64 protein-coding genes, 1 tRNA gene and 1 pseudogene (1 of these 66 only partly in view) are annotated in these 53,651 nt (G+C 63.3%); 45 read left to right on the top strand and 21 right to left on the bottom strand.

Annotation, left to right across the window (positions count from 1 at the left end):
- The first annotated feature begins 26 nt into the window (after positions 1 to 26).
- From rpiB to DTX69_RS20295, 12 genes are all read left to right on the top strand, one after another.
- Positions 27 to 470 carry a ribose 5-phosphate isomerase B gene (gene rpiB, locus DTX69_RS20350; protein WP_119303382.1) on the top strand — a complete coding sequence of 148 codons (444 nt, stop codon included), beginning with the start codon at positions 27 to 29 and terminating at the stop codon, positions 468 to 470.
- Positions 471 to 503: 33 nt separating this feature from the next.
- Positions 504 to 1,799, top strand: coding sequence for a serine hydroxymethyltransferase (gene glyA, locus DTX69_RS20345; RefSeq protein WP_119303381.1), 1,296 nt, complete (start codon positions 504 to 506; stop codon positions 1,797 to 1,799).
- Positions 1,800 to 1,823: 24 nt separating this feature from the next.
- Positions 1,824 to 2,282, top strand: a complete 459-nt coding sequence (nrdR, locus tag DTX69_RS20340; protein WP_119303380.1) for a transcriptional regulator NrdR — start codon at positions 1,824 to 1,826, stop codon at positions 2,280 to 2,282.
- 25 nt (positions 2,283 to 2,307) lie between these two features.
- Positions 2,308 to 3,366 (top strand): bifunctional diaminohydroxyphosphoribosylaminopyrimidine deaminase/5-amino-6-(5-phosphoribosylamino)uracil reductase RibD, encoded by a 1,059-nt coding sequence (gene ribD, locus DTX69_RS20335; protein ID WP_119303434.1) that lies wholly within the window; start codon positions 2,308 to 2,310, stop codon positions 3,364 to 3,366.
- Between the two features lie 40 nt (positions 3,367 to 3,406).
- Positions 3,407 to 3,997 (top strand): riboflavin synthase, encoded by a 591-nt coding sequence (locus DTX69_RS20330; RefSeq protein WP_119303433.1) that lies wholly within the window; start codon positions 3,407 to 3,409, stop codon positions 3,995 to 3,997.
- 24 nt (positions 3,998 to 4,021) lie between these two features.
- Entirely contained in the window at positions 4,022 to 4,480 is a 459-nt protein-coding gene (locus tag DTX69_RS20325) for a 6,7-dimethyl-8-ribityllumazine synthase (protein ID WP_119303379.1), read from the top strand.
- Positions 4,480 to 4,995: a transcription antitermination factor NusB gene (nusB, locus tag DTX69_RS20320; RefSeq protein WP_119303378.1), complete on the top strand. Its 516-nt coding sequence runs from the start codon at positions 4,480 to 4,482 to the stop codon at positions 4,993 to 4,995. Before DTX69_RS20325 ends, nusB begins: the two co-directional genes overlap by 1 nt.
- Positions 4,996 to 5,003: 8 nt before the next feature.
- Complete coding sequence (thiL, locus tag DTX69_RS20315; RefSeq protein ID WP_284735948.1) at positions 5,004 to 6,002, top strand: thiamine-phosphate kinase; 999 nt, start codon at positions 5,004 to 5,006, stop codon at positions 6,000 to 6,002.
- Positions 6,003 to 6,074: 72 nt separating this feature from the next.
- Positions 6,075 to 6,518 carry a hypothetical protein gene (locus tag DTX69_RS20310; RefSeq protein WP_119303377.1) on the top strand — a complete coding sequence of 148 codons (444 nt, stop codon included), beginning with the start codon at positions 6,075 to 6,077 and terminating at the stop codon, positions 6,516 to 6,518.
- A 50-nt stretch (positions 6,519 to 6,568) separates the two neighbouring features.
- On the top strand, positions 6,569 to 7,762 hold the full coding sequence (locus DTX69_RS20305) for an MFS transporter (RefSeq protein WP_162917392.1): 1,194 nt from the start codon (positions 6,569 to 6,571) through the stop codon (positions 7,760 to 7,762).
- Between the two features lie 152 nt (positions 7,763 to 7,914).
- Entirely contained in the window at positions 7,915 to 10,005 is a 2,091-nt protein-coding gene (locus DTX69_RS20300) for a sodium-translocating pyrophosphatase (protein WP_119303431.1), read from the top strand.
- Between the two features lie 169 nt (positions 10,006 to 10,174).
- Positions 10,175 to 10,585 carry a response regulator gene (locus tag DTX69_RS20295; protein ID WP_119303375.1) on the top strand — a complete coding sequence of 137 codons (411 nt, stop codon included), beginning with the start codon at positions 10,175 to 10,177 and terminating at the stop codon, positions 10,583 to 10,585.
- A gap of 23 nt (positions 10,586 to 10,608) precedes the next feature.
- On the opposite strand, the gene DTX69_RS30265 is transcribed toward DTX69_RS20295, so the two are convergent.
- Entirely contained in the window at positions 10,609 to 11,685 is a 1,077-nt protein-coding gene (locus DTX69_RS30265) for a hypothetical protein (protein ID WP_162917391.1), read from the bottom strand.
- A 470-nt stretch (positions 11,686 to 12,155) separates the two neighbouring features.
- Here DTX69_RS30265 and DTX69_RS20285 point away from each other — a divergent pair, with 470 nt between their 5' ends.
- Positions 12,156 to 13,256, top strand: coding sequence for a hypothetical protein (locus DTX69_RS20285; RefSeq protein ID WP_162917390.1), 1,101 nt, complete (start codon positions 12,156 to 12,158; stop codon positions 13,254 to 13,256).
- Positions 13,257 to 13,325: 69 nt separating this feature from the next.
- Complete coding sequence (locus DTX69_RS20280; protein WP_119303372.1) at positions 13,326 to 13,556, top strand: hypothetical protein; 231 nt, start codon at positions 13,326 to 13,328, stop codon at positions 13,554 to 13,556.
- Here the strand turns inward: DTX69_RS20280 and DTX69_RS20275 are convergent, their stop codons facing one another.
- Positions 13,557 to 14,030, bottom strand: a complete 474-nt coding sequence (locus DTX69_RS20275) for an outer membrane protein assembly factor BamE (protein ID WP_284735947.1) — start codon at positions 14,028 to 14,030, stop codon at positions 13,557 to 13,559.
- A gap of 121 nt (positions 14,031 to 14,151) precedes the next feature.
- Here DTX69_RS20275 and DTX69_RS20270 point away from each other — a divergent pair, with 121 nt between their 5' ends.
- The 9 genes from DTX69_RS20270 to DTX69_RS20225 all read left to right on the top strand — a co-directional run bounded on the left by DTX69_RS20270 (position 14,152) and on the right by DTX69_RS20225 (position 19,502).
- On the top strand, positions 14,152 to 14,724 hold the full coding sequence (locus tag DTX69_RS20270; RefSeq protein WP_162917389.1) for a ubiquinol-cytochrome C chaperone family protein: 573 nt from the start codon (positions 14,152 to 14,154) through the stop codon (positions 14,722 to 14,724).
- Positions 14,711 to 15,259, top strand: coding sequence for a YceD family protein (locus DTX69_RS20265; protein WP_119303369.1), 549 nt, complete (start codon positions 14,711 to 14,713; stop codon positions 15,257 to 15,259). Before DTX69_RS20270 ends, DTX69_RS20265 begins: the two co-directional genes overlap by 14 nt.
- A 133-nt stretch (positions 15,260 to 15,392) precedes the next feature.
- Complete coding sequence (gene rpmF / locus DTX69_RS20260; RefSeq protein WP_119303368.1) at positions 15,393 to 15,578, top strand: 50S ribosomal protein L32; 186 nt, start codon at positions 15,393 to 15,395, stop codon at positions 15,576 to 15,578.
- Positions 15,579 to 15,635: 57 nt separating this feature from the next.
- Positions 15,636 to 16,688: a phosphate acyltransferase PlsX gene (plsX, locus tag DTX69_RS20255; protein ID WP_119303367.1), complete on the top strand. Its 1,053-nt coding sequence runs from the start codon at positions 15,636 to 15,638 to the stop codon at positions 16,686 to 16,688.
- Positions 16,689 to 16,700: 12 nt separating this feature from the next.
- Positions 16,701 to 17,672, top strand: a complete 972-nt coding sequence (locus DTX69_RS20250; RefSeq protein WP_119303366.1) for a beta-ketoacyl-ACP synthase III — start codon at positions 16,701 to 16,703, stop codon at positions 17,670 to 17,672.
- Between the two features lie 182 nt (positions 17,673 to 17,854).
- Entirely contained in the window at positions 17,855 to 18,157 is a 303-nt protein-coding gene (locus DTX69_RS20245) for an integration host factor subunit alpha (RefSeq protein ID WP_119281117.1), read from the top strand.
- The gene (locus tag DTX69_RS20240; RefSeq protein ID WP_119303365.1) at positions 18,154 to 18,702 is read left to right on the top strand and encodes a MerR family transcriptional regulator; all 549 of its coding nucleotides are present in this window, start codon (positions 18,154 to 18,156) and stop codon (positions 18,700 to 18,702) included. Before DTX69_RS20245 ends, DTX69_RS20240 begins: the two co-directional genes overlap by 4 nt.
- 120 nt (positions 18,703 to 18,822) lie before the next feature.
- Positions 18,823 to 18,899: transfer RNA gene (locus DTX69_RS20235), tRNA-Pro, on the top strand.
- 339 nt (positions 18,900 to 19,238) lie between these two features.
- Positions 19,239 to 19,502, top strand: coding sequence for a hypothetical protein (locus DTX69_RS20225; protein ID WP_119303363.1), 264 nt, complete (start codon positions 19,239 to 19,241; stop codon positions 19,500 to 19,502).
- Between the two features lie 329 nt (positions 19,503 to 19,831).
- On the opposite strand, the gene DTX69_RS20215 is transcribed toward DTX69_RS20225, so the two are convergent.
- From DTX69_RS20215 to DTX69_RS20195, 5 genes are all read right to left on the bottom strand, one after another.
- Positions 19,832 to 20,611, bottom strand: a complete 780-nt coding sequence (locus DTX69_RS20215; protein WP_284735946.1) for an ABC transporter permease — start codon at positions 20,609 to 20,611, stop codon at positions 19,832 to 19,834.
- Between the two features lie 5 nt (positions 20,612 to 20,616).
- A complete protein-coding gene (locus DTX69_RS20210) occupies positions 20,617 to 21,309 on the bottom strand; it encodes an ABC transporter permease (RefSeq protein WP_119303361.1) in 693 nt (230 codons plus the stop codon).
- A gap of 96 nt (positions 21,310 to 21,405) precedes the next feature.
- Entirely contained in the window at positions 21,406 to 22,194 is a 789-nt protein-coding gene (locus DTX69_RS20205) for an ABC transporter substrate-binding protein (protein ID WP_284735945.1), read from the bottom strand.
- A 266-nt stretch (positions 22,195 to 22,460) separates the two neighbouring features.
- Complete coding sequence (locus DTX69_RS20200; RefSeq protein ID WP_119303359.1) at positions 22,461 to 23,114, bottom strand: glutathione S-transferase family protein; 654 nt, start codon at positions 23,112 to 23,114, stop codon at positions 22,461 to 22,463.
- A 344-nt stretch (positions 23,115 to 23,458) separates the two neighbouring features.
- Positions 23,459 to 23,863, bottom strand: a complete 405-nt coding sequence (locus DTX69_RS20195; protein ID WP_284735944.1) for a VOC family protein — start codon at positions 23,861 to 23,863, stop codon at positions 23,459 to 23,461.
- 283 nt (positions 23,864 to 24,146) lie between these two features.
- Between DTX69_RS20195 and DTX69_RS20190 the strand changes: the two are divergent.
- Positions 24,147 to 24,266: pseudogene (locus tag DTX69_RS20190) on the top strand (IS5/IS1182 family transposase); the annotation flags it as partial.
- Positions 24,267 to 24,389: 123 nt separating this feature from the next.
- On the opposite strand, the gene DTX69_RS20185 reads toward DTX69_RS20190, so the two are convergent.
- Both DTX69_RS20185 and DTX69_RS20180 read right to left on the bottom strand, forming a co-directional pair.
- Complete coding sequence (locus DTX69_RS20185) at positions 24,390 to 24,815, bottom strand: DoxX family protein (protein ID WP_284735943.1); 426 nt, start codon at positions 24,813 to 24,815, stop codon at positions 24,390 to 24,392.
- Positions 24,816 to 24,949: 134 nt separating this feature from the next.
- Complete coding sequence (locus tag DTX69_RS20180; RefSeq protein ID WP_119303357.1) at positions 24,950 to 25,171, bottom strand: hypothetical protein; 222 nt, start codon at positions 25,169 to 25,171, stop codon at positions 24,950 to 24,952.
- 119 nt (positions 25,172 to 25,290) lie between these two features.
- Here DTX69_RS20180 and DTX69_RS20175 point away from each other — a divergent pair, with 119 nt between their 5' ends.
- Complete coding sequence (locus DTX69_RS20175; RefSeq protein ID WP_119303356.1) at positions 25,291 to 25,932, top strand: SOS response-associated peptidase; 642 nt, start codon at positions 25,291 to 25,293, stop codon at positions 25,930 to 25,932.
- Here the strand turns inward: DTX69_RS20175 and DTX69_RS20170 are convergent.
- Positions 25,901 to 26,365 (bottom strand): PAS domain-containing protein, encoded by a 465-nt coding sequence (locus DTX69_RS20170; protein WP_284735955.1) that lies wholly within the window; start codon positions 26,363 to 26,365, stop codon positions 25,901 to 25,903. The two genes, DTX69_RS20175 and DTX69_RS20170, sit on opposite strands and share 32 nt — an antisense overlap.
- A gap of 127 nt (positions 26,366 to 26,492) precedes the next feature.
- Between DTX69_RS20170 and nthB the strand changes: the two genes are divergently transcribed.
- Genes nthB through DTX69_RS20155 form a run of 3 tightly spaced genes read left to right on the top strand, consistent with a single transcriptional unit; the run spans position 26,493 to position 28,136 of the window.
- Positions 26,493 to 27,152 (top strand): nitrile hydratase subunit beta, encoded by a 660-nt coding sequence (gene nthB, locus DTX69_RS20165; RefSeq protein WP_119303354.1) that lies wholly within the window; start codon positions 26,493 to 26,495, stop codon positions 27,150 to 27,152.
- On the top strand, positions 27,139 to 27,777 hold the full coding sequence (gene nthA, locus DTX69_RS20160) for a nitrile hydratase subunit alpha (protein WP_284735942.1): 639 nt from the start codon (positions 27,139 to 27,141) through the stop codon (positions 27,775 to 27,777). Before nthB ends, nthA begins: the two co-directional genes overlap by 14 nt.
- On the top strand, positions 27,774 to 28,136 hold the full coding sequence (locus DTX69_RS20155) for a nitrile hydratase accessory protein (RefSeq protein WP_119303352.1): 363 nt from the start codon (positions 27,774 to 27,776) through the stop codon (positions 28,134 to 28,136). Before nthA ends, DTX69_RS20155 begins: the two co-directional genes overlap by 4 nt.
- 147 nt (positions 28,137 to 28,283) lie before the next feature.
- Here the strand turns inward: DTX69_RS20155 and DTX69_RS20150 are convergent, their stop codons facing one another.
- Positions 28,284 to 29,453 carry an adenylate/guanylate cyclase domain-containing protein gene (locus DTX69_RS20150; protein ID WP_119303351.1) on the bottom strand — a complete coding sequence of 390 codons (1,170 nt, stop codon included), beginning with the start codon at positions 29,451 to 29,453 and terminating at the stop codon, positions 28,284 to 28,286.
- A 201-nt stretch (positions 29,454 to 29,654) separates the two neighbouring features.
- Between DTX69_RS20150 and DTX69_RS20145 the strand changes: the two genes are divergently transcribed.
- Positions 29,655 to 29,849 carry a (2Fe-2S)-binding protein gene (locus DTX69_RS20145; protein ID WP_119303350.1) on the top strand — a complete coding sequence of 65 codons (195 nt, stop codon included), beginning with the start codon at positions 29,655 to 29,657 and terminating at the stop codon, positions 29,847 to 29,849.
- A 7-nt stretch (positions 29,850 to 29,856) separates the two neighbouring features.
- On the opposite strand, the gene bfr is transcribed toward DTX69_RS20145, so the two are convergent.
- The 4 genes from bfr to DTX69_RS20125 form a co-directional block, all read right to left on the bottom strand.
- The gene (gene bfr, locus DTX69_RS20140) at positions 29,857 to 30,339 is read right to left on the bottom strand and encodes a bacterioferritin (protein WP_119303349.1); all 483 of its coding nucleotides are present in this window, start codon (positions 30,337 to 30,339) and stop codon (positions 29,857 to 29,859) included.
- 99 nt (positions 30,340 to 30,438) lie between these two features.
- Positions 30,439 to 30,954 carry a dimethylsulfonioproprionate lyase family protein gene (locus DTX69_RS20135; RefSeq protein ID WP_119303428.1) on the bottom strand — a complete coding sequence of 172 codons (516 nt, stop codon included), beginning with the start codon at positions 30,952 to 30,954 and terminating at the stop codon, positions 30,439 to 30,441.
- 89 nt (positions 30,955 to 31,043) lie between these two features.
- Positions 31,044 to 32,561, bottom strand: a complete 1,518-nt coding sequence (gene trpE, locus DTX69_RS20130; RefSeq protein WP_119303348.1) for an anthranilate synthase component I — start codon at positions 32,559 to 32,561, stop codon at positions 31,044 to 31,046.
- Complete coding sequence (locus tag DTX69_RS20125; protein WP_119303347.1) at positions 32,558 to 34,423, bottom strand: peptidylprolyl isomerase; 1,866 nt, start codon at positions 34,421 to 34,423, stop codon at positions 32,558 to 32,560. The genes trpE and DTX69_RS20125 overlap by 4 nt, the downstream gene beginning before the upstream one ends.
- Positions 34,424 to 34,609: 186 nt before the next feature.
- Between DTX69_RS20125 and tpiA the strand changes: the two genes are divergently transcribed.
- The 4 genes from tpiA to kdsA all read left to right on the top strand — a co-directional run bounded on the left by tpiA (position 34,610) and on the right by kdsA (position 38,433).
- The gene (gene tpiA / locus DTX69_RS20120; protein WP_119303427.1) at positions 34,610 to 35,377 is read left to right on the top strand and encodes a triose-phosphate isomerase; all 768 of its coding nucleotides are present in this window, start codon (positions 34,610 to 34,612) and stop codon (positions 35,375 to 35,377) included.
- Between the two features lie 75 nt (positions 35,378 to 35,452).
- Positions 35,453 to 35,845, top strand: coding sequence for a preprotein translocase subunit SecG (gene secG, locus DTX69_RS20115; RefSeq protein ID WP_119303346.1), 393 nt, complete (start codon positions 35,453 to 35,455; stop codon positions 35,843 to 35,845).
- A 100-nt stretch (positions 35,846 to 35,945) separates the two neighbouring features.
- Entirely contained in the window at positions 35,946 to 37,571 is a 1,626-nt protein-coding gene (locus DTX69_RS20110; RefSeq protein ID WP_119303345.1) for a CTP synthase, read from the top strand.
- A gap of 10 nt (positions 37,572 to 37,581) precedes the next feature.
- Complete coding sequence (kdsA, locus tag DTX69_RS20105; RefSeq protein ID WP_119303426.1) at positions 37,582 to 38,433, top strand: 3-deoxy-8-phosphooctulonate synthase; 852 nt, start codon at positions 37,582 to 37,584, stop codon at positions 38,431 to 38,433.
- A 9-nt stretch (positions 38,434 to 38,442) separates the two neighbouring features.
- On the opposite strand, the gene DTX69_RS20100 is transcribed toward kdsA, so the two are convergent.
- Both DTX69_RS20100 and DTX69_RS20095 read right to left on the bottom strand, forming a co-directional pair.
- On the bottom strand, positions 38,443 to 38,694 hold the full coding sequence (locus DTX69_RS20100; RefSeq protein ID WP_119303344.1) for a hypothetical protein: 252 nt from the start codon (positions 38,692 to 38,694) through the stop codon (positions 38,443 to 38,445).
- 30 nt (positions 38,695 to 38,724) lie between these two features.
- On the bottom strand, positions 38,725 to 40,287 hold the full coding sequence (locus tag DTX69_RS20095) for a S8 family peptidase (protein WP_119303343.1): 1,563 nt from the start codon (positions 40,285 to 40,287) through the stop codon (positions 38,725 to 38,727).
- Here DTX69_RS20095 and DTX69_RS20090 point away from each other — a divergent pair.
- Positions 40,287 to 41,555, top strand: a complete 1,269-nt coding sequence (locus DTX69_RS20090) for a YihY family inner membrane protein (RefSeq protein WP_162917387.1) — start codon at positions 40,287 to 40,289, stop codon at positions 41,553 to 41,555. The two genes, DTX69_RS20095 and DTX69_RS20090, sit on opposite strands and share 1 nt — an antisense overlap.
- Before the next feature lie 4 nt (positions 41,556 to 41,559).
- Here DTX69_RS20090 and DTX69_RS20085 read toward each other — a convergent pair whose 3' ends face one another.
- Positions 41,560 to 42,285 (bottom strand): hypothetical protein, encoded by a 726-nt coding sequence (locus DTX69_RS20085; protein WP_284735941.1) that lies wholly within the window; start codon positions 42,283 to 42,285, stop codon positions 41,560 to 41,562.
- A gap of 177 nt (positions 42,286 to 42,462) precedes the next feature.
- On the opposite strand from DTX69_RS20085, the gene eno reads away from it, so the two are divergent.
- From eno to DTX69_RS20030, 11 genes are all read left to right on the top strand, one after another.
- Complete coding sequence (gene eno / locus DTX69_RS20080; protein ID WP_119303340.1) at positions 42,463 to 43,749, top strand: phosphopyruvate hydratase; 1,287 nt, start codon at positions 42,463 to 42,465, stop codon at positions 43,747 to 43,749.
- 2 nt (positions 43,750 to 43,751) lie between these two features.
- Positions 43,752 to 44,147, top strand: a complete 396-nt coding sequence (locus DTX69_RS20075) for a cupin domain-containing protein (RefSeq protein ID WP_119303339.1) — start codon at positions 43,752 to 43,754, stop codon at positions 44,145 to 44,147.
- 83 nt (positions 44,148 to 44,230) lie between these two features.
- Positions 44,231 to 44,548 carry an FtsB family cell division protein gene (locus DTX69_RS20070; RefSeq protein ID WP_119303338.1) on the top strand — a complete coding sequence of 106 codons (318 nt, stop codon included), beginning with the start codon at positions 44,231 to 44,233 and terminating at the stop codon, positions 44,546 to 44,548.
- 195 nt (positions 44,549 to 44,743) lie between these two features.
- Positions 44,744 to 45,751 (top strand): pyruvate dehydrogenase (acetyl-transferring) E1 component subunit alpha, encoded by a 1,008-nt coding sequence (pdhA, locus tag DTX69_RS20065; protein WP_119303337.1) that lies wholly within the window; start codon positions 44,744 to 44,746, stop codon positions 45,749 to 45,751.
- A gap of 15 nt (positions 45,752 to 45,766) precedes the next feature.
- The gene (locus tag DTX69_RS20060; RefSeq protein ID WP_119303336.1) at positions 45,767 to 47,134 is read left to right on the top strand and encodes a pyruvate dehydrogenase complex E1 component subunit beta; all 1,368 of its coding nucleotides are present in this window, start codon (positions 45,767 to 45,769) and stop codon (positions 47,132 to 47,134) included.
- A gap of 12 nt (positions 47,135 to 47,146) precedes the next feature.
- On the top strand, positions 47,147 to 48,472 hold the full coding sequence (locus DTX69_RS20055) for a pyruvate dehydrogenase complex dihydrolipoamide acetyltransferase (RefSeq protein WP_119303335.1): 1,326 nt from the start codon (positions 47,147 to 47,149) through the stop codon (positions 48,470 to 48,472).
- Positions 48,473 to 48,478: 6 nt separating this feature from the next.
- The gene (locus tag DTX69_RS20050) at positions 48,479 to 48,820 is read left to right on the top strand and encodes a hypothetical protein (RefSeq protein ID WP_119303334.1); all 342 of its coding nucleotides are present in this window, start codon (positions 48,479 to 48,481) and stop codon (positions 48,818 to 48,820) included.
- 41 nt (positions 48,821 to 48,861) lie between these two features.
- A complete protein-coding gene (lpdA, locus tag DTX69_RS20045) occupies positions 48,862 to 50,262 on the top strand; it encodes a dihydrolipoyl dehydrogenase (protein ID WP_119303333.1) in 1,401 nt (466 codons plus the stop codon).
- A gap of 17 nt (positions 50,263 to 50,279) precedes the next feature.
- On the top strand, positions 50,280 to 50,492 hold the full coding sequence (locus tag DTX69_RS20040; protein ID WP_119303332.1) for a DUF805 domain-containing protein: 213 nt from the start codon (positions 50,280 to 50,282) through the stop codon (positions 50,490 to 50,492).
- Positions 50,489 to 51,442 (top strand): lipoyl synthase, encoded by a 954-nt coding sequence (lipA, locus tag DTX69_RS20035; protein ID WP_119303331.1) that lies wholly within the window; start codon positions 50,489 to 50,491, stop codon positions 51,440 to 51,442. The genes DTX69_RS20040 and lipA overlap by 4 nt, the downstream gene beginning before the upstream one ends.
- Complete coding sequence (locus DTX69_RS20030; protein WP_119303330.1) at positions 51,439 to 51,897, top strand: type II toxin-antitoxin system RatA family toxin; 459 nt, start codon at positions 51,439 to 51,441, stop codon at positions 51,895 to 51,897. Before lipA ends, DTX69_RS20030 begins: the two co-directional genes overlap by 4 nt.
- Here the strand turns inward: DTX69_RS20030 and DTX69_RS20025 are convergent.
- The 3 genes from DTX69_RS20025 to DTX69_RS20015 form a co-directional block, all read right to left on the bottom strand.
- Complete coding sequence (locus tag DTX69_RS20025) at positions 51,876 to 52,682, bottom strand: DUF429 domain-containing protein (RefSeq protein ID WP_119303329.1); 807 nt, start codon at positions 52,680 to 52,682, stop codon at positions 51,876 to 51,878. The two genes, DTX69_RS20030 and DTX69_RS20025, sit on opposite strands and share 22 nt — an antisense overlap.
- Positions 52,679 to 53,146, bottom strand: a complete 468-nt coding sequence (locus DTX69_RS20020) for a CinA family protein (RefSeq protein ID WP_119303328.1) — start codon at positions 53,144 to 53,146, stop codon at positions 52,679 to 52,681. The genes DTX69_RS20025 and DTX69_RS20020 overlap by 4 nt, the downstream gene beginning before the upstream one ends.
- A gap of 81 nt (positions 53,147 to 53,227) precedes the next feature.
- Positions 53,228 to 53,651 carry the end of a bifunctional 2-C-methyl-D-erythritol 4-phosphate cytidylyltransferase/2-C-methyl-D-erythritol 2,4-cyclodiphosphate synthase gene (locus DTX69_RS20015; protein ID WP_119303327.1) on the bottom strand. The gene runs 746 nt beyond the window's last position, so 424 of the gene's 1,170 nt are visible here — the last part of the coding sequence; its start codon lies beyond the right edge, outside the window; it ends in the stop codon at positions 53,228 to 53,230.

Below are 53,651 nucleotides of genomic sequence, written 5' to 3'. Positions count from 1 at the left end.
CGGAGACCATTTGCCGGAATCTAGTCATGCCCGAAACCAAGCAAGCCGTCGTCATCGCCAGCGACCATGCCGGCTTTCAGCTGAAGGTCGAACTGAAGCAGCAACTCGAGGCCCTCGGTTTTGAGGCCCTGGACCTTGGGACCGATTCCGTCGGCTCGGTCGATTACCCGGATTTCGCCGATCGCCTGGCCGCCGCCATCAAGGAGGGGAGGGCCAGCAAGGGCGTGCTGGTCTGCGGAACCGGCATCGGCATCTCCATGGCGGCAAACCGCCACCGCCATCTGCGTGCCGCCGTGGTCCACGACGCGACGACCGCTCGCCTGACCCGTCAGCACAACGACGCGAACGTGCTGTGCATGGGCGCCCGCATCACCGGCGCCGATGTCGCAAAGGATTGCCTCAGGGTGTTTTTGACGACAGATTTCGAGGGGGGCCGTCACGAAAATCGCGTCGCCAAGCTGGGCCGATGAGCCCGGCTCGCCTGCGACAAAGGACCTAGCGACATGACGAATGCGACCTATACCCCGATGCCCGGTTTCTTCACGGCTGGCCTGGCTGAGCGCGACCCCGACGTGTTCAGCGCGATCGGCAAGGAGCTCTATCGACAGCAGGATCAGATCGAGCTGATCGCGTCGGAGAACATCGTCTCGCGCGCGGTGCTCGAGGCGCAGGGCTCGGTCCTCACCAACAAATATGCCGAGGGGTATCCCGGCCGGCGCTACTACGGTGGCTGCGAATTCGTCGACGTCGCGGAGGCGATCGCGATCGACCGCGCGAAGAAGCTGTTCGAGTGCGCCTTCGCCAACGTGCAGCCGCATTCCGGCGCGCAAGCCAACCAGGCGGTGTTCTTCGCGCTGCTGCAGCCGGGCGACAGCTTCCTCGGGCTTAATCTGGCAGCAGGTGGTCACCTGACACATGGCTCGCCGGTCAACCAGTCAGGCAAGTGGTTCAAGCCCATTCCCTACACGGTGCGGACGCAGGACCAGCAGCTCGACATGGAGCAGGTCGCGGAGCTCGCCAAGGAGCATAAGCCGAAGCTGATCCTGGCGGGCGGCTCCGCCTACCCGCGCTTCTGGGACTTCAAGCGCTTCCGCGAGATCGCGGATTCCGTCGGCGCCTATTTCATGGTGGACATGGCGCACTTCGCCGGCCTCGTCGCCGGCGGCGTGCATCCGAGCCCGCTTCCCTATGCGCACGTCGTCACCACGACGACGCACAAGACGTTGCGCGGGCCGCGCGGCGGCATGATCCTCAGCAACGACGAGGGGATCGGCAAGAAGATCAACTCCGCCGTTTTCCCGGGGCTGCAAGGCGGGCCGCTGATGCATGTGATCGCGGCCAAGGCCGTGTCCTTCGGCGAAGCGCTGCGCCCGGAATTCAAGGTCTACGCGCAGACCGTCGTCGAGAATGCGAAGGTGCTGGCGGACGCGCTGGTGCAGGGCGGCCTCGCGATCACCACCGGCGGCACCGATAACCACCTGATGCTGGTGGACCTGCGGCCGAAGAAGCTGACCGGCAAGGATTCCGAGCACAGCCTCGAGCAGGCAGGCATCACCTGCAACAAGAACGGCATTCCGTTCGATCCGGAGAAGCCGGCGATCACCTCCGGCATCCGCTTGGGCACGCCCGCTGCGACCAGCCGCGGCTTCGGGCCGAAGGAGTTCAAGCACGTGGGGCAGATGATCGTGCGCGTGCTGGACGGCTTGGCCGCGAACCGTGGCGACAACAGCAAGATTGAACACGAGGTGCGCGAGGAAGTGCGCGCCTTGTGCAAGAGGTTCCCGATCTACGGGGGCTGAAGACGAGGCTTTTGGGGGACGTGAATGCGCTGTCCGTTTTGCGGAAACGAGGATACACAGGTCAAAGACTCTCGACCGACGGACGACAACTCTGCCATCCGCAGGCGGCGGCAATGCACCAATTGCGGTGCGCGCTTCACGACCTTCGAACGCGTGCAGCTGCGCGAGCTGGTCGTTGTGAAGAGTAACGGCGCACGCGAGCCGTTCGATCGCGAGAAGCTGCTGCGCTCGATGCAGATCTCGCTGCGCAAGCGGCCAGTGGACCAGGACCGGCTGGAGCGTGTCGTGAACGGTATCGTGCGGCGTCTCGAAAGCTCGGGCGAGACTGAGATCCCGACCACCCATATCGGCGAAGCGGTGATGGATGCGCTCGCCACGTTGGACAAGGTCGCCTACGTCCGCTTCGCCTCGGTCTATCGCAACTTCCGCGAGGCGAAGGACTTCGAGACCTTCATCGGCAAGCTTGGCAGTGACGAAGACTGAGCAAAGGGCCGTCGATCTCGAACATATGGCCGCTGCCTTGTCGCTGGCGGCGCGCAACCTGGGGCAGGTCTGGCCCAATCCCGCCGTCGGCTGCGTGATCGTCGACAAGGCCGGCCATGTCGTCGGGCGGGGCTGGACGCAGCCAGGCGGGCGCCCTCACGCCGAGACCGAAGCACTGAAGATGGCCGGCGAGCGGGGCAGGGGCGGCACAGCCTATGTGACGCTCGAGCCCTGCGCCCATCACGGCAAGACGCCGCCCTGCGCCGAGGCGCTTGTTGCAGCCGGCATCGCACGCTGCGTGACGGCGCTGGAAGATCCCGACCTCCGCGTCTCTGGGCGCGGGCTCGCCGCGCTGAAACAGGCTGGCATCGCGGTTGAGACAGGTGTGTTGGCCGAGGGGGCCAGGGAACTCAACGTCGGATTCCTGACGCGTGTCACCACGGGCCGCCCATTCGTGGTCCTGAAGCTCGCCACCTCGCTGGACGGGCGCATTGCCACCCGGGCGGGCGAGAGCCGCTGGATCACCGGCGAGGAGGCGCGGGCGTTCGGCCACCGGCTTCGCGCCACCCACGATGCTATTGCGGTCGGTTCCGGGACGGTTCTGGCCGACGATCCGGAGCTGACCTGCCGCCTCAAGGGGCTGGAGCATCGCTCGCCGGTGCGGCTGGTGTTCGATCGGCGTGGGCGGGTTCCAGCCAGCGCCAAGGTCATGACCGAAGCCCCCCCTACCTGGGTTGTTGGAGCGGGCCCCACAGATGCCTCGAAGAAAGCGGCGCAGCATATTGAAATTGCAGCAAATCAGGACGCTGATCGTTGGCTGCCGGCTGTCTTCCAGGAATTGGGAAAAGCCGGCCTGACGCGCGTTCTCGTCGAGGGTGGCGCAACCCTGGCCACCGCTCTTCTGAGCGCCGGATTGGTGGACCGTCTCTACTGGTTCCGGGCTCCGATCGTCATCGGCGGGGATGGACTGCCGGGGATCGCGCCGCTGGCGGTGGACCGCCTTGCAGGGAGCGTCGGGCTGCGTTGCGTCGGCCGCCGGACGCTCGGGAATGATGTGCTGGAACTCTACGGTCGGGCTGCCTAGATTGGCGCCCAATTCGCGGCGTTAACTTTTTATGGCGAGCATGTTCACCGGCATCATCACCGACCTCGGCAAAGTCAAGACGATCTCATTCGGCCCGACCACGCGGTTGGAGATCGCGACCGCCTATGACACAGGAACAATCCCGCTCGGCGCGTCCATCGCGTGCAATGGGTGCTGCCTGTCCGTGGTTGAGAAGGGGCCAGGCTGGATGGCATTCGAGGCCAGCCGCGAGACGCTCGACAAGACCACCATGGCGGACTGGAAGGCGGGCCTCCCGATCAACCTGGAGCGGGCGCTGAAGCTGGGCGACGAGTTGGGCGGCCATCTGGTCTCCGGCCACGTCGATGGCGTCGGGCGGTTGGTCTCCATCAAGCCGGATGGTGGCAGCCAGCGCATGGTGATCGAGGCGCCGGCCGAGATGGCGCGCATGATCGCGCCCAAGGGCTCGATCGTGGTAGATGGCATCTCGCTCACCGTCAACGAAGTCGATGGCACGCGTTTCGGGGTCAACATCATCCCGATCACGCAGACCGCGACCAATCTGGGCCAGGCGCGCGAGGGCGACCGGGTCAACCTGGAAATCGATCTGATCGCGCGATATGTTGCGCGCCTGCTGGCGCCGGCCCTGTGATCGGCCAAGGACACGCAATCCGACATGACTGACAAGCCGCATATCCTCATCGTCGAAGCACGCTTTTACGACGACCTGCTCGACGCAATGTTGAAGGGCGCCAAGCGCGTGTTGGACAAGGCGGGCGCCACCTACGAGATCGTCACGGTGCCCGGTGCGCTGGAGATTCCCGGCGCCATCAAGTTCGCGTACGAAGCCGGCAAGTCCGGGCGGCTCGAGCGCCTGTTCGACGGCTACGTCGCAATCGGTTGTGTCATTCGCGGCGAGACGACGCACTATGACACCGTGTGCCAGGAAAGCGCGCGCGGGCTGGTCGATCTCACGATCCTGTACGACCTTGCGATCGGCAACGGCATCATCACCGTCGAGGATGAGGATCAGGCGTGGGCGCGCGCCAAGCCTGAGGAGCAGGATAAGGGCGGGGGCGCAGCGAAGGCGTGCCTTGCCATGGTCGCGCTCAAGTGGCGCTGGGGGCTGGAGTGATGGCGGGCAAGGCACCCGAAGATCGTGCGGAGCGCGGCAAGCGCCTGGCCTTGACCCGCAGCAATGCACGACTGGCGGCGGTGCAGGCGCTGTATCAATGGGAAGCGACCGGCACGCGCGCGGAATCGATCATCAAGGAGTTCGCCGATCATCGCCTGGGCGCCGTGGTGGATGAGATCGCGCTGCCGCCGGCGGACCTGAAGCTCTTCACTACAGTCGTGCTGGGCGCTGCTGCCAACGTTGCGGAACTGGACGACATGATCGCGGCCGTCCTGACGGAAGATTGGACGGTCGAGCGCCTCGAGGCGACCTTGCGTGCCATCCTGCGTTGCGGCGCGTTCGAGCTGGCGCATCGCGAGGACGTGCCGCCGCGCGTGGTGATCGCGGAATATGTCGGCGTATGCGATGCCTTCTTCGGCGCCAAGGAGACTGGTTTGGTCAACGGCATCCTGGATCAGCTCGCGCGGCAGCTGCGGCCGGCGGAAATGCGGGCTGGCGGCCCCGCCAATCACTGAGCCGGCGCGTGACAGCCAAAGGCAAGCTGCCAGGCGAATTCGAACTGATCGCGCGCCATTTCGCGCCGCTCGCGGCACAGGCGCCGGGTGCGGTGGACCTGCAGGACGACGTGTTCGCTTTCACGCCGCCGCCCGGCATGGATCTGGTGCTGAAGACCGATGCGATCACGGCCGGCGTCCATTTCCTGCGCAGCGACCCGCCTGATCTGGTCGCGCGCAAGCTGCTTCGTGTGAACCTGTCCGATCTCGCTGGCAAGGGCGCACGGCCGCTCGGCTACCTGATGACCACAGCCTTCGATGATGCGATCGACGAAGCCTGGGTCGCCAAGTTCGTGGAGGGGCTGGCGCAGGATCAGGCCGAGTTCGGCATCGCATTGTGGGGCGGCGATACCACGGCGACGCCGGGCCCGCTGGCGTTCACCGCTACGGTAATCGGTGCCGTTCCGACCGGCCGCACCTTGCGCCGCAGCGGCGCCCGACCCGGTGACCGCATCCTGGTCACCGGCACGGTCGGCGATGGAATCTTCGGGCTTGCTGCCCATCGCGGCGAACTGACTGATCTCGCGGAGCCGGCGCGGCATTTCCTGGCTCAGCGGTACGTATTGCCGGAGCCGCGCCTCGCGCTTGGCCGGATGCTGGTGGAGCAGGGGCTGGCACATGCCAGCATGGACATCTCGGACGGCCTTGCCGCCGACCTTGCCCACATCTGCGAGGCGTCCTGCTGTGGCGCGACGGTGGAGGTCGCGTCAGTTCCCTTGTCCGAACCCGTTGCCGAGTTGGTGGCCGCGGATCCGGCACTGATCGCCTCGGTGGTGACGGGCGGGGATGACTACGAACTCCTCCTGGCCGTGCCGCCGAGCAACCTAGCGGATGCGTTCGAGGCCGCCAGGAAGGCGGAGACCAGGATCACCGACATCGGTGTATTTTCACCGCAATCAGCAATGCACTTCATCGACCGCGATGGGCACCCTTTGACCTTAAAAGAACAAGGATTTACCCACTTTTAACCAGTCCGGGCGTTAGTGTTCCTAAGGATTCCGCCGGGTGTGCGGATCGGAAGGAGTCGCGCTGGCGCTGCGATGAAGAAGCTCCTGATCGTCTTCGTATTGTTGCTGGTGCTCGGCGGTGGCGGCGCCGCTGCTGCTTGGTGGTTCTATTTCCGCGCGCCGGAGACTGCCGAAGATGCTGGACCTGCCATTCCTCAGCTCTCGCAACTCGAGCTCGACACCATTCCCGTCACTGTCCTGCGTAACGGCAAGCCGACCTATCAGTTCTTTTTCCGCATTGTGCTGATGTTCGATGATCCGCTCAAAGAAGAGCAGATCCGGTACAAGCTGCCGGAGGTCTACGACGCCGTCACCACGGAGCTTCATCAGTTGCTCAGCCGCAAGCAGTTGGAGCAAAGCGGCTTCGAAGAGCCGCTCATTCGCCAGCGCCTCGACAAAGTGATCAAGGCTCGCATCGGTGAGAACAAGGTCTATAAAGTGTCGATCCGCGCTATGGAGCGCCTGGATTTGAAATAGGACAATTTCGTCCTTGTCGCGCGCGGCCCGTTCGCACAGTGTCGCTGCGCATGACGACCCAATCGCAATATCGCGCCGTATTTCTTCTTGCCGTGGCGCAGGCTCTGGCCAATTCCTGCATGTCGGTCTTCATGACGGTTTCTGCCCTGACTGGGCAGATGTTGGCCGCCGATCCGCGCTGGGCGACGCTGCCGCTCAGCTTGCAATTCGTGATGACGATGGCGACCGCAATGCCGGTCGCGCAGCTCATGCGGGCACTGAGCCGGCGCAACGCTTTCTTCATCGGCGCCTTCGTCGGCGCCGCGGGGGGTGCGCTTGCGATGCTTGCCGTCTTTCAGAACAGCTTCGTCCTGTTCTGCGTCGGTAACGCCATCATGGGTGCTTCCAATTCCTTTGCACTGCAATTGCGCTTTGCGGTGGCCGAAGTGGCAGACGATGCGTTCCGGCCGAAGGCCATCTCCCTGGTCCTCGCTGGCGGCATCGTTGCCGCCATCATCGGGCCGCGACTGGCGCAGATCGGCACGGACCTGTTCGCGCCCTTCACCTTCGCGGGCGCCTTTATGTTCGTGGCTTTGCTTTCCCTCGCGATGATTCCGCCGATTGCCCCGGTGCGTTTCCCGCAGCCGACTGAAGGCGAGATCGATGGTCAGCAGCGCCCCATTCTGGAGATATTGCGCCAGCCGATCGCCATCGCAGCCTTGTTCGCGGGCGTTTTCGGCTACAGCACGATGATTTTCGTGATGACGGCAACGCCGCTCGCGATGAAATTTTGCGGCTTCGGGATCGGCGACACCGCGACCGTGCTCTCGTTCCATATCCTTGGCATGTTCGCGCCGTCTTTCGTAACCGGTCACATCATCCGGCGCATTGGCGAGCGCAAGGTTCTACTCACCGGCGCAGCCTGCATGATCGCGACCGTGATGATTGGCTTGGCCGGCATCGATATCCTGAATTTCTGGCTCGCGCTGGTGCTGCTCGGCCTCGGCTGGAACTTCCTGTTTGTCGGCGGCACCAGCCTGCTGACGACGTGCTATCGGCCGGCCGAGCGCGCGAAGGTCCAGGGCACGAACGACTTCCTAACCTTCACTGGCGTTGCCATCTGCTCCCTAATCGCTGGCGCAGTCGAGCAAAGCTGGGGCTGGGACGCTGTGCTCTGGGGTTCGCTTGCCCCGACGATCCTGATACTGATCGCCGTGCTGTGGGGCGCGCCACGGTTCTCGAAAGCGGCCCCGGTCACAGCCTGATGGGCGCATCGGCCGGACAATCGGCCCGTTGCGCCAGTTCGCCCTTTTCCCTATGCTCCGCGCCCGAAAGTCTGCTGGGGCTTGGATTCCCTTTGGATTCCATGGCCTTGGCCAGCCAAAGAACGACTTTTCTGACAGGGGATGATCTCGAGATGGAAACTTTCTACTACTGGGGCGTGATCGTATGCGGCGCCGCAGCCTTGGTTTACGGGGCGCTGGCGACCAAGTCGGTCCTGGCGGCTTCAGCGGGCACTCCACGGATGCAGGAGATTGCCGCCGCGGTGCAGGAGGGCGCCAAGGCCTATCTCAACAAGCAATACACCTACATCGGCGTCGTCGGCATCGTCGTCGCCATCGTGCTGGCGGTGGCCCTGAGCGGCTTGTCGGCGATCGGTTTCGTGATCGGCGCGATCCTGTCGGGCGCAGCCGGCTATATCGGCATGAATGTCTCGGTGCGGTCCAACGTGCGTACGGCCGAAGCCGCACGCCAGGGGCTGGCGCCGGCCCTCGCCATCGCCGCGAAGGCGGGTGCCATCACCGGCATGCTGGTGGTGGGCCTCGGCCTGCTGGGCGTCGCTGGCTATTACCTTTTCCTGCGCAACATGGGCATCGAAATGCGGCCCATGCTGGAGGCCCTGGTGGGCTTGAGCTTTGGTGCCTCGCTGATCTCCATCTTCGCGCGTCTCGGCGGCGGCATCTTCACCAAGGGTGCCGACGTTGGCGCGGACCTGGTGGGCAAGATCGAAGCGGGCATCCCGGAGGATGATCCCCGCAACCCGGCCGTGATCGCGGACAACGTGGGCGATAATGTTGGCGATTGCGCCGGCATGGCAGCCGACCTGTTCGAGACCTTCGCCGTGACCGTCGTTGCGACGATGCTGCTGGGGCAGATCTTCTTCACCGGCCTGGAGCAGGAAAAGATGATGCTATTCCCGCTGCTGGTATGCGCCGTCAGCATCATCGGCTCGATCATCGGCACCTTCTTCATCAAGCTAGGCGCGAGCCAGAACATCATGGGCGCGCTCTACAAGGGCCTGATCGCGACGGGCGTCATTTCGGCGATCCTGATCGCGGTGATGGTCCACCTGAGCTTCGGGTTCGATGTGCCGATCCAGCTCAGCACGGGCGCCACCGTCACCGGCATGGGGATCTTCGTCTGCTCGCTGATCGGCCTTGCCGTCACCGGCCTGCTGGTGTGGATCACCGAATATTACACGGCGACCACCTTCCGTCCCGTGATCAGCGTCGCCAAGGCTTCGACCACGGGCCATGCGACCAACATCATCCAAGGCCTTGCGGTCTCGATGGAGTCCTGCGCGCTGCCCGCCATCGTGATCAGCGCCGCCATTGTTGCCGCCTATGCCTTGGCCGGCCTCTATGGCATCGCGATCGCGGCGACCACCATGCTGTCGCTCGCCGGCATCATCGTGGCGCTCGATGCCTACGGTCCGGTCACCGACAATGCCGGCGGAATCGCCGAAATGTCGGAGCTGCCGAAGGATGTGCGCAGGGTGACCGACGCGCTCGACGCGGTCGGCAACACCACCAAGGCAGTGACCAAGGGCTATGCGATCGGCTCCGCCGGCCTCGCCGCCCTGGTGCTGTTCGCGGCCTACACCGAGGATCTGAAGCACTACTTCCCGAACCTCACCGGGCAGATCAGCTTCCAGCTCAATGATCCCTTCGTGGTCATCGGCCTGTTCCTGGGCGGCGCGTTGCCGTTCCTGTTCGGCTCGATGGGCATGATGGCGGTCGGCCGTGCGGCTGGCTCGGTCGTGGTTGAAGTCCGCCGTCAGTTCCGCGAGATCAAGGGCATCATGGAAGGCACTGCCAAGCCGGAATACGGCAAGGCGGTGAGCCTCCTGACCGAGGCGGCGATCAAGGAGATGATCCTGCCCTCAATGCTGCCGGTGTTCGCGCCGATCGTGCTCTATGTCGTGATCTGGGCGGTTGCTGGCCAGGCTCAGGCTTTCGTGGCGCTGGGCGCCATGCTGCTCGGCACGATCGTGACCGGCTTGTTCGTCGCGATCCAGATGACCTCCGGCGGTGGCGCCTGGGACAACGCCAAGAAGCTGATCGAAGAGGGCCATCACGGCGGCAAGGGCTCCGACGCCCACAAGGCCGCGGTGACCGGCGACACGGTCGGTGATCCCTACAAGGACACCGCCGGTCCGGCCGTGAACCCGATGATCAAGATCACGAACATCGTCGCGCTGCTGCTGCTGGCGGTATTGGCGGCGTAACGCGACCGGGTGCGAACGGCACGAACGCCGCCGTTCGCTCGAAGCAACAAGCGGCCGATGGTCCAGAGCGGATCATCGGCCGTTTTCTTTGCTGGTGGTGCGCCGTAAATGACGTAGAGCGCGCAGGAACGAACGCGCCTTTTCCGTGTTACAACCGCGGAGGGCCGCCATGAACGTAGTGGAGCCTGCAATATCCTCGGTTCGAAGAGCGTCCGAGACGGTGCTCATCGTCGAGGACGAAGTCTTCCTTCGGTCGTCCGTCAGCGATTATCTGCGGTCCTGCGGCTTGCACGTTATTGAAGCTGCGAATGCGCTGGAGGCAATTCGAGTGCTCAAGAGCGGCACGGACATAGATGTCATCTTCTCGGACGTGCAGATGCCGGGGTCGATTGACGGCGTCACACTTGCGCAGTGGATTTCTCGCGAGCATCCAGGAATAAAAGTGATCCTTACTTCGGGGCTTGCCGCGCGAGCGTGGTCAGGGGTGTCCGATCGGCATCAGATCGTACCGAAGCCCTACGATCACTGCGATCTGGCGCTCAGGATCAGAATGCTGCTCTCGCAAAGCACTGACGATTGAGCAGCGCCTCAGACCATCTCCCTCTATCGTGACGCTGCTAGAAATGCCGCGTTCACGCGCGAGACGGTGGGCGGCAGGGACTGCAGCACCACTTTGAACGCCTTGTGCTGGCCGGCGGGTAGCTGGCTTATAGGCGGTCTCATGTTCCATCGCTGCAGGATCTGGCCTGCCTTATTCTCCACGCTGATCTGCACAGGCGGGACGATCTGCGATCGCCCACTGCCGTTGACAATGATTCCTTGAACCACGAGCCCGTCACGCGCCTTGATCGGGTCGACCAACGACAGTCCCAAGGCTCGAACACTTTGCTTGGCGGAAGGTCTCGTAACGGCAGGCGCCGGTGGAGGCCAAACACCCGTGACACCGCGGTTCGAATCCTGCAGTTGCGATGGAGCGAGAGCGGGCGAACGGTCGGCGCTCAGGCAGTTCGGATCGCCTACAAGGCAGGTGATGGTGGGCTCGATGACAACGATGCCGCCCTTTCGGCCTGAGGTGCTCTGCGCCGGACTGGAAAGTGATTCGCCGATTTCTACACTGGTGCTGCTTGCAGCTGGTGCACCTGCTCCCAAGGGCGGCGCGCCCGCAGGTGAGCCGTCCACGCTTGTCGCGTCCACGGAAGTGCCTTCAGCAGTGGAGGTGGATAGTTCCGAGTCTGCGGTGGCGCGGTCGACTTGATCGAACTCGCTGCTCCCAGCACTGCCGCCTGCATCACCGGTGGATACGTCCGTGGACGTTGAAGTGTCACCTTGAACATCCGGACTGGCATCTACTGCTGAATCTGTATCCAATCCGGAATTGTCCGTAGAGCTTGTCTCGCCAGAGCCTTCCACACTCGAACTCATGCCATCGGAGTCTGCGGGATCGTCAGCCGTCGTTGAGTCGCTTTCAGAGCCAGCATCCTTAGAGCCGGCTTCGCCACCATTCTCACTCCCTGAATCGGCGCCGCCTACATCATCAACAGGGATCATCATCAAGGGCAGATCGTCTGGATGGAAATCATGGAACCCAACTGCGTCTGCGTCGAACGGCAAGACGAAACCGATGAGGAGAACGAGAGCCGACGCTCCCGGCAACTTGGCTTGATGTGTGTGCTTCCACATTTCGTTCTCCTCCCCAACCTTGGATGAATAGAAAACCTGAGAGCGGACGCCGCGTTGCGCGCCACCTCGCAAGGCATGACCCATTCTGCCCGCTGACTCCACGATTGATCTCTCAGTGGTCGCTTCTGTTCACCTGGAGTTCAGGTTCCTTGATTTCGCAACGATAGCGATGGCGGTGGGTTTCCTTCTTGGGAGCTGGCCATCAGAAATGGAGCAGAATGATGCGGACAGAATCCACCCGGTGGAAATTGCTGGGAGCCGCAGGTGCTCTGACATTGGGGCTTGGCTTTTCGACAGCCTATGCCGGCTCCTTTGAGCAGGGCCTCGATGACCAGAACAGCGATGCTGGTGTGATGCAGGTCGCTGATGCGGGCGCCCCGGATGGCGTCTCGGCCTCCGCTTCGAGCGGTACTGAAGCATCCGGCGGTGACTCGGCCAGTGCGTCTTCTTCCGCAGGTTCGGAAGCCAGCGTGTCCGGTGACTCAACGAGTGCTGGCGCCGAGGCGACGTCCGACGGTAGCGCGAGCGGCGATGATGCGACCGTCGACACCGATGCGAGCACAAACGTCTCGGGTGCCGGCATGACCGGCAGCACAGACTCGTCCGCGGACGGGTCAATCGAAGGCGACGGGTCCGTTGACGCGGCCTCCACGGCCTCGTCCGGACTATTAGCGGATGAGGACTCTGCAAGCGTGGAGTCGAACGGTGGCGCCGCGGTTTCGATCGATGGCGATCCGAGCGGCAGCGCGTCAAGCACGTCCAACGCCGGTCTCACTGGAGATGACGTCTCGGGCAGTGCAAACGCCGACGCTTCCGCGGACCTCGATAGTACGGGTTCCGCGGCAGTCGGATCGGCAGCAGGCGTGAGCACCGAGATCGACGGCGACGTCCAGTCGGTTGATGCCGGTGCGGCCTCGGTTGCCGAGGTCGATGGCGAGGGATCGACGGACACGTCCGCTGAAGCAAATGCCGGCTTGACCAGCGACGAGCACTCGGCCGAGGCCGCAGCGAATGCGGCAGCCGGTGCAGCCGGTGTCAATCCGGAATCCTCAGCCGGTGTCTCAGCCAACGTCGAAGTCGGCGACGATTTCGCGGACGCGAATGCAGATGCCAATGCTGACGCGAACGTCGACAGTGGCACGATCGAAACCGACACTGAGACCGACGTCAACGTCGACGCCAGCGTGTCTGAGGACGAAGAGGACGTCGACGAGCCCACGGACGTGGCGGACGACGGCGATATCGTTGACGAGGATGACGAGGACGCGGCAATGGCCAAGTCCAGGTCCTGGACCAAGTCCATCGTCACGCCGCACATGGTCAAGAGCATGACTCATTCGTTGAGCCATGCGCATAGCGATGACGGCGACCTCGCAAAGGCCATGGCGAAGGCTCAGGCCAAGGCGCTCAACACCCCGGGCACACAGAAGACGACCGCGAAAACGAATACCAGCACCCAGACCATGGGTGACGCGGAAGCCTCCGCGGATGCGGACGCCGCTGCGCAGATCCTGCCGGACGGCACCATGTCGGCGGAGACCTTTGGAGAAACCAGCGCGGAAGTCGAGTGACGACAACGGCATGGGCAGCCCGCGGCATTCCGCGCCGCGGGCTGCCCAGCCTCATGGAGCACAACAGCAATGGAGAAGAATCTCTATCTTGCCATCATCGTGGCCATCGCCTTCGGCGCGACCATTCTGCTGCCGCGTCTCGTCGAGGGGAACGGCCGGTCACTGCTCACGACGCTGCTGATCGATTCAAGTCCAGAGCAGAGCGACCGCCTGGAGGTCGGCAGTCCCGTTGGTCCCGTCGACGCTTCTGTCGCGGGATTCCGCCTCGACTTGGGATCGACAGCCGAAGACTCGCAATAGCTACGGCTGTTCCTGATTGCCTTGCGGGTTGAAGCGACCGAGGTTGCCTAGGAACTGCTGGATAAGCGTCAGCTCGTTGCCTTCGGTTGGGGTGGTGCGCTCGACATAGGCGATGGTGCGGCCGTCTTCCTGGCCGTAGATCCGCATGTTCTCAACGACGTCGTTTTCGTCGAACGAGATCGCCAGCACTTCCTGGTCGACCACTTCGGGCTCGAAGAAGGCGGTCGTCTCCGTGCGTTTAGAGATGTAGTACCAAGTGCGGTCGTCGAAGGTGGAAATCGCCGAGGGTGTGCCGATCAGCTCCGCCACGCGGTTCTTGTCATCGACGCCGGGATTGATGAGCACCACCTGCTCTTCGTCCGGCTTGTTGCCGCGCTGGTCGATGCGGGCGGAGCAGGCGGCGACCGTCAAGGCCACAGCCAGCCCGACAGCAGCCAGCAGCGTACGGCGATAGCAACCGATCATCCGGATCATGCCCTCTGTGAGTACCCTTGTGTTGGCGCGCTACCGGCGCTATGCCCCAGCGCGAGGCGTCCTTCGCGCGCGGACCATCGCACTCGAGGGCTTGCCTGTCAAGTTTCAGGATTCAGCTATCGTGTTGTTTCTCAAGCGATTATTCCAGACGCCTCGGTTCCAGGCGGAAGGCCGGGCACTCTACCGCCAGATCGCGGCGCGCGCCCGCCGCCCGATCCTGTACACGCTCTACGGGGTGCCCGACACGATCGACGGCCGCTTCGAAATGCTATGCCTGCACGCCTATGCGGTTTTCCATGGGTTGAAGGGGAAGGGCACCGACGCCCAGGACCTGTCGCAAGCGATCTATGATGCGATGTTCGCAGACCTTGATGGTTCCCTGAGGGAGCTTGGCGCTGCCGATTTGGGCGTCGGTCGCCGCATCAAGACCATGACCGAGGCGCTCAACGGGCGCATCCAGGCCTACGATTGCGGTTTCGCCGCCGACGACGCCGACCTCGAGCAGGCGATCCGGCGCAACGTCTATGGGACGGTGAGGCCGGCTGACGATCAGGTACGCGGGATGACAGCTTATCTGCGGAACCTCAGGCTCGTGCTCCTGCAAGCGTCCTTTGAGGATCTGCGGACGTCCCGCATCATGTCGCTGCTACCAGAACCGCCAGCATCGCTGGAGGCCACGAATGCAACCGGCTGATCCTGTGGAATTCTCACGGCCCTTGGCGCTCGATCGCGTCAGTGCGACCCAGCATCACGAGGAGGTCACGGCGACGGAGAAGGAGCGCGCCGCCTTGGCGCAGCGCTTTGACTTGCTGGGCCTCGACAGCCTTACCGCCAGTTTCACCCTGAAGCGTGTACGCAAGGATCTGGTACGCGTGAAGGGCAGGGTGTCCGCCGACCTAGTGCAGGCCTGTGTCGTCACCTTGGATCCCGTGCCGGCGCGGATCGATGAGCGATTCGAGGTGGATTTCCTGGAGGGCGCACAGCCGGCGGTTGCCGATCTGGAACTGGATGCCGAGGCTGCCGAGGCGCCGGAACCGGCACCCGACGGCTGGATCGACCTCGGCGAGCTGGCGGCGGAACAGATGGGACTGGCGCTCAATCCTTACCCGCGCAAGCCGGATGCCGAGGTTCCGGGCGAGTGGCGGGCGGAACCGCCGAGCGAGCAGGCTGCGGAAGAGCGTCCTAACCCCTTTGCGGTATTGGAAAAATTGAAGGAAAATAAAGAGTGACCGACGACGCCCAGTGGGAAATGGGCGGGCACAGCCACTAAGCTCGCACCTTGCGCGAAGGGGCGATATTGGCTATGAACCCGCCAATTGGCGGCAGCGACAGCTGCCTTTTATTTTGCAGTGAGACTGGACCATGGCAGTTCCGAAAAAGAAAGTGTCGAGCTCGCGCCGCGATATGCGCCGCAGCCATCATGCGCTGAAGGTGCAGAAGGCAACCGAATGCCCGAATTGCGGCGAGTTGAAGCGCCCGCACCATGTCTGCGGCGCGTGCGGCTATTATGACGGCCGGGAAGTTGCGGCGACTACCAGCGCCTCCTGACGTCACGGCGGCCGACCTGATTAGGGGGAAACGGCCGGCCAGGAAGGAGATCGGGGGGTGAGCGCCAACCTGGCAATCTCTCTGGATGCGATGGGTGGCGACAACGCTCCAGAGATGGTGATCCGGGGTGCTGACATTGCTCGCCAGCGCTTCCCCGAAGCGCATTTCCTGTTCTTTGGTGACGAGCAGCGCATCAAGCCGATGATTGATCGGCTGCCGGGTCTGAGCGCGGTCAGCACCGTGCGCCATGCCGAGACCGAAGTGAAGATGGACGATAAGCCCAGCCAAGCGCTGCGCGCCGGCCGCAAATCCTCCATGCGCCTTGCGATCGATGCCGTCCATAACGGCGAAGCGGCAGCCGTCGTCTCCGCGGGTAATACCGGCGCGCTGATGGCAATGGCAAAGATCGTGCTGCGGACCTTGCCTGGGATCGACCGGCCGGCCATCGCGTCGTTCTTCCCGACCATCCGCTCCGAAAGCGTGATGCTGGATCTGGGCGCCAATGTCGAGTGCGACGCCACCAACCTCGTGCAGTTCGCCGTCATGGGCAGCGTATTTGCACGCACAGTTCTTGGTGTGCGCGAACCTTCGATCGGGCTGCTCAATGTCGGCACCGAGGAGATGAAGGGGCACGAGGAGGTACGCGGTGCTGCGCAGATCCTGCGCGCGGCTTCGCATGTGCCCGGCACGTTCCACGGCTTCATCGAAGGCGATGACATCGCGCGCGGAACCGTCGACGTGATCGTCACCGACGGTTTCACCGGCAACGTCGCGCTCAAGACGATCGAGGGAACCGTGAAGCTCTATGGGCAGTTCCTGCGGCAGAGCTTCAAGAGCTCCTGGATGGCAGGAATCGGCTATCTGATGGCGCGGCCGGCCCTGAACGCCCTGCGCGCGCGGGTTGATCCCCGGCGCTATAATGGCGCGATCTTCATGGGCCTCAACGGCATCTGCGTGAAGAGCCACGGCGGTACCGACGCCTTCGGCTTTGCCAACGCGATCGGCGTTGCCGTCGATATGGTGCAGAATGATGCCATCGCGAAGATCCAGCAGGAATTCGCGGAGCTCACTGCGTCGACGGAAGCCTCGCAGACTGCCGCATCGCTTTAAGGTCGGATTGATATGGTCACACGTTCCAGAGTTCTCAGCGCCGGCTCCTATTTGCCGGCCCGCATCGTGACCAATGACGAGCTGGCCAAGACCATCGACACCAACGACGAATGGATCCGCCAGCGCACCGGCATCCGTCAGCGCCATATCGCGGCGGAGGGGGAGCTGACCTCCGACCTTGCGGTCGCCGCCTCGCACCAGGCGCTGGAGAATGCCGGCCTCAAGGGCAGCGACGTCGATTGCATCATCCTCGGCACCTGCACGCCGGATCATACCTTTCCGGCCACGGCGACCCGGGTCCAGCACGTGCTGGGCGCCAAGGGTTTCGCGATGGATGTCGGCGCGGTGTGCTCGGGATTCGTCTTCGCGCTGGCGGCGGCCGATAATTTCATCCGTCTCGGTCAGGTGAAGAATGCGCTGGTGATCGGCGCGGAAACCTTCTCGCGCATCCTCGACTGGAAAGATCGCGGCACCTGCGTGCTGTTCGGCGACGGCGCCGGGGCGGTGGTGCTGCAGGCGAGCGAGGGCAAGGGCAACAAGAGCGACCAGGGCATCCTTTCCACGCACCTGTTCTCGGACGGGGCGCATTACGAGCGGCTCTATGTCGATGGCGGCCCGTCGGCAACCCAGACCACCGGCCATGTGAAAATGGACGGCCGCGAGGTCTTCCGCCACGCCGTGGTTAATCTGGCGGCCGCGATCGACGTCGCCATCGCGGCCAACAACATCAACGCGGACGAGGTCGATTGGCTGGTGCCGCATCAGGCCAACCGGCGCATCATCGACAGCATGGGGCACCGGCTGAAGCTGCCGGAGGAGCGCGCCGTCATCACCGTCGATCGCCATGCCAATACCTCCGCGGCATCGATTCCTTTGGCGCTCGCCGAAGCGGTCAATGACGGGCGAATCAAGCGCGGCCAGCTGGTGCTGATGGAGGCGATGGGCGGCGGCTTCACCTGGGGCTCGGCTTTGGTGCGCTGGTAGCCGAGTCGTCGCATGTCCGCGTTTACCATAGTGTGCAATCAGCGCGGCAGCGCGTCTTAAGATCGTTCCTTAATTGACTGATATATCGTGACTCGTTAGGCTTGTTTCTGGCCTGTTACGAGAGACTCGCGGGCCAAGCTGTGCGACCAAGATACAGCGAAGGACCGAGGGGGACGAAGCGCATGACTGGAAAGACCATCACTCGCGCCGATCTCAGCGAGTCGGTTTATCAAGAGGTAGGTCTGTCTCGAAACGAGTCGGCCGAGCTGGTCGACACCGTGCTTGAGGAAATCTCCGCCGCGCTGACACGGGGCGAGAGTGTCAAGATTTCGTCCTTCGGTTCGTTTCTGGTGCGCATGAAAGGCGAGCGCATTGGCCGCAACCCTAAGACCGGGGAAGAGGTGCCGATCAAGCCGCGCCGGGTACTGGTGTTCCGCGCCTCGCACGTGCTCAAGGACCGGGTCAATAAAGGCATCGCGTCATGAGCAACGCCAAGCCGGCTTCCCGTCCTGAGGTCCAGCAGACACCGCAGGCAGCGGCCCAGGGTTCACCGAGGGCGCGTCGGGTCGAGAAATCGGCCGATGCCTTCCGCACCATTTCCGAGGTCGCGGACGAGTTAGAGGTGCCCCAGCACGTCCTGCGTTTCTGGGAAACCAAGTTCGCCCAGATCCGGCCCCTGAAGCGGGGCGGCGGCCGGCGCTACTACCGCCCGGAGGATATCGACCTTCTCAGGGCCATTCGGGGCCTGCTCTATGACAAGGGCTACACCATCAAGGGCGTCCAGAAGCTGATCCGCGAAGGCGGGCTGAAGCTGTCCGATGGCGAGGTGGTGCCGGATGTGCCGGGCCCCCTGGAAGGCGAGGAGGCTGCCAGCCAGGCTGAGGTGGCTCCTGGCGCCGATCTGCCCCTGTTCCGGGCTACCCTGACCACCGATCAGGTGCGGGAGGTGAAGGCGGCGGTCGGCGAGTTGGCGGAACTCCGCGACCGCCTGCGCCGGGCGCTCGAGGCTGGCAAAAGGGCCAGAAATTAAGGCCGAAAATTAACGACTGTTACACCGTCGTCCTTGCTCGCCTGCGCAGCGGTCGCTATATAACCCGCGCCGGTTGGTCCACCCCCAGATGAGGACCACCCGCGCCATATCATGCGAAGTCGGAGCGTAGCGCAGCCTGGTAGCGCATCAGACTGGGGGTCTGGGGGTCGTGGGTTCAAATCCCGCCGCTCCGACCATTCTTCAGCCGCTCAAGGAAGTCCGGCTTCGGCCAATTCAGAGGAACGGCCAGACAGATGCCGCCTCCGACATTGATCCATGTTCCGAGGCCACTTCCTTCGTCCGGCGGGAGAGGTGGGTTGAGATAGAGGTTGGCGCGCGCCTGCTCCACGCTCACTTTGCGGAGCCAATTGCCGACGATTAAGGCGGTGATCGTCAGGATGAGCAGCCACGTGCACTGTTGGCAGGGGCAAGCTGTACTTGGGCCACTTGCTTCTCGGCGAACGGGCGCGTGTGTCTTTCGGCGTAGTCCGTCTGGCGACTGTCAGAGCCCTCGACCCGACACCATATTGCGCAGCATGAGCGCGCAGGATTCAGCGAAGCAGACCGATCGTCAAGCCGTGGCCGAGCACGTTGCGGCTGCGGTGACCACGCCGCTTGCGCGCTTGGTTCCTTCGGCTTCGGCCGTGCCCGACCCAAGCATCGATGCGTGGGTGGAGCGCGAGCAGCGCCGCGGCCGCTCCAGCATCAAGGTCGGTCTAACCATTCTTGGCGTCGCCTGTCTGGCGGGCATCGCGATGTGGGTTCTGAGTCGACCGCATGCTTTGCCACTATTGTCTTAGCGGACGGTAACCCGCTTTCGCTTCATTCGGGAACCGGCGTCACCTTCACCGCGCTGACCTTCTCGGTGCACCACGTGAAGGACGGGGCGTGATGCATTCTCCGTCACAGCCATGTCATGCAGGACGGCATCGACGGCTTCGATCAGCCTCACGTGCCGCGCCCATGACCGGCCGGGAATTGCGCCGGACCTGAGCCGCGCCTCGGCCCAATTGCGCACCTTTTCCAGATCGCTCTTCACCTATACCTCGCTGTCGCCATCCTCGCGGCCAACAGCCGAGGTGCGGGCTGGTTCCTGTGAACCTACTGCGTATTTTGACGCCGCTCTTCCCTAGCGTGTCGCAATCGCCGCATGGGCACGGTCCGCCTCTCGAGCGCGCTTCTGATCCGGGCTGGCGCGCAAATGGCCCATCAACCGGTACTCGACCTTGTTGAAGGCCCAAGCGATCAGGTAAGTGATGGCCAGATAGATGAGGCCGACGAAGATCCATACCTCGAACGTGCGGAACGAACGGGAGATGATGACCCGGCCGACGCCGGTCAGATCCATGAGAGTAATGATGCTCACCAGCGATGTCGCCTGGAACAGGAACACCACCTCGTTGGAATAGGCCGGCAAGGCGAGACGTGCCGCCTTCGGCAGAATGATCCGGCGATAGAGCAGCGAGCGCGGCATGCCACATGCCCGCGCAGCTTCGATCTCACCGATCGGCACGGCCTGGATCGCGCCCCGCAGGATCTCGGCTGTGTAGGCCGCCGTGTTGAGCGTCAGCGAGAGAACGGCGCAGAAATACGGCTCGCGGAAGAAGACCCAGAGGCCGGCATTCTCCAGAGCATCGCGGAACTGCCCGCTGCCATAGTAGATGAGAAAGAGTTGGACCAGCAGCGGCGTGCCGCGGAAATACAGGATGTAGCAATAGACCGGTACGCGCAGGGCAGGGTTGTAGGATACCCGGGCCAGGGCCATCGGGACAGCGAGCACCAACCCCAGTGCAACACTGAGTGCGGTGATCTCGATCGTCAGGATGGTACCGCTCATGAACCGCGGCAGGTTGTTCCAGATCGGCTCCAGTCCCCAGCTCTCGAAGAACGCGTCAAGCGATTCCATCATGCCGCTCACGCGCGCCTGATACCGCGATTGGCCCAGACCTCGGCGCGATGCTGCAGCAGCATCGAAACCACGGTGATGCCAAGATAGATGAACGACGCGGTCAGATAGAAGGTGAAGGGCAGCTTGGTATTGCGTGCGCCGATGTCGGACCAGCGCAGCAGCTCCTCGAGCTGGATCACCGACATGAGAGCCGTAGCCTTGATCAGCACCAACCAGACATTGCCGAGGCCGGGCAGCGCGAAGCGCCAGACCTGCGGGAGCATGATGCGCCAGAGGGTCTGGACCCGCGACATGCCGAAGGAATAGGCAGCCTCGATCTGCCCTTTCGGGATGGCGAGGAACGCGCCGCGAAATACCTCGGTCGCGAAGGCGCCGTATATGACACCGAGGGTCAGGACTCCCGCCGTGAACGGATCGATGTCGATCAGCACCTCAGACCCGAGGAGAGCGGTCAAGGTCCGCTGCAGCAGGATCGTGACGCCATAGTAGACCAGCAGGATCAGGACAAGTTCCGGGATGCCGCGCACGATGGTCGTATAGGCGTTCGCCACGAGGTTAGCGGGCCGCGAGCGGGCCAGCTTGCCCCACGCGCCGATCAGGCCCATCAAGATCGCGACAACAGCTGCACAGAGCCCCACGAGAATGGTGATCTGCACCCCTTCCCAGAACACCCAGCCGTAGCCCCGATAGTCGAACAAGCTCCGACTCCGTTCTATGCGACAGGCTGCAAATGGGAACGCGCCCCGCTCACGCCTTGCCCAGCGCGGGCGGGGCCGAGAGTCATGTCGCGGTCCTTAGCTTACGGGCTTTCCGTAGACGTCGAAGTCGAAATACTTGTCATTGATCGCCTTGTAGGTGCCATCGGCGCGGATCTGATCGATCGCCTTGTTCAAGGCATTGAGCAGCTCCGTATCGCCTTTGCGGATCGCGATGCCGGCACCTTCGCCGTGCCATTTCGGCTCGCTGTAGTTCGGCCCCACGAACTCGAAGTCCGCCCCTTCCGGCGTCTCCAGGAATCCCTCTAACAAGGCGACCGAATCCGCCATGACCAGGTCAACACGCCCGGCAACCAGATCAGCGTTGGCCTCGTCCTGCGTGGCATACGTGCGGATGTCAACGTCCGGGAAATTGTCGCGCAGGAAGTTCTCGTGGATCGTCGCGCGCTGCACGCCAACTGCCTTGCCCTTCAGCCCTTCCGGCGAGATTTCCAGGTTCGCGTCCTTCTTGGCGACGAACTTTGCGGGCGTGTTGTAGTACTTCTTGGTGAAGTCGACGACCTTTTTGCGCTCCTCGGTGATCGACATCGAGGCAATGATGGCGTCGTACTTCTTGGCATTCAAACCGTCGATGATGCCGTCCCAGTCCTGCACGACGAACTCGCAGTCGAATTTCGCCGCCTTGCAAAGCGCCTTGGCGATGTCGATGTCGAAGCCGACAAGTTTTCCGTTCGGGTCGATCGAATTGAAGGGCGGATAGGCACCCTCGGTGCCAATCTTCACCTTCTTCATGTCCTCGGCAATGGCGGAGCCGAACGTTGCAGCCAACATCGCGCCGGCCAGTAGCCAAGTTGTAATCCTCTTCACTGGTGCCTCCATGTGTTTCCGATGATCCCGCCGATTGCAGCGGTATTCTTGTGAGTGCCGCTAAGATTAATTTGACAGCCATGCATTGGCAACGTTGCAACCGACACGGCCACTTGCCGTTCAGACCGGCGGATCATCGGCAAAAGCCGTCGTATAGGCTACTCAGGCGAGGTGATCAGATCATGCACAGTCATTAAAGCCTAGGGTCAGGACCCATAAACTGATCGAAAGACTCGGATGACGACTTCGAGCCCAGGGCGGCCCCATCAGCCGGTCGGCGGCCTGCCGGTGTTAACCGCTAATTGAGCGGCGAAAGCCCGTTTGTAGGTAGGCCGCGTTTCACCGCGGGCGAGGTAGGCTGCTAGGTTTGGGTATTCGTCCAGAATGCCCGACGATTTCAGCCTGAGCAGCACCGACACCATCATCAGATCCCCCGCACTGAACGCACCATCGAGCCAGTCGGCATTGCCCAGGCGGGCGGAAAGTTGTTTCAGCCGGTTGCGAACGCGATCCTCGACCAGAGGCAAGCGCTCGTCGTGCCAGGGCTTGTCACCCTCCAGGAGCCTGGCGGTTCCAAGTTCAAGGATCGGCGGCTCCACCGTGTTTACCGCGGCAAACATCCAAGTGATCGCGCGCGCCCGGGCATTGGCGTCATCCGGCAGAAGGCCCGCATGGCGCTGGGCGATATGGAAGACGATCGCCCCTGTCTCGAACAGGGCAAGATCGCCTTCCTCGTAAGTCGGAATCTGGCCGAAAGGATGAAGAGCCAGATGCGCGGGTTCCTTCATCGCACGAAACGAAACAAGGCGAACCTCGTAGGGTTGGCCCACTTCCTCAAGCGCCCAGCGAACGCGCGTATCACGCGCCAATCCCCTGCCGCCATCGGGTGACCGTTCAAAGGCGGTAATGGTGATGGTCATCGTGAGGCTCCTCCTTGGCCAAAATCATCGGCTGCGGTGCGGGCAAGCTGTCGAGGCAAGCTCACCGAGATTGAAGACGATCTCGTTCCGTGTCCGGTTTGTCCTCCGCAGACCTTTGCAAACTGAGATTCCATCTGATGTGACATCGTGATTCAAGCGCAGCAGGAGGACCTGTCGACGTCTGATCAATTCTGGCTGACTAAGGCTCAGCTCAAGCGCATTGCAGCTTGCGCGACGCCGAGGCCCAAGCTGCCGCCGAAAATCACGACCTTTTTGCCGTCGAGAAAACGTCGTGACACTGCTCTTTCTTGCTGCTGTGGTGCGTAGGTGAGATAAAACGGCGCCTAGCCGGCGTAGGCCGCCTCGAGGTCGGCGATGACGATCTTCTTCATCCTGTACATGGCTTGCAGCACCCGACCGGCCTTCTCCCGGTCCGGATCCGTGATCAATCGAAGCAAGGCGGTTGGCGTCACTTGCCAGTAGACGCCGAACTTGTCCGTGAGCCAGCCGCACGGCTGCTCCTTGCCGCCGCCGGCCGTCAGCGCGTTCCAGTAATAATCGGTTTCCGCCTGATCCTGGGTCTCCACAAGAAAGGAGAACGCTTCGTTGTACGGCACGTGCGAATTGGCATTGAGGGCGACGACCGGCAGCTTGGCCAATTCGAAACGGACAACCGACAGTTCGGGGTCGGGAAGGCTCGTGCTACTGAGGACCTTCGAGTCCTTGAACACGGACATGTAAAATTCCATGGCCTCCTCGGCCTGGTTCTGGAACCAGAGATGGGGAAATATTTTCGGCATGGTTCTCATCCTTGCGATCGTTGGGAGTCTCGCGGGTTGGGATCAGGTGATCGGTCTTGGCATCACCGTGCGATGCGGCCGAACGCGCGCGTCAATTCCGCCGCGATCCTTCCTGGCCATCCACGATCGGGATGACCGAGCCATCCCACTCGCGCTCGAAACCCATGGCGCGAAGGCGACGGCTGGAAAATCGCGCAATGGTGTGCATCGTCCAGCGGTGCTGAAGCCCGGCAACATGGTCGCAAGGGTAAAGGACTGGCGGCGTATCTCAATGCGCTACGACCGCTGCGCTCACACATTCTTCAGCGCTATCTGCATCGCGGCAATCGTTACCCTTTGGCTCGGTCAATGAGTCTTGACCTTAGTACATGCTCCGGTGGAGCCGGCAGGCTGCCCAGCCCGGGAGAGGCACGTGTTGGCCGCGTCAAGCCCCCGGCGGCGGCACGGGCCGTCAAGCGCTCATGAGCCTCGGGCCCTACCTGACGATCGCAGCACTGCGGACAGCCAATTTCGACCCCGGCCCGTGCACCGCGGCGAACAATAGGCCGGCGATGAACGTGAAGTGATCGACGAAGAAGCCGAACTCTGTCTGGTTGCCCTCCCAGCGCGCAGGCCCGTGGAAGGCGAAGGCGAGGAAGAGGACATAGGCCGCGGCGAGGAGCGATGCCTCGGTGAAGAACGCGCCGGTCAGGAAGCACAGCGCCAGCGCGGTCTCGAACAAGGCGGCGAGCCAGGTGAGGAGCAAAGGGAGCGGGAAGCCCGCGGAGGCGATGTAGCCGGCGGTCCCGTTCAGGTCGGCGAACTTGAAAATCGCCGCAATGGCAAAGAGGCCAGCGAAAATGAGCCGGGCAACAAGAATGGCGATGACCTGCCACAAGGACGCTGATGCATTCATGCTCATCGGTCCGATCCAATCCGAACGGATTAGGAAAGCTAACCGACGCGCGTCGAACGGCTCAAGCGTCAGATTGTATGCAGACGCTTGGCGTTGAAAGGGGGATCGTCTTGCTCCGCGCGTTGGCGGAGCCCCGATGCCTAGCGCGCAGCGCGCAGGCGATCCTGCGCCTCGGTCGGCAACAAGCCGTGGAGCTGCAGGCGCATCTCCTCGAGGGCACGGCACAGGAGTGCCAGCCTGTTGGCCGCCTCGAGAGTATCTCTACCGGATTGCCTCAGTTCCACGATCAGCGCGCTCTGCTGCTCGATCCGCTTTTCCATCAGGCGAATATGTTGAAGCGCCGCGCCCGTGGTCCCGTCCATCTGCCGTACTCCTGTATCGATCTTTTTATGGCTCATTTGGCTGCATTCTGGTGAGCGGGGGATGAACGCGCGATGAACGCGCTCGTGACATTTGGCAAATGATCGCGTAGCAGAAAGATATGTCCGGCCGCTACGCCTTCACATTGTCATCGGAGGCCATCCGCCAACTATTCGGCGTAATCGGTGGGGAGTGGGCTGAGCCGCGCATCAATCTTTCGCCCTCGTCAATTAACCCGGTGATCCGGATGAAGGACGGTGCGCGCGAACTGGTACCGATGCGATGGGGGCTGCGGCCGTTCTGGTGGGATCCCGCCAAGACCAAGAATCAACCTTTCAACGCGCCGGCGGAGGAGATCGCTTCGAAGCCATTCTTCCGCGATGCCTTCAAGCACCGCCGTTGCGTCGTGCCCGCCACCGCCTATTACGAATGGGACCGATCGGGCAAGCCGCCGAAACCCTATCGCCTGACGGTCGACGGCGGCGCACCTTTCTGCTTCGCCGGCCTGTGGGAGCGATGGAAATCGCAGGAAGGGGAGGTGATGGAAACCTACACGATCGTGACCACCCAGGCGAACAAGCTGGTGCGCAACTGGTACAACCGCATGCCGGTCATCCTGGACCGGGAAGAGATCGACAATTGGCTGGCGCAGTCGGACCGCATGCTGCTGGAAGCGATGCTGGATCCGTTCCCCGCGCACCGCATGGATGCCGAGGCCGTGTCCGCCAGGCTCAACAATTCGGCCTATGAAGGGCCTGTGTAGACGTTTGCAGCTGGGGGCTCTCCGGCCGATACAGGAACAGCCCGACCACGAAACGGTCGATCGTCTCGCCATCGCCGCTGCACGGCATGACCAGCCGCCGCACGGATAGGGACGTGCCGTCCGGCGCGACGAACTGGTGAGCCAGAATGTCGTCCTCCGCAGGCTCGCCGGTTTCCATCGCGCGGAGATACGGTGCAGGGATGGTCTGATACTGTTCAGGCAGAATGACTTCGTCGAGAAACCTGTTGGTTAATCGCGGCCGGCGAAGCTGACCGCCGCCGTTCCGGGCGAGGCGGACGCGGAAGCGTGGTGACGCGCCGATCGCTTCGACGATCACGATGTTTGGCAACCACGGCTTCAGTAGCTCCGGCCCAAAGGCACTGCGCAACGGCACGTGCATCTCGCCCTTTAGTCGGATCCACAATGCGCGCAGCGCCGCGGCGGTCGCTCCCGGGAAAGAATCGAGGCGCTAAAGAGCCGGTTTGTCTCTTGGCGATCGGCCGGAGTCCGAGTATGGGATTCGGTGAGACAACGAACCGCGAGCCTGAGGAAGCGAGAGCATGAACGGCGTTCACGACATGGGCGGCATGCACGGACACGGGCCAATCGCGCCGGAGGCGGATGAGCCCCTGTGGCATGCACCGTGGGAGGCGCGGATCTTCGGCATCACGCGCGCCATGACCTTTCCCAAGGGCTTCAACATCGATCGCTTCCGGCACTTGCGCGAATTATTGCCGCCGGACCTCTACCTTGCGCGTGCCTACTATGATCACTGGTACGCCGTGTGTATCGCCGCATTGCTGGATGGCGGCCTCGCAACTGCGGACGAGATCAGGCATGGCCGAGCTGCGCCCGGCGGCGCTAGGCGCAACGACGCCGTGCGCGCGGACCAGGTGTGGCAGAGCCAGAAGAGCCAGGGCATCTTTACGCGCGAGCTGGAGACGCCGCCTCTGTTCGCGATCGGCCAGCGCGTGCGAGCGCGCAACATAAACCCGGCGGGGCACACGCGCCTGCCGCGTTACGTGCGCGGCAAGGTTGGCGTGGTGCACCTCCATCACGGCGGCCATGTCTTCGCCGACACCAACGCGCACATGCAGGGTGAAGTGCCACAACACCTTTATACCGTCGCGTTCTCGATGCGCGAGCTGTGGGGACCGGAAGCCTCGGCGCGCGACGAAGCCTGCCTCGATTTGTGGGAGTCCTATCTTGAGCCAGCATAGCCACGCGCATGACGACGATCTTGCGCACCACCACGACATTCATTCCGAGCTGCCGTCGGATCCGGCCTTGCGCGTCAAGGCCCTGGAAAGCCTGCTGACGGAGAAAGGCCTGGTCGATCCCGCTGCGATCGACGCCTGGATCGAGATCTATGAATCGAAGATCGGGCCGCGCAATGGCGCGAAAGTGGTGGCGAAAGCCTGGGTCGATCCGGCGTATAAGCAGCGCCTTAGGAGCGACGCAACCAAGGCGATCGGGGAACTGGATTTCCTCGGCCGCCAGGGCCAGCACATCGTTGCAGTCGAGAACACGCCGGAAGTCCATAACCTTGTCGTCTGCACACTGTGTTCCTGTTATCCGCTGTCCATCCTGGGGCTGCCGCCCGCCTGGTATAAGTCGGCGCCGTATCGCTCGCGCGCCGTGCTCGATCCGCGCGGTGTCCTGAAGGAGTTCGGCACGGACCTGCCGGAGCATGTGAAGATCCGGGTCTGGGATTCGACCGCCGAGGTGCGCTATCTCGTCGTGCCTGAACGCCCCGCCGGTACCGAGCATCTGAGCGAGGAGCAGTTGGCCGCCCTGGTCACACGCGACTCCATGATCGGTGTCGCCAAGGTGAAAGCGCCGTGAGTGGACCTGCGCAGAAATCGTGTGCCGATGCGGCGCTGCAGCCGATCCGCCGGTCCGAGCACGAGCCCTTGTTCGCCGAACCGTGGGAAGCGCAGGCACTGGCTCTCGCCGTCGCCCTACAGCAGGGCGGCTGCTTCACCGCCGTGGAATGGGCCGATGCGCTCGGCGCCGCCATCAAGCGCGCGCAAGCAGCCGGCGATCCTGATGATGGCTCGACCTATTATCGCCACGTGCTCGATGCGCTGGAACACCTGATGCAGGAGAAGCAGATCGCCAGCGCCGATTTGCTCGCCGCGCGCAAGGCCGCCTGGGTCGAGGCCTACGAGCGCACGCCGCACGGTAAGCCGGTGGAGCTGTAGTAGAACGCTTCCTCGCCGTCATCCCGGCCAAGCCGCGTAGCGGCGCAGAGCCGGGACCCATGCAGTGGTTCAGTGACACGGAGAGGTCGCATGGGTCCCAGATCGCGCTGGCGCGCACCCGGGATGACAGGTCTATGCGGTGCGGTGCTAGGCCAACCCGAACACCTGCCGTTTCTCAATGATGCCCTTGAGCTCGTGAGCACCTAAGTCACGCAGCTCGCTGCGGTCCGTGAGCAGCCGTGCGAAGTCATCGGAGATGAGGCAGCTTTCGCCGAGACTTGCCGAAAGGCTCTGCAGGCGTGCGGCGAGGTTGACCGAGGGACCGATCACCGTGAAATCCAGGCGCGTCTCGCCGCCGATGTTGCCGTAGTGCACCTCGCCGACGTGCAAGGCCAAGCCCCACTGTATGATCGGCTGTTGGGCGTTGCGCCGGGTCTGATTGATCTCGGCGATGCGCGCCTGGGCGGCGCGCGCTGATGCGAGCGAGCGCTGGGCGGCGCGGCGGCCGCTCGATGCTGTTGCGATCGGATAGATCGACAGCATGGCATCGCCGATGAACTTCAGCACTTCGCCTTGCTGCTCCTCGACCGAGCGGGTGAGGGCGCCGAAATAGTCGTTGAGCAGCGCGATCAGCGCCTCGTTGGACAGTGCATCCGACAGTTCCGTGAATCCGCGCAGGTCGGAGAACCAGATGATGGCGCGGATATCCTCGCCTTGGCCGCGCTTGATCTGGCCTTGCAGCACGCGCTGGCCTGAGATCCGCCCGACATAGGTGTCGAGCAGCACGCGCGCAGTGCGGCGCAGAGTCTGGATCTCCAGCAGATAGGCGAATTGCGGCATCAGCTCCTGCAGCACGGCGATCTCAGCATCCGCGAAGCCGCCTCCCTGCCGCGTTGCAAAGGTCATCGCCTTGATGGTGCCGTCGGAGAAGGGCGCGGGCAGGGCGATGTAGTCCGTAAAGCCTTCCTCGCGCAGGTCGGGGATGATCCCGTATTCACCCGGCTGCGGCTCCGGCATGACGCGCACCCGCACCGGCCCGTCGCCGCGATAGACGACGTAGAGCGGGCTGCGCTCGTACATGGAGCGGGTCAGGCTGGTCAGCTGCCATTGACGCTCATGCGCCAGGCGCTCCGGCTCCCACACCACGCTGGAGGAGGCGATCTGGGGATGCAGCATGGGGATTCCGGTAGTGATGCGGTCGATTGGCAGGCCGATCTCGACCAGCTGCTCACCCAGGGCCTCCACAAAGGCCTCGGTCTCGATCAGGCGGCGGCCGGGCCCTCGCAGCCAGGCCAGGAGCGGGGCGATCTCTACCAAGGGCAGCCCTCCCTGCGACCGAGTGCAGCATAGCGCGCCGGAATCTCTTAGCAAATGCTCCTAAAGCCTTGAGTTGATTATGGGAACTAGCAGCGCGGCGGTCCCCCTCACGGTTCTGCGAACTGTTCGCATTCGCGCTTGACTGGAACCGCCGCTCGCCTATTTTGTTCTGCGAATTGTTCGCATTGTCATTGAGCTGGCATGATCATCTGCGTCTGCAATCGAATCAGCGACCACGACATCCGCGCCGCCGCGCGTGCCGGGGCGACCTGCTGCAAGCAGGTGTTCGGCGGCCGGGGCAAGGCGCCGCAATGCGGCTCCTGCATGGACGCGATGGGCGAGATCCTGGACGAGACGATCGCCGCAGGTGAACGTCACCTGATGGCGGCCGAATAGACTCCCTTTACGAAGAAGGTCCGTCGCCGATCTGGGTTTGTAGGTAGTTCTGCAGCCCGACCTTCTGCACCAGTTCGAGCTCGGTTTCCAGATAGTGAATGTGCTCCTCGGTGTCCTCGAGGATGTCGCTGATGAGATCACGCGACACGTAGTCCTTCACGCTTTCGAAATGCGCAATCGCGGCGACCATGTCGGTGCGCGCCGCATTCTCCAGTTTGAGATCGCTCTTCAGGCACTCCGGTACATTCTCGCCGATCAGCAGCTTTCCTAGGTCCTGCAGATTGGGGAGTCCTTCCAAGAGCAGAATCCGCTCGATGATGTGATCGGCGTGCTTCATCTCCTCGATAGATTCTTCGTAGATCTTCTTGCCCAGCCGCTCGAAGCCCCAGTTTCGGATCACTCGCCCATGCAGGAAGTACTGATTGATGGCGGTCAGCTCGTTCTTCAGCAGTTTGTTGAGGTGCTTGACGACGCTGGCATCGACTTTCATGGCGGCCTCCCCGGCTCTTGTTCCATGGATTCGCTGGAGAAGGGTAGTCCGCGCGGCACGTTCCTGCAACGATGCGTTGCGTAATGAAAGTCATTTTCATCAAGCGATTAAGCGCGCTTCAGTTGTCGTATGGCCACGCCAGCAATAGAGCGAAAGCAATGTGGAAACAGGCGCTTTAGTCTCGTGCGGAATCATCGATGGATGATGGATCGCGTGAAGCGCGGGCACGATTCGCCAATCTTCGTCTCCGCGCCGCCACGAACTGCCGTCGGTCAGAGGATGATAAATCTCCTCCGCTGGATGAGCGTGCAGCGGATAGTGCAGACCCGGTCCTAACACCAGCAGACCGACGCGAATGTTCGGTGCGTGGAACAAGGCATCCTTCGGTCCTGCGAACTCGACATAGCCGTAGCCCGCCATGAACGTAGCGCCCATGTTGGCTGCGGAATAATTGGGGTTCTGCCGCCAGTAAAAGAGGGGCGCAGCCTGGGCAATGGCACCACCGGGCGCACTTTCGGGCAGCGCAGCCTCCAGAAGTGTCGATGCCGCGATCGTGCGCGGAGCAGGCATCGCCGGCGTCGCCCGCATCAGGTCCGCATGCACGGCATCGAGCATCGGGCGGGCTTCGGAATCTCCGGCGCGGCCCGGACCATTGTAGAACGCGATGATGGCGTCCAGCAGTAGGCGGGCGGGATCCGGTGCGTTCACCGATTGCCGCGGCCGCTGGCGGCGAAGCGCACGGCTTCCTGCGCGGCACGCACCAGAGCTCGTGCCTTGTGCTGGCACTCCTGGTGTTCGCTCTCGGGCACGCTGTCGGCGACGATACCGGCGCCGGCCTGCACATACATAACGCCGTCCTTCACCACGGTGGTGCGCAGCGCAATGCAGGTATCCATGCTGCCGTTGGCGGCGAAGTAGCCGACGGCGCCGCCGTAGATGCCGCGCTTCTCCGGCTCCAGCTCCTCGATGATCTCCATCGCGCGCACCTTCGGCGCGCCCGAGACGGTGCCGGCGGGGAAGCCTGCCATCAGCGCATCCATTGCGTCGGATTTGCGATCGATGGTGCCCTCGACGTTCGAGACGATGTGCATCACGTGCGAGTAGTTCTCGATGATCATCTTCTCGGTGACCTTCACGGTACCGATCTTGGCGACGCGCCCGACATCGTTCCGGCCGAGGTCAAGCAGCATCAGGTGCTCGGCCAATTCCTTCTGATCGGCGAGCAGATCGGCGGCGAGCGCGCGATCCTCGTCCGGCGTCTTGCCGCGCGGCCGCGTGCCGGCGATCGGGCGAATCGTAATGGTGTCGTCGCGCAGCCGCACCAGGATCTCCGGGCTGGAGCCGATCACGGAGAAGCCGCCGAAATCGAGATAGAACAGGAAAGGCGAGGGGTTCAGCCGGCGCAGCGAGCGGTAGAGCGCCAGCGGCGGCAGCTGGAAGGGCAGGCTGAAACGCTGCGACAACACCACCTGGAAGATATCGCCGGCTAGAATGTATTCCTTCGCGCGGTCCACCATCACATGGAAGGCTTCCGGCGCCATGTTGGATTGCGGTTCCGGCAGGTCGAGCAGCACGCCATTGCTGGAGCGCTGCTGCGGCAGGGCGCGGTCCAGATCATGCACCACGTCGGACAAGCGTTCCATCGCCTGATTGTATGCCGCGCGCGCATTGCCGCCGGCGCCTGGCCAGACCGGCGTCACGACCGTGATCATGTCCTCGACGCTGTCGAAGATCGCCATCACCGTCGGACGCAGGAAGATGCTGTCCGGCAGGTTGAGCTTTTCCGGCTTCAAATCCGGCAGCTCCTCGACGAGCCGCACCATGTCGTACGACAGGTAGCCGAACAGGCCGGCGGCCATCGGCGGGAGGCCCTGCGGCAACTCGATGCGGGATTCCGCGATCAGCGACCGCAGCGAGGCCAGCGATCCATTCGGCTCGGCCACAAAGTGATCCGGCTGGAAGCGGGCCTCGCGGTTGATCTCGGCCTTGTTGCCGCGGCAGCGCCAGATCACGTCGGGCTTGAGCCCGATCAGCGAATAGCGGCCGCGCGAACGGCCACCTTCCACCGATTCCAACAAGAAGGAATTGGGCCGACCATCGGCCAGCTTCAGCAAGGCGGAGACCGGCGTCTCGAGATCGGCGATCAGGCGGGTCCAGACGACCTGCGGCTTGCCGGATTCGTAGACTGCGGCGAAGCGACCGAACTCGGGCTCGACGTTCATTGCTCGGCCGAGATCATCTGTTGGACGACATCGTTGTTGCGCTCAACCTCGATGTTCTGGCCCAGGGCGAACAGGAACTCGGCGTAGAGATCCTTACGCATCGTGTCGGCGAGCTGCTCGGAGAGCTGCGCGACCTGATCCTTCTTCTCTTCCGGCTTCGCCGGGATGATAGCGGAGACACGTGCGACAATCGCACCGTCGCCTGTACGGCCGGTTGCCGCCTCGCCGAGTTGCAGCTCGAACAATTTCTGCGCCAGGGATTGATCAATTGGACCGTCACCCTCACTGCGCGTGAACGGTTTGGAGACCTTGAGTTCCAGGCCCAACTCCTTGCCCAGGGCCGCAAGATCACCGGACTTCACCTTGTCGGCGATTTCCTTGGCCTTGGCATCGGCCGCGTCACGCCGCGCCTTGGCTAGCCAATCCTGCTTCACCTGCTCAGCCACCTCGTTCAGCGGCTTCGCTTCAGCGGGCATCACGTTGGTCACCTGCACGACGGCATAGCTGCCGTCCGATAACGTGCTGACGAGGCTGGTCTGTCCGGCCTCGGTCTGTTCTGCCAGCTGCAGGATCTCGGGAATCACGTTGGCGTCCTTGCCGTCGCGATCCTTGCCGGAGGAATCGACGGCCTCATATTTCTGTGTGGTCAGGTTCAGTTGCTGCGCCGCCTGCTCGAGTGAAGCGCCACCAGCGAGCGTGTCATCCAACTGATTGACCACGGAAACCATCGCATCGCCCGCTTGCGCGAGTGCGAGCTCCTGACGCAGCTGTTCCTTCACGTCCTCGAACGTCTTGGTGACGCCGGGTGTGATCGATTTGACGTGCACCACATGCAGGCCGAACGCGCTCTTCAACGGCTCTGAAACGCCATCGGCAGGCAGCGCAAAGCTCTGCTCCGCGATCGCGGGCGGCAACTTATCCTTGGTCACGTCTCCCAGATCGACTGGTGCACTGCCTGTCACTTCTTTGACGGCGTCGGCGAAGCTCTTGCCGCCCTTGACTGCGGCGACAATGGCATCTGCCTTCGCTTGATCCTGCAGCACGACCTGTTCGACGGCGCGGCTTTCCGGCGTGGAGAATTCAGCCTGCCGGCTCTCGAACTCGCTCTTCAGCTGATCCTCAGGAATCGTGATGTCCTTGGCGAAATCCTCTGGCTTCATATGCACTGCGATGAACGCGCGGTACTCCGGCCGTTGATACCGGGCGATGTTGTCCTGATAGAACTTTTCCATCGCCGCCTGATCGGGTTCCTTCACCTCCATGGTGGCATCGGGGATCACCAGGAACTCCGCCGTGCGCTCCTCGTTGAGATAGGCGAAGACTCGATCGCTGAGCACCGGCGGCGTGGACAAGGCGCCGAAGGCCGGGCCGGTCAGCTGCTGCAGGCGCATCTCGTCCCGGCGCATCTGGACATAACCGGCCTCGCTCAGACCACTCTGGCTGAGGAGGGCGAGGAAGCGATCCCGATCGAACTGGCCGGCCGCGTTGCGGAATGCCGGATTGTTCTGGATGTCGCCGATCGCGACGGCCTGCGGGATCGTGAGGCCGAGACGATCCGCATACTGCCGCAGCAGCATCTGGCTGGTCTGCTGGCTCAGGATCTGATCGACGCCGCCGAGAGCGGCGAATTGCTGCACGTTGATGTCGAGACCCTGCTGGCGGAACTGTTGCAGGCGCCGGCGCAGATCGCGATCGAACTCCTGCTGCGTATAGGCGAGGTCGCCGACCTGCAGCACCGGCTTGCTCAGATCGCGCCGCGCGAAGATGTCGCCGATCCCCCAGGCCGCGAACGCGATGATGAGGATGCCGAACAGGATCTTGAAAATCCAGGACTTGGCCTTGCCACGGATGGAAGTGAGCATGATGCCCCAATCATTGAAAAATCGGCGCGCATAATAGGGATGCCCCCCTAGAGCGGCAAGGGCAGCGGCAAGGGGTGACGGAGGGGCAGAATGCGCGCACGCCGGCCCGAAACTGGATGGCTGACAGGCCAAAAAGCGCTGTGCTAACAAGCTTCTCCCGCCCCCAATCCAAGGATGACGGCCGCCATGACTGCATTGCGCCTGCGACCCCTGATCGCCGGAAACTGGAAAATGAATGGCAGCCGCGCCCAGAACGAGGCGCTGATCGCCGATCTGAAAGGCCGCCTGGCATCAAAGCCGGATCTGGCGGCTGATCTGCTGGTCTGCCCGCCCGCGGCTTATCTGATGCAGGCAGCGCGACTTGTGGGAGGCAGCGCCATCGCGCTTGGCGCCCAGGACTGCCACACGAAGCAGTCGGGCGCGCACACCGGCGACGTGTCGGCGGCGATGCTGGCGGATTGCGGCTGCCGCTACGTGATCCTGGGGCATTCCGAACGCCGTGCGGATCACGCGGAGAAGAGCGAGCAGGTCGCCGCGAAGGCGAAGGCGGCGCACGAGGCCGGCCTTATCGCAATCGTCTGCGTCGGCGAGACCGAGGCGGAGCGTGACCGCGGCGCCACCTTGGATGTAATTTCGTCGCAGTTGGAGGGCTCGGTTCCGGCGGATGCCGCCGCCGGCAATCTGGTGATCGCCTACGAGCCGGTCTGGGCGATCGGCACCGGACGGACCCCAACGCCGGATGATGTCGCCGCCGTCCATGCCCACATCCGCAGCCTGCTGAAGGCCTGGTTCAAGGACGGGGCGGAGATGCGGATCCTTTATGGCGGGTCGGTGAAGGCCTCCAATGCCGCGACCCTGATGCACGTGGCAGAGGTGAATGGCGCCCTAGTCGGCGGTGCCAGCCTGAAAGGCGAGGAATTCTGGGGCATCGCCCTTGCCGCAGCAGGCGCCTAGGCCAATATTCCGACTGGCGAAGTCATTGAAAAGCGGATAGAACCCGCGCCGTTCTCGGTAGTGTTGGATAGTTCGATGCAAATCATTCTGGTCATTCACGTCCTAATCGCCATGGGGCTGGTGGGCGCCATCCTTCTGCAGAAGAAGGAAGGCGGCATCGGCGGCCTGGGCGGCGGTGGCGGCGGCGGGCTTGGCGGCCTGATGTCCGGCCGCGCCAAGGCCGACACCCTCAGCAAGGCGACCGGCGTCCTGGCGACAGCCTTTTTCGTGACCAGCCTGGCACTGGCGATCATCGGCAGCCGCTCGACCGATCACGGCCCGCTCGTGCCCGGAACGACCGGAACTGCACCTGTGACAGCACCCGTGGAGCAAAGCGCGCCAGCTGGCGAGGCTGCGCCTGGGGGCACTGCGCCGGCGGAAACCGCACCGGTACAGCCAGCGACTCCAGCAGTGCCGACGGGGGATTAAGTCTCCCTCCAAGGGCGCTTTTCGTCAATCCGACTCGGGTGATCCCAGAGGAGATTGTTTCCTTGCTGGGCGCGCCCGACTCGTTTCATAAAGTCGGTCCATGTCTCGCTTCATTTTTATCACCGGCGGCGTGGTTTCTTCGTTGGGGAAGGGGCTATCGTCGGCGGCTCTTGGTGCGCTTTTGCAGGCCAGGGGCTTCAAGGTTCGCCTCCGCAAGCTCGATCCCTATCTGAACGTCGATCCGGGCACGATGAGCCCGTATCAGCACGGCGAAGTCTACGTGACGGATGACGGCGCGGAGACCGACCTCGACCTCGGCCACTATGAGCGATTCACGGGCATCTCCTGCCGCCAGACCGACAGCGTCACGACCGGCAAGATCTATTCCAACGTGATCGCGAAGGAGCGGCGCGGCGACTATCTCGGCGCCACCATCCAGGTCATTCCGCACGTCACCGACGCCATCAAGGAATGGATCAAAGCCGACCTGCACGATGAAGATTTCGTGTTGTGCGAGATCGGCGGCACGGTCGGCGACATCGAGAGCCTGCCGTTCCTGGAAGCGATCCGCCAGCTCGGCAACGAGCTGGGCAAGGAGCGCGCGATGTTCGTGCACCTGACCCTGGTGCCGTACATTCCCGCCGCCGGCGAGCTCAAGACCAAGCCGACGCAACATTCGGTGAAAGAACTGCAGGCGGTCGGTATTCAGCCCGATTTGCTGCTGTGCCGCTCCGATCGCGAGATCCCCGCCGACAGCCGGCGCAAGATCGCGCAGTTCTGCAACGTGCGGCCGAGCGCGGTGATCCAGGCGCTCGACGTCGACACGATCTATGCCGTGCCGCTCGCGTATCACGCCGAAGGCTACGATCGCGAAGTGTGCCGCCATTTCGGCATCGATGCGAAGGAGCCGGACCTTTCCAAGTGGCAGGAAGTGGTCGACCGCATCCGCTCGCCGGAAGGCGAAGTGAACATCGCGGTGATCGGCAAATACACCTCGCTGCTGGATGCGTACAAATCGCTGGCGGAAGCACTACGCCACGGCGGCATCGCGAATAACGTTCGTGTCAATCTCAACTGGATCGATTCCGAGATCTTCGAGCAGGAGGACACGGTTCAGCATCTGGAAGGCGTGCACGGCATTCTGGTGCCCGGCGGGTTCGGTGAGCGCGGCTCGGAAGGCAAGATCAACTCGGCGCGGTTCGCGCGCGAGCGCAAGGTTCCCTATTTCGGCATCTGCTTCGGCATGCAGATGGCGGTGATCGAAGCGACGCGCAACCTCGTCGGAGTCAAGAACGCCGGCTCGACCGAGTTCGGGTCGACCCCGGAGCCTGTAGTCGGCCTGATGACCGAGTGGGTGCGCGGCAATGTGCTCGAGAAGCGCATGGCCGGCGGCGATCTCGGCGGGACTATGCGCCTCGGCGCCTACGAGGCGATCCTGAAGCCGGGCAGCGCGGTCGCCGGCATCTACGGCAAGAACGCGATCTTCGAGCGCCACCGTCATCGTTATGAAGTGAACATCAACTACAAGGAACGGCTAGAAAAGCAGGGGCTGGTCTTCTCGGGCATGTCGCCGGATGGCATCCTGCCGGAGATCGTGGAAATTCCCGATCATCCGTGGTTCATTGGCGTGCAGTTCCATCCGGAGCTGAAGTCGCGCCTGTTTGAGCCGCACCCGCTTTTTGTTTCGTTCATCGGCGCGGCCGTAACCCAATCGCGCCTAGTGTAAGGTGGCTGCCATGACAAAGTCGCGCCACGTTAAGATCCACAATCTTGAGATCGGCAACGACAGGCCGTTTGCCCTGATCGCCGGACCATGCCAGCTCGAGAGCCGGACGCATGCGCACGAGATGTGCGGGGCTCTGGCAGAGCTGACGCGTGAGCTTGGTATTGGCCTCATCTACAAGACCAGCTTCGACAAGGCGAACCGCACCAGCGTCACCGCCGCCCGCGGTCTCGGCATGGAGAAGAGCCTGCCGATCCTGGCTGAATTGCGCGAGACGTTCGACGTGCCGGTGCTGACCGACGTACACGCGCCGGAGCAATGCGCGCAGGTCGCCGAAGCGGTCGACGTGTTGCAGATCCCGGCATTCCTGTGCCGGCAGACCGACCTCATCGTCGCCGCCGCGAAGACCGGCCGCGCCCTCAACATCAAGAAGGGCCAGTTCCTCGCGCCCTGGGACATGAAGAACGTCGCCGCCAAGTGCCACAGCGCCGGCAACGACAATGTGTTGCTGTGCGAGCGCGGGGCGAGCTTCGGCTACAACACCTTGATCAGCGACATGCGCTCCCTGCCGATCCTGGCCGATACCGGCTATCCGGTCGTATTCGACGCCACGCACTCGGTACAGCAGCCGGGCGGCCAGGGCACCTCGAGCGGCGGGCAACGCGAGTTCGTGCCCGTGCTGGCCCGCGCCGCCGTTGCTGTTGGCGTCGCCGCGGTCTTCATGGAGACCCACCAGGACCCCGACCACGCACCCTCGGACGGCCCCAACATGGTGCCGATCAAACACCTGCGCCGCGTGCTGGAAACCCTGGTTGCGCTCGACAAGATCGCCAAGTCCCGCCCGATCGAGAGTGTCGCACCTTAGACGACGCGACTAACCGCGGCGGATCGTGCGCTTGGCCTGTTTCTCGACGAATTCGACGATGGCAAGCGAGCGGACAGAGGCCACAAACTTCTCGGCAGTACCATCCGATACATCGACTGAGTAAAGCGTGTTGAGCGATGGCTCGGGCGCGTCGGGGAAAAGAGGGCGCATGATGCTTGCGCCACAATCTCGAGCGGCCTGCTCCAACTGCGACCGGTCCTGCTCGGTGGCTCCGTCACGTATCTTCAGGTGGAATTTCATGTCATGCCATCACAGGGGCCAACCATAGCCTCATTTGAGCAGCTTCGGAAGGTTCACCAGCCCCCAGCCATAATCACGCGTGAAGGCGTTGCCCCTCATCTGCGGAACTTTCCTGGTGGTCCTTTCCAGGCTGCGGCGCGCCTGGTTCGGGTTCAACGACGGGTTCGTGGCAAACAGGAGCGCGGCTGCGCCCGCGACATGCGGTGTCGCCATTGAAGTGCCGCTCCACGAATCGTATTCCTTCTCCGTGCGATAGGGGGGAGCTGCCCTCATGGGCAGCGTCGACAAGATCTCGACGCCGGGCGCCACGACGGAGATGTGCCGCCCGGTATTCGAGAACTCCGCCCGCGTGAGGTTGACGCCAACCGCGCCCACAGCCATCACGTGCTCGTAGCCCGCCGGATACTCGATCGGATTGCCTTCCTGATATTCATTCCCCATGGCGGCGACGACGAGGACGCCCCTGGTAGCGACGTAATTGAACAGAATCTGCTCGGTCCGCGAAGGCTCGGTGCCACCGATGCTGAGATTGATCACACGCACGCCCGAGTTTGCGGCCGCGCGAAGAGACGTCAAGAACGCATCGCTATCGACGTAATATTCGCCCTGGTACGGCGTGTCCGAGAAGATCTTCCAGATGCGCAGCTTGCAGTTCGCCACGCCGGCGATTCCAATCGAATTATCGGCGATCGCGCCGATGATCCCGCTGACATGTGTGCCATGCCCAACGATGTCCCGCTTGGGAAAGCTGTTCGTCTCGTATTCGATGATTGCATGCGCCAGGTCGGGGTGGCCTGTGTCGATACCGGTATCCAGCACCGCAACCTCGACGGCATCGGCGGAAGGCCGCTTAGCTTCGAACCAGCCAAGTGCGCGGAGCCCCCACTGCAGGTTCAGCCGCGGGTCGGCGCCTTTCGGCAATCGACTGCGGCGCGCCACGAGCCAGTGGGCCGGCATGCGCTCCACGTACTCGATCGCATCGGATCGCTCCAAATGCCTCATGCGGGACGGGATTAGCTCTTTCTCGTCCACCTCAATGAGGTTGATGCCGCTGAGCGCGCTCTCCTCGGCACACATAACGCTGGTCAGGGCGCAGGCCTTGGCGTGCGCCGCCGTGACGCGGGCACCGGCACCTGGACGTGGCGGCGCGGCCCCGACGAACAACGGCTTCATCGCTCTCAGGCCCATATTGTTCTGGAGGTACTCGAGCGGGCGGCTGACCGATTCCGGCATCGTTGCAAGCGCTGCCCCACTGACTGATCGCGCTGATATCGCCGTGCCGAGGTGCGATAGCGACTTCGCCTTGATACGGAGGACCAACTGTCCCGGTGCAAATTTCAGCTTCGGAGCGGGCAGCGCCCGGGTGAGAACCGATGTCGGCGATGGCCTAGAAGCAATACCCATGGCAATCCTCCGCACGAGCAACAATAGATTGTGTAAATACAAGCAACTTCGCGCTATTTGCAGGTAAGCTCTGCTGTTCACCTCCACCGGTTGAAGATTAGACACTTCCGGACCGTTGGGGGGCAATTGACCCAGCCGCGTATCGGAGCCTAGTTTTTCGCATGGAAGGCGATCGCCGAGACTCTGCATTGCAGCCCGAGAGCCCGATTGACGAGGCGGAGACGAGCCGTCTGAGATCCATCTTCGACAAGACGCGTCAGCACAAGGCTTACGGCCTGACCGGCTATGTAGTGCGGCGGTTCGCGCGCGATTCCTGTCCGTCGGTCGCGGCCTCGCTCAGCTACACGTCACTGCTGGCGATGGTGCCATTGATGGCGATCGGCCTTGCCATGTTTGCGGCGTTCCCGGCCTTCGCCAACATGCGCGAGGCCATGCTGCGGGCCTTGATCGAGAACGTCGCACCGAGCCTGGCGGTCATGGTCGAAGAGCACCTGCAGGGCTTCATCCGCAATGCAGGGCAGACGACAGGAGCCGGCATTCTGGGTCTGGCCGTGACGGCACTGCTCCTCATCAACACGATCCAGACTGCGTTCGATCGCATCTGGGGTGGCGGTCGCGGGTTCAAGATCCAGCGCTTCCCGGTCTATTGGGCATTGATCACGTTGGGTCCGATCCTGTTCGGCATCGCCTTTTCGGTGTCCGGGTATGCGTTCGCCGTGGCGCAGTCGTCGGGCTATCTGTCGTCCGCTGTGCGCGTCTATACCGCGATCGCGCCCTTCATCCTGGAAGCGGTCGGTTTCCTGCTATTCTACCGTTTGATCCCGACGCGGCCGGTGCGCTGGATGGATGCGGCCACCGGCGCCGTTATCGCCGCAGCTCTCTTCGAGCTGCTGAAGCGCGGGTTTGGCATCTACCTCGGCATGGTTGGCACCTATCAGACACTCTATGGAGCCTTGGCGGCGCTGCCATTCTTCCTGATCTGGATGTATGTTGGCTGGCTGGTGGTGTTGGTCGGCGCGGAGATCACCGCCTCGCTGCCGGAATGGCGCTCCGGCCGGCGCGACCCGAACGAACGACCGCGGCGCGGCGACATGCTGGGCTTGGCGCTGGGTGCGCTGGCAAGCCTTCGCGCTGTCCAGAGCACTTCGAGTGGGGGTGAGAAGCTGGACTATCTGAGCCGCGATCTGGGTGCCGAGATCGGCAAGCTCACCTACGTCATGGACATGCTGCGGGGCGCGCGGCTTGTCGTCCGGAGCGACAACCGCCGCTGGGTGCTGGCGCGCGACCTCAACGAGGTCACGCTGAACGACCTAGTCGACGCTCTCAATCTCAGCCTGGCAGACGTCCAGGATGTGCCGAAGCAGACCATGGGCGTCATGACGGACCTCGCCGCCGGCGAGCGCGGCCTGCTCGACCGCAGCATCGAGGACACGCTCAAGGCGCACGGATTGCGATAGAGCGTTACGCTCCGGTTCGGCCGATCCGCACCGCCAGGACCGGGTGCAGCTCCAGCTCTATGAGGCGGCTGGCCTTTTCTTGATCCATGCCACCGATTCCGATGATTTCAATCGGTATGCCGGGCAAGAACGCGCCTTCATCAACGTCCGGCAGCGCAGCAGCCAAGGTGTGACGGACGGTGCGGAATTGATCGGCAAAGCGGCTGGGTCCCTTTACCTGGTCGTGCCTGCCTTGGACGCAGAGGGGGTCTGGCACCTCCGCGGTGAGAGTGTGAACGGCCATGCCGCGCATCAAGCGCTCCGCCGGGACGGGCGTATCCGCAATGATCATGTGCAGATCGCCGTCGTCCATGGCCTCGATCCTGACAAGGTATCCCGTCGTGCGGTAAACACCGAGCTCGGGCCCTGAGCGCAGCGGCGGCACGATCGGATAATCCTGCTGCGCCTGATACTCGAGCCGTTCCAGCTCACCCAGCGTCACGTCCTTGACCTGCTTGAGATCGATGCGCCAAGCCTGCGGGTCTGCCGCAACGCGGACAGCCCACCTTGCGCTGCCTCCGCCGCACTCAACCACGTCAAGCGCCCGCGCCGTGTGGATGATCAGATAGCGTGCCGAGTCCTTCAGCGCTTCCGCAGCCTGCGCGGCATCGTCAGCCGGCTTTGGCGAGCAGGCTGCCAGCAGCAGAATTATCGCCAATGGCCAGCAATACTTGATTTTGCGTACCGGCATGATGTTCCTCATGGAGCGAGCCGCGCGAATAGGGGGGACGCCAATAGCATACCGGTCGGGCATTCGAAAGTACCCACGCGTGCCGGTCACCTGCCGCTCAATGGCGTGCGGTAATTTCGCTAGACCGTCGCGTTTCCTGCGATATAACGGGCGCGAATAGTTTCTAGGGAGCAAGGCATGAGTGCGATCGTCGACGTGCATGCGCGGCAAATCCTGGACAGCCGCGGCAATCCGACCGTGGAAGTGGACGTCACGTTGGAGAGCGGGGCGAGCGGTCGTGCCGCCGTCCCCTCTGGCGCCTCCACTGGCGCGCACGAGGCGGTCGAGCTGCGCGACGGCGACAAGAGCCGCTACCTCGGCAAGGGTGTGCTCAAGGCCGTCGAGGCGGTGAATGGCGAGATCCAGGACTCGATCGGTGGCCTCGACGGCGCCGATCAGGTGCGTATCGACCAGATCATGATCGAGCTCGACGGCACGCCCAACAAGGGCCGTCTCGGCGCCAATGCGATCCTCGGCGTCAGCTTGGCCATCGCCAAGGCGGCCGCTGCGGAAGCGGGCCTGCCGCTCTATCGCTATGTGGGCGGTGCGCAGGCGCGCGTGTTGCCGGTGCCGATGATGAACATCATCAACGGTGGCGCCCATGCCGACAATCCGATCGACTTCCAGGAGTTCATGATCATGCCGGTCGCGGCCGAAAGCTGCGCCGAGGCGATCCGCTGGGGTGCGGAGGTCTTCCACGCCCTGAAGGCACAGCTCAAGGCCGCCGGCCACAACACCAATGTCGGCGATGAAGGCGGCTTCGCGCCCAATCTCAAGAGCGCGGAAGAGGCGCTCGATTTCATTGTGAAGGCGATCGAGAAGGCAGGCTTCAAGGCCGGCGAGCAGGTCGCGCTCGCGCTCGATACTGCCTCTACCGAGTTCTACAAGGACGGCCAATATCACCTGGAAGGCGAGGGCAAGGTGCTCGACGCCGCCGGCATGGTGGCGCTCTACTCCAAGCTGACCGCGGCCTATCCCATCCTCTCCATCGAGGACGGCATGGCGGAGGATGATTGGGACGGCTGGAAGGCTTTGACCCGGGCCATCGGTGACAAGGTGCAGCTGGTCGGCGACGACCTCTTCGTCACCAATCCCGACCGCCTGGCAACCGGCATCGATCGGGGCATCGCCAATGCGATCCTGGTCAAGGTCAATCAGATCGGCACGCTGACCGAGACGCTGACGGCCGTGGAGATGGCGCACAAGGCCGGCTATCGCGCCGTGATGTCCCACCGCTCCGGCGAGACCGAGGATGCCACCATCGCCGACCTTGCCGTCGCCACGAATTGCGGGCAGATCAAGACCGGCTCGCTGTCACGCTCTGACCGCATCGCCAAATACAACCAGCTCCTGCGCATCGAAGAGGGGCTGGGATCGGCCGCTCGGTATGGCGGCCGCGCCGCACTGGCGCGCAAGGGGCGGTAGCCATGCCGAAGGGTGCGATCGACCTCAAGCGCACCTTTCTGCACTTCACACGCGGGCACGATATCGAGCGCTACGAAGCCAACCCTCAGTTCTGGAGCGATCTGATTGCGCGACGGCTGCGCCTTGATGGGCGTCTGGTCGGCTGTGCGCATCTGGAGACGGGGCCGCTCGATCACTGGGAGCGGCACCCCGACGGCGATGAGTTCCTTTTGCTGCTGTCCGGTCGCGCGACGATTATTCTCGAGGAGCCCTCGGGCCGGCGCGATGCGCCCCTCAAAGCAGGTGAAGCCTTTATCGTTCCGAAGGGCGTCTGGCACACCTTCCAGATCGAGGAAGAGGGCGATCTCCTTTTCGCCACGGCCGGCGAAAACACAGAACATCGGCCGACTTTGTCGTAAGGCGTGCGGCATTTCGCAAGAACAGCCTGATCCCGCTCGCAATTCTGTTGACGAGATGAATCCGAGTGTGATTCCGTCTCGTCATGCAGGTACCGCGCGAATTTCAACGACGACTCAAGTCTCTGGCGGCTCAGCTGCTGGGCGCGTGCGTGGCCGGCTATTTCATCTATCACGCCGTCCAGGGCGACCGCGGCATCCTCGCGTGGCTGCGCGTCAACCAGCAACTCGAGGCGGCACAACAGGAACTGGCCAAGAGTGGGGCCCATCGCGCGGCCCTGGAGCAACGGGTTTCGCTGCTCAGCAACTCCTCCCTCGACCTCGACATGCTCGAAGAACGGGCGCGCATCATGCTCAATTTCAGCCACCCGGACGACCTCGTCATCTTCCTGCCCAAGCAATAAACCATCCAAGAAGTGCACCTGCACGGTGCGAAAATTCTGCGATTAACTGATTTCGAGTTAATCACAGATTTGCCATATGGAACAATAGTTTAACTTCCTTGCTTTTTGCGGTTTTCTCGCGATAATCCGCGAAAAGCGGTTCAACCCGCGCGACCGTTCCTAAAGCTCGCCACTCCAGCCAGTCAGGGGTTAACCATGGCGAAATCCGCTCAAAGCCGCGCTGCCAAAAGCGGCGGTGACTCCACGCCCGAAGAGATCCTCACGTACTACCGCGACATGCTGCTGATCCGCCGGTTCGAGGAAAAGGCCGGCCAGCTCTACGGCATGGGCCTGATCGGCGGCTTCTGCCACCTCTATATCGGCCAGGAGGCCGTCGTGGTGGGCATGCAGGCTGCGGCCGAGCAGGGGGACACGGTCATCACCTCCTACCGCGATCACGGTCACATGCTGGCCTGCGGCATGGACGCCAAAGGCGTGATGGCGGAGCTTACCGGCCGCCGCGGCGGCTACTCCAAGGGCAAGGGCGGCTCGATGCACATGTTCAGCCGCGAGAAGGGCTTCTATGGCGGCCACGGCATCGTCGGCTCGCAGGTCCCGCTGGGCACCGGCCTCGGCTTCGCACACAGCTACCGCGAGGATGGCAAGGTCACCATGTGCTACCTGGGCGACGGCGCGATCAACCAGGGCCAAGTCTACGAGAGCTTCAACATGGCGGCGCTGTGGAAGCTGCCCGTGGTCTACGTGATCGAGAACAACAAATACGCCATGGGCACCAGTGTGCAGCGCTCCTCAGCCGGGACGGAGCTCTACAAGCGCGGCGTCGCCTACGGCATTCCCGGCGAACGGGTCGACGGCATGGACGTTATGAGCGTGCGCAAGACCGGGGCGGCGGCCTTGGCTCATGCGCGCGAGGGCAAGGGGCCCTTTATCCTGGAAATGATGACCTATCGCTATCGCGGCCACTCGATGTCCGATCCGGCGAAATATCGCAGCAAGGAGGAGGTCGCGAAGATGCGGCAGGAGCACGACCCGATCGACCGGCTGCGCGAGTATATCCTCAGCAACAAGGTCGCCGACGAAGCGAAGCTCAAGGACATCGACCGCGAGATCAAGGATATCGTCTCTGCCGCCACCGAATTCGCCCAGCAATCGCCCGAGCCCGATCCGTCGGAGCTCTGGACCGATGTGCTGCTGGAAGCGTGAGGAGGGGAGGCGAAGATGGCCGTTGAAGTTCTGATGCCCGCTCTGTCTCCCACCATGACCGAAGGCAAGCTCGCCAAGTGGAGCAAGTCGGTCGGGGATGCGGTGAAGCCCGGCGATATCCTGGCGGAGATCGAGACCGACAAGGCGACGATGGAAGTCGAGGCCGTCGAAGAGGGCGTGCTGGATCAGATCCTTGTGCCGGCCGGGACCGAGGGCGTCGCGGTGAATACGCCGATCGCTATCGTGCGCGGCGATGACGAGGAAGCTGGCGCCAAGCCGGCTGCGAAGGCGCCGCCGAAGAACGAGATGCGCCCGCAAACCGCGGAGACCACGACGGCCGCCGCACCACCGCCGCCTGTAACGGTAAAGCCGGCGCCAGCCGAGGCGGACTACAAGGGCGAGACGCGCGCGCAGACTGTCCGCGAGGCCCTGCGCGACGCGATGGCGGAAGAGATGCGCCGCGATCCAGACGTCTTCCTGATGGGTGAGGAGGTCGCGGAGTATCAAGGCGCCTACAAGGTCAGCCAGGGTTTGCTCGAGGAGTTCGGGGCCAAGCGCGTGATCGATACCCCGATCACGGAATACGGCTTCACCGGGATGGGCGTTGGCGCGGCGATGGCCGGTCTCAAGCCGATCGTCGAATTCATGACCTTCAACTTCGCCATGCAGGCGATCGACCACATCATCAATTCCGCCGCCAAGACGCTCTACATGGCCGGCGGGCAGATGGGCTGTCCGGTCGTCTTCCGTGGCCCGAATGGCGCGGCGGCGCGCGTGGCGGCGCAGCATTCGCAGTGCTATGCGAGCTGGTATGCCCATTGCCCAGGTCTCAAGGTCGTGTCGCCCTGGTCGGCGGCCGATGCGAAGGGGCTGCTGAAGTCCGCAATTCGCGATCCCAATCCGGTCATCTTCCTTGAGAACGAGGTGCTCTACGGCCAGACCTTCCAGGTGCCGACCGATCCCGAGTGGATCGTGCCGATCGGCAAGGCCAAGATCGTGCGGCCCGGTGATGCCGTCACCATCACCGCTTTCTCGCGCATGGTCGGTGTCGCGCTGATCGCCGCCGACGAGTTGGCGAAGCAGGGCATCGAGGCGGAAGTCATCGACCTGCGCACCATCCGTCCGCTCGACATCGAGACCATCGTCAACTCCGTGAAGCGCACCAACCGGCTGGTGACCGTTGAAGAGGGTTGGCCCTTTGCCGGCATCGGCTCCGAGCTCGCGGCCCTGGCGATGGAGCAGATGTTCGATTGGCTCGATGCCCCGGTCGTGCGCGTGCATGGGGCGGACGTGCCGATGCCCTATGCTGCCAATCTCGAGAAGCTGGCTCTGCCGCAGGCCGAGAACATCGTCGAAGCCGTCAAGCGCGTTACTTACAAGTAGGGAGGCCGGGCCATGCCGATCAACATCCTGATGCCAGCCCTCTCGCCCACCATGACCGAGGGCAATCTGGCGCGCTGGCTGAAGAAGGAAGGCGACGCCGTCAAATCCGGCGACGTCATCGCCGAGATCGAGACCGACAAGGCGACCATGGAGGTCGAGGCGGTTGAGGAAGGCAAGCTCGGCAAGATCTTGGTGCCCGAGGGCGCGCAGGGCGTGAAGGTCAACGACGTGATCGCCGTCCTGCTGGAAGAAGGCGAGAGCCCGGGCGACATCAAGGCGCCGGCCGCGGCGCCCGCGCCCAAGCCGGCAGAACCTGCTCCGAAGACCGAGGCGGCACCCGCCAAGGCCGAGGCACCGAAGCAACCCGCGGCGCCGGCCGCAGCGCCAGCGCCAAAACCCACGCCGGCACCCGCCGCGGCGGGCAACCGCATCTTCGCCAGCCCGCTTGCCAAGCGCTTGGCGGAGCAGCATGGGCTGGATCTGTCACGGATCGTCGGTTCCGGCCCGCATGGCAGGATCGTCAAGTCGGATATCGAGAGAGTAGCCGCAACCGGTGAGGCGAAAGCCGCTCCGGCGCCGGCCGCGGCAAAGGCTCCGCCGACGGCGCCGGCAATTCCGGGGACACCTGCTTTTGGCGAGCCGGAATTCGACCTCCATCCGCACAGCATGATGCGCAAGACGATCGCGCGGCGGCTGCAGGAATCGAAACAATTCGTCCCGCACTTCTACCTGACGATCGATTGCGAGATCGACCGGTTGCTGAAGATGCGCGAGGAGATCAATGCCGGCGCGCCTAAGGAAGGCAAGGGCGCTTTCAAGCTGTCAGTCAACGACCTCATCATCAAGGCCTGCGCCATTACCCTGAAGCAGGTGCCGGCGGCCAACGCCTCGTGGAGCGACGAAGGCGTGAAGATATACAAGACCTCCGACATCTCCGTCGCGGTCGCGATCCCAAACGGACTGATCACGCCGGTCATCCGCCGGGCGGAGGACAAGCGGCTGTCGGACATCTCCAGCGAGATGAAGGGGCTCGCTACGCGCGCCAAGGACGGCAAGCTGAAGCCGGAGGAATTTACTGGCGGCGGCTTCTCGCTCTCCAATCTCGGCATGTTCGGTATCAAGGACTTCGCCGCCATCATCAACCCGCCGCAGGGATGCATCCTGGCGGTCGGCGCCGGCGAGCAAAGGCCGGTCGTGAAGAATGGCCAGCTGGCGGTGGCAACGGTGATGAGCTGCACCTTGTCGGTCGACCATCGCGTGGTGGATGGCGCGATCGGCGCCGAATTCCTGAGCGCCTTCAAAAAGCTGATCGAAAACCCGCTCGCGATGCTGGTGTGAGAGCCGATGCGCCTTGCCTTTACCCTCGCCCTGACCATGCTGTGCGTGGCGCCGGCTACTGGTGACGAGCCGCTGGAGAAGCAGTTCTTCGACTACTTCATGCAGCGCTGCGAGGCGGCTCTGGAAGCGGAGTGGAAGGCCGCTGATCTTGACCCTGAAAATCCCGAAGCGCGCAATGTGCTGGGCAAGTATTGCTCCTGCACCAGCCAGGCAGTGGTGAGCTTCCTGACCGCGGAGGAGATTATCGCCTTCGCCAACAACCCGGAGCAGGAGCCCGCCGCCGGCAAGATGCGACCGCACTTCCAGGAATGCCAGGAACGCGCACGCAAGAAGGCGGGCCAGGAATAAGCGATCAAGCCCGGCTGAACCAGAGAACCGAGGATCCATCAATGGCAGATACGAACTTCGACGTCATCGTAGTGGGCGGCGGTCCGGGTGGGTACGTAACCGCGATCCGCGCCGCGCAGCTGGGCATGAAGACCGCTTGCGTAGAGCGCGAGCATCTGGGCGGCATCTGCCTTAATTGGGGCTGCATCCCGACCAAGGCGTTGCTGCGCTCGTCGGAGATCGGCCACCTGCTGAACCATGCCGGCGACTATGGCTTCAGCGTCGGCAACGTGAGCTTCGACATCAAGAAAGTGGTGGAGCGCTCGCGCAAGGTCGCAAACCAGCTGTCGAACGGCGTGAAGCACCTGCTCAAGAAGAACAAGGTCGAGGTATTCGACGGCCACGGCCGGCTCAACGGCTCCGGCAAGCTGAAGGTGGAGAAGGACGGCAAGCCCCTCGCCGATCTGGCCGCCAAGCACATTATCCTGGCGACCGGCGCCCGGGCGCGCGCGCTGCCGGGGCTGGAGCCCGACGGCAAGCTGGTCTGGACGTACAAGGAAGCGATGGTGCCGCCGACCATGCCGAAGTCGCTGCTGGTTGTCGGCAGCGGCGCGATCGGCATCGAGTTCGCCAGCTTCTACCGCACCCTCGGTGCCGAGGTGACGGTGGTCGAGGTGCTGGACCGCGTGCTGCCCGTCGAGGATGCCGAGATCTCCGCCTTCGCCAAGAAGGCGTTCGAGAAGCAGGGCATGAAGATCTTCACCTCGGCCACGGTGAAGGCGCTCAAGAACGGCGCAGACAATGTGACGGTGACGGTCGAAGCCGGCGGCAAGTCACAGGACATCACGGTCGACCGTGTGATCCTGGCCATCGGCATCGTGGGCAATGTGGAGAACCTCGGCCTCGAAGGCACCAAGGTGAAGGTCGACAAGACCCACGTCGTTGTTGACGGCTATGGCGCAACGGGTGAGCCAGGCGTTTACGCTATTGGTGATCTAGCCGGCCCGCCGTGGCTGGCGCACAAAGCGAGCCACGAGGGCGTGGTCTGCGTCGAGAAAATCGCCGGCCTCAATGACGTGCACCCGCTGGATGTGCGCAATGTCCCGGGCTGCACCTATTGCCTGCCGCAGGTGGCGAGCGTCGGGCTGACCGAGCAGGCCGCCAAGGACAAGGGCTATCAGGTGAAAGTGGGTAAATTCCCCTTCATCGGCAATGGTAAGGCGATCGCGCTTGGCGAGCCGGAGGGCCTGGTCAAGACCGTGTTCGATGCCAAGACCGGCGAATTGCTGGGGGCACATATGATCGGGGCGGAGGTGACGGAGTTGATCCAGGGCTATACCATCGCCAAGACCATGGAGACGACCGAGGCCGAGCTGATGCACACCATCTTCCCGCATCCGACCCTGTCAGAAATGATGCACGAGGCGGTGCTGGCAGCCTACGGCCGAGAGATCCATATCTAAGGTCGGGAGGTTGCGTGATGATGGGTTATGAAGCTTATGGCACGTTCCATTGGGGTATCGGGCTGGTCGGATTCCTGATCTTTGCCATCCCCGGCGTCATGGTCCTGCGCAAGGCCGGATATTCAGGCTGGTGGATCCTCATTTCTTTGATTCCGATCCTGAATGTCATCATGTTCTGGGTGTTCGCGTTCGCCCGTTGGCCGCTTGAGGAGAGAACTGCCGCTCGATGATCGAAAAGCTCGCACTCCGCCACCCGGAAAAGGCGCACCGGCCGGACAACCCGGTTCAGCGCAAGCCGGACTGGATTCGCGTCAAGGCGCCGACCAGCAACGAGTATGCCGAGACCAAGGCGCTGGTCCGCAAATACAACCTGCACACCGTGTGCGAAGAGGCAGCGTGCCCAAACATCGGTGAATGCTGGCAGCAGAAGCACGCGACCTTCATGATCCTGGGCTCGGTCTGCACCCGAGGCTGCGCCTTCTGCAACGTCGCGACCGGGCGGCCCGACCAGCTCGATCCCCATGAGCCGGACCACGTCGCCGAGGCATGCGCAAAGCTCGGCCTCAAGCACGTCGTCGTCACGTCGGTCGATCGCGACGATCTGGACGACGGCGGGGCAGGGCATTTCGCCCAAGTGATCCGCCGCATCCGCGTGGTCTCGCCAGGCACGACCATCGAGGTGCTGACGCCGGACTTCATCAATAAGCCTGGCGCGGTGGCAAAGGTGGTCGAGGCGCGCCCTGACGTCTTCAACCACAACCTGGAGACCGTGCCGCGGCTCTATCGCTCCGTGCGGCCGGGCGCGCGCTATTTCACCTCGCTCCGCCTGCTCCAGCAGGTGAAGGAGATCGACCCCATGGTGTTCACCAAGTCGGGCATGATGGTTGGGCTCGGCGAGGACCACAATGAAGTGTTCCAGGTGATGGACGATCTGCGCGCCGCGGACGTTGATTTCCTGACGATCGGCCAATACCTGCAGCCGACGAAGAAGCACCACGCCGTCGCCCGTTTCGTCCCGCCGGCGGAGTTTGAAATGTTCAAGCGGCAAGCTATGGGCAAGGGCTTCCTGCTGGTCGCCGCGTCGCCTTTGACTCGCTCGTCGCACCACGCGGGCGCCGACTTCGAGCGGCTGCGGGCCGCGCGCGAGGCCCAGGCGAAGGTGAGCGCTGTTGTGGAATGAAGGTTCACACCGAACAAAAAATCCTGCCCTTCAAGCCGGACGAAATTTTCGAGCTGGTGGCAGACGTCGCGAAATATCCTGAGTTTCTGCCCTGGTGCACCGGCGCGCGCGTCCGCGATCGGCAGGAGACCGCGACCGGCGAAACCATGATCGCCGATCTCATGATCGGCTTCAAAGTGGTGCGGGAGCGTTTCACCAGCCGCGTGGATATCGACCGGCAAGAGCGCAAGATCGACGTCGAGTACGTCCAAGGCCCATTCAAGCACCTGAAGAACCACTGGACCTTCACCCCGACGCCGGCGGGCGCTTGCCAGATCGACTTCTATCTCGAGTTCGAGTTCAGCTCCGTCATGCTGCAAAAGCTGATCGGCGTGCTGTTCCACGAGGCGGTGCGCCGCATGGTCGCCGCCTTCGAAGCGCGCGCCCATCAGCTTTACACGCCGATCTCGAAATAAACCCTGCCTTCGAGACGCTGAAACGCATCTGCCTCTTGGATCAGATTGGCGCGCGCCGTCGCGACAGCGCCGATCACCGCGTCGAGCGCATCGCCGCCCTCGTTGTCGAGCAGCAACTGGCGCATGCGCCGCGCGGGAGCGACCAGTGCGCCGCGATCAATGAAATGATCCAGGATGCGTTTGCGCGCGCGGCGATGCGCGGGCCGTTCGCCCTTGTATGCGGCATACATGTCAATCGATTTCAACGTGCAGGCTGCGCACACTTCGATCAGGGTCGGCTTGCCGGCGTCGAGCTTCTGCTGTGGCCGGACGATCGCGCGACCAGCGCGCACCAGAGGGCCGAGCAGGCCGGTGATGCCCCACCAGGTCTGGCGATAGAGCCGCAGATTGTACGAATTGAACGGCGTGCCGGCGATGCGATCGGTCATGCGCTTGTATTCCACGCCGTTGTGGCGAGAGCGCATCATGCTACGAAAGCTCTCGGCATCGGCGAACTCCGCCGCATAGCGCAGGGCGAAGCTCTTCCAAGTGCGCACTGTCACGAGATCGCGCGGCAGGCTGAAGGGGAAGTCGCAACCGACCCGCGCGTTGTCCAGCGCAGCGACATGGCGGGCAAGGGCGGGAACTGCCACCTCCGGCCGAACGCCGCCACCTGGCAAGCTCATCGCTGGGACGCAGTAGATCAATTCGAGCGCACCGGACTCCGAGAGGCGCCCCTCCGCGATCCAGATCTTGCGGCCGGCGTCGCTGGCGCCGCTGAAGTCAACCCCCAGGATGCGCGTCACGCCACGGCCTCGGCCAGCATCTCCAGCGCGCGCTCTACCGTCGCCTGGCGGATGGCGGCACGGTCGCCATGGAACTGGTGGCGCTCGATCGCCGGATCGGAGCCGCGCCGCGCGACCGCGAGATAGACCAGGCCGACAGGCTTGGCATCCGAGCCTCCGCCCGGTCCCGCGACCCCGGTCACGGCAACGGCGACATCCGCGTTCGAACGCTTGAGCGCACCGGCTGCCATCTCGCGCGCTACGTGCACGCTGACCGCGCCGTGATGCGCGATGAGATCAGCGGGCACGCCGATCAGCTCCGTCTTGGCCTCGTTGGAATAAGTGACAAAACCGCGGTCGAACACGTCGGACGATCCGGCGATGTCGGTGATCGCCGCCGCGATCATTCCGCCGGTGCAGGATTCCGCCGTCACGATGCGCAGGCGTTTGGTGCGGTAGAGATCGAGGAGTTGAGCGGCGTCCATCCGTGCTTCTTCCGCCTAGCCAAGGACCCCACTTCCCGTTCACATCCTTCCCCGCAAGGGGGAAGCGGTTCCTTCTGGAAACTATGTCTCGCTCACCGGCAACGCCACCGTCGCCGTCGCCTGTGCGGCGATGCCTTCGCCGCGGCCGGTGAAGCCGAGCTTCTCCGTGGTCGTCGCCTTCACGCTGACTCGGTCGGAGGAGATTTTCAAGATTTCGGCGACGCGCTGCACCATAGCGACGCGGTGCGGGCCGACCTTCGGCCGCTCGCAGATGATGGTGACGTCGCAATGGGCGACGCGCCCGCCGCGCTCCGCCACCAGCTTGGCCGCGTGGTCCAGGAACTTCCAGGATTCGGCGCCGCGCCATTTCGGATCGCTCGGCGGAAAGTGTGCGCCGATGTCCTTGGCGCCGATGGCGCCGAGGATGGCATCGGTGATGGCGTGCAAACCGACATCGGCGTCGGAATGCCCCTCGAGCGCCATGTCGCAAGGAATGCGCACGCCA

It is taken from the genome of Dongia deserti, assembly GCF_003574735.1.
In the GTDB taxonomy this organism is placed as follows: domain Bacteria; phylum Pseudomonadota; class Alphaproteobacteria; order Dongiales; family Dongiaceae; genus Dongia_A; species Dongia_A deserti.
The sequence above is the reverse complement of the archived record's forward strand: the minus strand, read 5'-3'. Positions and strand labels throughout refer to the sequence as shown.

What these genes read in the sequence shown, in the direction of transcription:
- rpmF (WP_119303368.1), top strand. Translation starts at nt 15,393, where the DNA reads ATGGCAGTTCCGAAAAAGAAAGTGTCGAGCTCGCGCCGCGATATGCGC.
- DTX69_RS20060 (WP_119303336.1), top strand. Translation starts at nt 45,767, where the DNA reads ATGGCCGTTGAAGTTCTGATGCCCGCTCTGTCTCCCACCATGACCGAA.
- DTX69_RS20300 (WP_119303431.1), top strand. Translation starts at nt 7,915, where the DNA reads ATGGAAACTTTCTACTACTGGGGCGTGATCGTATGCGGCGCCGCAGCC.
- DTX69_RS20145 (WP_119303350.1), top strand. Translation starts at nt 29,655, where the DNA reads ATGATCATCTGCGTCTGCAATCGAATCAGCGACCACGACATCCGCGCC.
- DTX69_RS20040 (WP_119303332.1), top strand. Translation starts at nt 50,280, where the DNA reads ATGATGGGTTATGAAGCTTATGGCACGTTCCATTGGGGTATCGGGCTG.
- DTX69_RS20085 (WP_284735941.1), bottom strand. Translation starts at nt 42,285, where the DNA reads ATGCCGGTACGCAAAATCAAGTATTGCTGGCCATTGGCGATAATTCTG.
- trpE (WP_119303348.1), bottom strand. Translation starts at nt 32,561, where the DNA reads ATGAACGTCGAGCCCGAGTTCGGTCGCTTCGCCGCAGTCTACGAATCC.
- DTX69_RS20325 (WP_119303379.1), top strand. Translation starts at nt 4,022, where the DNA reads ATGACTGACAAGCCGCATATCCTCATCGTCGAAGCACGCTTTTACGAC.
- DTX69_RS20100 (WP_119303344.1), bottom strand. Translation starts at nt 38,694, where the DNA reads ATGAAATTCCACCTGAAGATACGTGACGGAGCCACCGAGCAGGACCGG.
- DTX69_RS20095 (WP_119303343.1), bottom strand. Translation starts at nt 40,287, where the DNA reads ATGCAGAGTCTCGGCGATCGCCTTCCATGCGAAAAACTAGGCTCCGAT.
- DTX69_RS20125 (WP_119303347.1), bottom strand. Translation starts at nt 34,423, where the DNA reads ATGCTCACTTCCATCCGTGGCAAGGCCAAGTCCTGGATTTTCAAGATC.
- DTX69_RS20265 (WP_119303369.1), top strand. Translation starts at nt 14,711, where the DNA reads ATGCAACCGGCTGATCCTGTGGAATTCTCACGGCCCTTGGCGCTCGAT.
- DTX69_RS20050 (WP_119303334.1), top strand. Translation starts at nt 48,479, where the DNA reads ATGCGCCTTGCCTTTACCCTCGCCCTGACCATGCTGTGCGTGGCGCCG.
- DTX69_RS20225 (WP_119303363.1), top strand. Translation starts at nt 19,239, where the DNA reads ATGAGCGCGCAGGATTCAGCGAAGCAGACCGATCGTCAAGCCGTGGCC.
- eno (WP_119303340.1), top strand. Translation starts at nt 42,463, where the DNA reads ATGAGTGCGATCGTCGACGTGCATGCGCGGCAAATCCTGGACAGCCGC.
- nusB (WP_119303378.1), top strand. Translation starts at nt 4,480, where the DNA reads ATGGCGGGCAAGGCACCCGAAGATCGTGCGGAGCGCGGCAAGCGCCTG.
- DTX69_RS20295 (WP_119303375.1), top strand. Translation starts at nt 10,175, where the DNA reads ATGAACGTAGTGGAGCCTGCAATATCCTCGGTTCGAAGAGCGTCCGAG.
- kdsA (WP_119303426.1), top strand. Translation starts at nt 37,582, where the DNA reads ATGACAAAGTCGCGCCACGTTAAGATCCACAATCTTGAGATCGGCAAC.
- nrdR (WP_119303380.1), top strand. Translation starts at nt 1,824, where the DNA reads ATGCGCTGTCCGTTTTGCGGAAACGAGGATACACAGGTCAAAGACTCT.
- DTX69_RS20055 (WP_119303335.1), top strand. Translation starts at nt 47,147, where the DNA reads ATGCCGATCAACATCCTGATGCCAGCCCTCTCGCCCACCATGACCGAG.
- DTX69_RS20200 (WP_119303359.1), bottom strand. Translation starts at nt 23,114, where the DNA reads ATGACCATCACCATTACCGCCTTTGAACGGTCACCCGATGGCGGCAGG.
- DTX69_RS20180 (WP_119303357.1), bottom strand. Translation starts at nt 25,171, where the DNA reads ATGGACGGGACCACGGGCGCGGCGCTTCAACATATTCGCCTGATGGAA.
- DTX69_RS20070 (WP_119303338.1), top strand. Translation starts at nt 44,231, where the DNA reads ATGCAGGTACCGCGCGAATTTCAACGACGACTCAAGTCTCTGGCGGCT.
- DTX69_RS20020 (WP_119303328.1), bottom strand. Translation starts at nt 53,146, where the DNA reads ATGGACGCCGCTCAACTCCTCGATCTCTACCGCACCAAACGCCTGCGC.
- ribD (WP_119303434.1), top strand. Translation starts at nt 2,308, where the DNA reads ATGGCCGCTGCCTTGTCGCTGGCGGCGCGCAACCTGGGGCAGGTCTGG.
- tpiA (WP_119303427.1), top strand. Translation starts at nt 34,610, where the DNA reads ATGACTGCATTGCGCCTGCGACCCCTGATCGCCGGAAACTGGAAAATG.
- DTX69_RS20330 (WP_119303433.1), top strand. Translation starts at nt 3,407, where the DNA reads ATGTTCACCGGCATCATCACCGACCTCGGCAAAGTCAAGACGATCTCA.
- DTX69_RS20215 (WP_284735946.1), bottom strand. Translation starts at nt 20,611, where the DNA reads ATGATGGAATCGCTTGACGCGTTCTTCGAGAGCTGGGGACTGGAGCCG.
- DTX69_RS20175 (WP_119303356.1), top strand. Translation starts at nt 25,291, where the DNA reads ATGTCCGGCCGCTACGCCTTCACATTGTCATCGGAGGCCATCCGCCAA.
- pdhA (WP_119303337.1), top strand. Translation starts at nt 44,744, where the DNA reads ATGGCGAAATCCGCTCAAAGCCGCGCTGCCAAAAGCGGCGGTGACTCC.
- nthB (WP_119303354.1), top strand. Translation starts at nt 26,493, where the DNA reads ATGAACGGCGTTCACGACATGGGCGGCATGCACGGACACGGGCCAATC.
- rpiB (WP_119303382.1), top strand. Translation starts at nt 27, where the DNA reads ATGCCCGAAACCAAGCAAGCCGTCGTCATCGCCAGCGACCATGCCGGC.
- DTX69_RS20275 (WP_284735947.1), bottom strand. Translation starts at nt 14,030, where the DNA reads ATGATCCGGATGATCGGTTGCTATCGCCGTACGCTGCTGGCTGCTGTC.
- DTX69_RS20075 (WP_119303339.1), top strand. Translation starts at nt 43,752, where the DNA reads ATGCCGAAGGGTGCGATCGACCTCAAGCGCACCTTTCTGCACTTCACA.
- lpdA (WP_119303333.1), top strand. Translation starts at nt 48,862, where the DNA reads ATGGCAGATACGAACTTCGACGTCATCGTAGTGGGCGGCGGTCCGGGT.
- DTX69_RS20110 (WP_119303345.1), top strand. Translation starts at nt 35,946, where the DNA reads ATGTCTCGCTTCATTTTTATCACCGGCGGCGTGGTTTCTTCGTTGGGG.
- DTX69_RS20250 (WP_119303366.1), top strand. Translation starts at nt 16,701, where the DNA reads ATGGTCACACGTTCCAGAGTTCTCAGCGCCGGCTCCTATTTGCCGGCC.
- DTX69_RS20310 (WP_119303377.1), top strand. Translation starts at nt 6,075, where the DNA reads ATGAAGAAGCTCCTGATCGTCTTCGTATTGTTGCTGGTGCTCGGCGGT.
- DTX69_RS20240 (WP_119303365.1), top strand. Translation starts at nt 18,154, where the DNA reads ATGAGCAACGCCAAGCCGGCTTCCCGTCCTGAGGTCCAGCAGACACCG.
- DTX69_RS20305 (WP_162917392.1), top strand. Translation starts at nt 6,569, where the DNA reads ATGACGACCCAATCGCAATATCGCGCCGTATTTCTTCTTGCCGTGGCG.
- DTX69_RS20245 (WP_119281117.1), top strand. Translation starts at nt 17,855, where the DNA reads ATGACTGGAAAGACCATCACTCGCGCCGATCTCAGCGAGTCGGTTTAT.
- DTX69_RS20185 (WP_284735943.1), bottom strand. Translation starts at nt 24,815, where the DNA reads ATGAGCATGAATGCATCAGCGTCCTTGTGGCAGGTCATCGCCATTCTT.
- bfr (WP_119303349.1), bottom strand. Translation starts at nt 30,339, where the DNA reads ATGAAAGTCGATGCCAGCGTCGTCAAGCACCTCAACAAACTGCTGAAG.
- glyA (WP_119303381.1), top strand. Translation starts at nt 504, where the DNA reads ATGACGAATGCGACCTATACCCCGATGCCCGGTTTCTTCACGGCTGGC.
- DTX69_RS20195 (WP_284735944.1), bottom strand. Translation starts at nt 23,863, where the DNA reads ATGGAATTTTACATGTCCGTGTTCAAGGACTCGAAGGTCCTCAGTAGC.
- lipA (WP_119303331.1), top strand. Translation starts at nt 50,489, where the DNA reads ATGATCGAAAAGCTCGCACTCCGCCACCCGGAAAAGGCGCACCGGCCG.
- DTX69_RS20280 (WP_119303372.1), top strand. Translation starts at nt 13,326, where the DNA reads ATGGAGAAGAATCTCTATCTTGCCATCATCGTGGCCATCGCCTTCGGC.
- DTX69_RS30265 (WP_162917391.1), bottom strand. Translation starts at nt 11,685, where the DNA reads ATGTGGAAGCACACACATCAAGCCAAGTTGCCGGGAGCGTCGGCTCTC.
- secG (WP_119303346.1), top strand. Translation starts at nt 35,453, where the DNA reads ATGCAAATCATTCTGGTCATTCACGTCCTAATCGCCATGGGGCTGGTG.
- DTX69_RS20030 (WP_119303330.1), top strand. Translation starts at nt 51,439, where the DNA reads ATGAAGGTTCACACCGAACAAAAAATCCTGCCCTTCAAGCCGGACGAA.
- DTX69_RS20135 (WP_119303428.1), bottom strand. Translation starts at nt 30,954, where the DNA reads ATGCTCGATGCCGTGCATGCGGACCTGATGCGGGCGACGCCGGCGATG.